Source organism: Muricoccus roseus (genome assembly GCF_900141905.1).
Lineage (GTDB): Bacteria > Pseudomonadota > Alphaproteobacteria > Acetobacterales > Acetobacteraceae > Roseomonas > Roseomonas rosea.
On record NZ_FQZF01000002.1, the window covers coordinates 279,983 to 320,517 of the forward strand.

The 40,535-nt window shown below is 71.2% G+C and carries 40 protein-coding genes; 26 read left to right on the top strand and 14 right to left on the bottom strand.

The window, feature by feature from the left end; translation table 11 throughout:
- Positions 1-70 precede the first annotated feature (70 nt).
- From BUB97_RS01345 to BUB97_RS01375, 7 genes are all read left to right on the top strand, one after another.
- A complete protein-coding gene (locus BUB97_RS01345) occupies positions 71-760 on the top strand; it encodes an SURF1 family protein (protein WP_073130557.1) in 690 nt (229 codons plus the stop codon).
- A complete protein-coding gene (locus BUB97_RS01350) occupies positions 757-2,250 on the top strand; it encodes a carboxypeptidase M32 (RefSeq protein ID WP_073130560.1) in 1,494 nt (497 codons plus the stop codon). The genes BUB97_RS01345 and BUB97_RS01350 overlap by 4 nt, the downstream gene beginning before the upstream one ends.
- A gap of 65 nt (positions 2,251-2,315) precedes the next feature.
- On the top strand, positions 2,316-4,412 hold the full coding sequence (locus BUB97_RS01355) for a glycogen debranching protein (RefSeq protein WP_175562528.1): 2,097 nt from the start codon (positions 2,316-2,318) through the stop codon (positions 4,410-4,412).
- Between the two features lie 9 nt (positions 4,413-4,421).
- The gene (gene glgP, locus BUB97_RS01360) at positions 4,422-6,116 is read left to right on the top strand and encodes an alpha-glucan family phosphorylase (RefSeq protein WP_217659542.1); all 1,695 of its coding nucleotides are present in this window, start codon (positions 4,422-4,424) and stop codon (positions 6,114-6,116) included.
- Between the two features lie 131 nt (positions 6,117-6,247).
- Positions 6,248-7,360 carry an HlyD family secretion protein gene (locus tag BUB97_RS01365; protein WP_245818122.1) on the top strand — a complete coding sequence of 371 codons (1,113 nt, stop codon included), beginning with the start codon at positions 6,248-6,250 and terminating at the stop codon, positions 7,358-7,360.
- Entirely contained in the window at positions 7,360-10,092 is a 2,733-nt protein-coding gene (gene rbbA / locus BUB97_RS01370) for a ribosome-associated ATPase/putative transporter RbbA (RefSeq protein ID WP_073130565.1), read from the top strand. The genes BUB97_RS01365 and rbbA overlap by 1 nt, the downstream gene beginning before the upstream one ends.
- Before the next feature lie 5 nt (positions 10,093-10,097).
- A complete protein-coding gene (locus tag BUB97_RS01375; protein ID WP_073130570.1) occupies positions 10,098-11,216 on the top strand; it encodes an ABC transporter permease in 1,119 nt (372 codons plus the stop codon).
- A 17-nt stretch (positions 11,217-11,233) separates the two neighbouring features.
- Here BUB97_RS01375 and BUB97_RS26680 read toward each other — a convergent pair whose 3' ends face one another.
- The 6 genes from BUB97_RS26680 to BUB97_RS01405 form a co-directional block, all read right to left on the bottom strand.
- On the bottom strand, positions 11,234-12,079 hold the full coding sequence (locus BUB97_RS26680) for a DUF2272 domain-containing protein (RefSeq protein ID WP_245818124.1): 846 nt from the start codon (positions 12,077-12,079) through the stop codon (positions 11,234-11,236).
- A 331-nt stretch (positions 12,080-12,410) separates the two neighbouring features.
- Complete coding sequence (gene mbfA, locus BUB97_RS01385; protein WP_073130572.1) at positions 12,411-13,367, bottom strand: iron exporter MbfA; 957 nt, start codon at positions 13,365-13,367, stop codon at positions 12,411-12,413.
- A 92-nt stretch (positions 13,368-13,459) separates the two neighbouring features.
- Positions 13,460-14,449, bottom strand: a complete 990-nt coding sequence (lpxK, locus tag BUB97_RS01390) for a tetraacyldisaccharide 4'-kinase (protein ID WP_073130576.1) — start codon at positions 14,447-14,449, stop codon at positions 13,460-13,462.
- A 17-nt stretch (positions 14,450-14,466) separates the two neighbouring features.
- A complete protein-coding gene (locus BUB97_RS01395; RefSeq protein ID WP_175562523.1) occupies positions 14,467-15,798 on the bottom strand; it encodes a 3-deoxy-D-manno-octulosonic acid transferase in 1,332 nt (443 codons plus the stop codon).
- A 22-nt stretch (positions 15,799-15,820) separates the two neighbouring features.
- Positions 15,821-16,630 (bottom strand): lysophospholipid acyltransferase family protein, encoded by an 810-nt coding sequence (locus tag BUB97_RS01400; protein WP_073130577.1) that lies wholly within the window; start codon positions 16,628-16,630, stop codon positions 15,821-15,823.
- A gap of 68 nt (positions 16,631-16,698) precedes the next feature.
- Positions 16,699-17,124, bottom strand: coding sequence for a DUF1489 family protein (locus BUB97_RS01405; RefSeq protein WP_073130581.1), 426 nt, complete (start codon positions 17,122-17,124; stop codon positions 16,699-16,701).
- A 127-nt stretch (positions 17,125-17,251) separates the two neighbouring features.
- On the opposite strand from BUB97_RS01405, the gene BUB97_RS26085 reads away from it, so the two are divergent.
- The 7 genes from BUB97_RS26085 (at position 17,252) to BUB97_RS01440 (ending at position 25,765) form a co-directional block, all read left to right on the top strand.
- Positions 17,252-19,567 carry a methyl-accepting chemotaxis protein gene (locus BUB97_RS26085; RefSeq protein ID WP_073130586.1) on the top strand — a complete coding sequence of 772 codons (2,316 nt, stop codon included), beginning with the start codon at positions 17,252-17,254 and terminating at the stop codon, positions 19,565-19,567.
- 109 nt (positions 19,568-19,676) lie between these two features.
- Positions 19,677-20,684 (top strand): aspartate-semialdehyde dehydrogenase, encoded by a 1,008-nt coding sequence (locus BUB97_RS01415; protein ID WP_073130589.1) that lies wholly within the window; start codon positions 19,677-19,679, stop codon positions 20,682-20,684.
- A 173-nt stretch (positions 20,685-20,857) separates the two neighbouring features.
- Positions 20,858-21,307 (top strand): succinate dehydrogenase, cytochrome b556 subunit, encoded by a 450-nt coding sequence (gene sdhC, locus BUB97_RS01420; RefSeq protein WP_073130592.1) that lies wholly within the window; start codon positions 20,858-20,860, stop codon positions 21,305-21,307.
- Positions 21,308-21,320: 13 nt separating this feature from the next.
- On the top strand, positions 21,321-21,710 hold the full coding sequence (gene sdhD, locus BUB97_RS01425; protein ID WP_073130595.1) for a succinate dehydrogenase, hydrophobic membrane anchor protein: 390 nt from the start codon (positions 21,321-21,323) through the stop codon (positions 21,708-21,710).
- Positions 21,711-21,897: 187 nt separating this feature from the next.
- Complete coding sequence (gene sdhA, locus BUB97_RS01430) at positions 21,898-23,724, top strand: succinate dehydrogenase flavoprotein subunit (RefSeq protein ID WP_073130598.1); 1,827 nt, start codon at positions 21,898-21,900, stop codon at positions 23,722-23,724.
- A gap of 21 nt (positions 23,725-23,745) precedes the next feature.
- Positions 23,746-24,528, top strand: coding sequence for a succinate dehydrogenase iron-sulfur subunit (locus tag BUB97_RS01435; protein WP_073130605.1), 783 nt, complete (start codon positions 23,746-23,748; stop codon positions 24,526-24,528).
- Positions 24,529-24,583: 55 nt separating this feature from the next.
- Positions 24,584-25,765: a TIGR03862 family flavoprotein gene (locus tag BUB97_RS01440; protein ID WP_073130607.1), complete on the top strand. Its 1,182-nt coding sequence runs from the start codon at positions 24,584-24,586 to the stop codon at positions 25,763-25,765.
- Here BUB97_RS01440 and BUB97_RS01445 read toward each other — a convergent pair.
- The gene (locus BUB97_RS01445; protein WP_073130609.1) at positions 25,762-26,232 is read right to left on the bottom strand and encodes an RrF2 family transcriptional regulator; all 471 of its coding nucleotides are present in this window, start codon (positions 26,230-26,232) and stop codon (positions 25,762-25,764) included. The two genes, BUB97_RS01440 and BUB97_RS01445, sit on opposite strands and share 4 nt — an antisense overlap.
- 9 nt (positions 26,233-26,241) lie before the next feature.
- On the bottom strand, positions 26,242-27,135 hold the full coding sequence (locus BUB97_RS01450; RefSeq protein WP_073130611.1) for a dihydrodipicolinate synthase family protein: 894 nt from the start codon (positions 27,133-27,135) through the stop codon (positions 26,242-26,244).
- 130 nt (positions 27,136-27,265) lie between these two features.
- On the opposite strand from BUB97_RS01450, the gene BUB97_RS01455 reads away from it, so the two are divergent.
- Positions 27,266-27,883, top strand: a complete 618-nt coding sequence (locus BUB97_RS01455; RefSeq protein ID WP_073130613.1) for a pyridoxamine 5'-phosphate oxidase family protein — start codon at positions 27,266-27,268, stop codon at positions 27,881-27,883.
- A gap of 106 nt (positions 27,884-27,989) precedes the next feature.
- Here BUB97_RS01455 and BUB97_RS01460 read toward each other — a convergent pair whose 3' ends face one another.
- Positions 27,990-28,184 carry a hypothetical protein gene (locus tag BUB97_RS01460; protein WP_073130616.1) on the bottom strand — a complete coding sequence of 65 codons (195 nt, stop codon included), beginning with the start codon at positions 28,182-28,184 and terminating at the stop codon, positions 27,990-27,992.
- A 393-nt stretch (positions 28,185-28,577) separates the two neighbouring features.
- Between BUB97_RS01460 and cysK the strand changes: the two genes are divergently transcribed.
- Together cysK and BUB97_RS01470 are read left to right on the top strand one after the other, a co-directional pair.
- On the top strand, positions 28,578-29,552 hold the full coding sequence (gene cysK / locus BUB97_RS01465; protein WP_073130618.1) for a cysteine synthase A: 975 nt from the start codon (positions 28,578-28,580) through the stop codon (positions 29,550-29,552).
- A gap of 23 nt (positions 29,553-29,575) precedes the next feature.
- A complete protein-coding gene (locus BUB97_RS01470; protein WP_073130620.1) occupies positions 29,576-30,478 on the top strand; it encodes an alpha/beta hydrolase in 903 nt (300 codons plus the stop codon).
- 343 nt (positions 30,479-30,821) lie between these two features.
- Here the strand turns inward: BUB97_RS01470 and BUB97_RS01475 are convergent, their stop codons facing one another.
- Positions 30,822-31,397: a LysE family translocator gene (locus tag BUB97_RS01475; RefSeq protein ID WP_245818126.1), complete on the bottom strand. Its 576-nt coding sequence runs from the start codon at positions 31,395-31,397 to the stop codon at positions 30,822-30,824.
- A gap of 96 nt (positions 31,398-31,493) precedes the next feature.
- Positions 31,494-32,117: an FMN-binding negative transcriptional regulator gene (locus tag BUB97_RS01480; protein WP_073130622.1), complete on the bottom strand. Its 624-nt coding sequence runs from the start codon at positions 32,115-32,117 to the stop codon at positions 31,494-31,496.
- A gap of 94 nt (positions 32,118-32,211) precedes the next feature.
- On the opposite strand from BUB97_RS01480, the gene pdxR reads away from it, so the two are divergent.
- Entirely contained in the window at positions 32,212-33,687 is a 1,476-nt protein-coding gene (pdxR, locus tag BUB97_RS01485; RefSeq protein WP_073130625.1) for a MocR-like pyridoxine biosynthesis transcription factor PdxR, read from the top strand.
- Between the two features lie 63 nt (positions 33,688-33,750).
- Here the strand turns inward: pdxR and BUB97_RS01490 are convergent, their stop codons facing one another.
- Positions 33,751-34,494 (bottom strand): glucose 1-dehydrogenase, encoded by a 744-nt coding sequence (locus tag BUB97_RS01490; RefSeq protein ID WP_073130628.1) that lies wholly within the window; start codon positions 34,492-34,494, stop codon positions 33,751-33,753.
- A 137-nt stretch (positions 34,495-34,631) separates the two neighbouring features.
- Here BUB97_RS01490 and BUB97_RS01495 point away from each other — a divergent pair, with 137 nt between their 5' ends.
- The 3 genes from BUB97_RS01495 to BUB97_RS01505 all read left to right on the top strand — a co-directional run bounded on the left by BUB97_RS01495 (position 34,632) and on the right by BUB97_RS01505 (position 36,088).
- Entirely contained in the window at positions 34,632-35,012 is a 381-nt protein-coding gene (locus BUB97_RS01495; RefSeq protein ID WP_073130631.1) for a YkvA family protein, read from the top strand.
- 137 nt (positions 35,013-35,149) lie between these two features.
- Complete coding sequence (gene rpmE, locus BUB97_RS01500) at positions 35,150-35,377, top strand: 50S ribosomal protein L31 (protein ID WP_073130634.1); 228 nt, start codon at positions 35,150-35,152, stop codon at positions 35,375-35,377.
- 219 nt (positions 35,378-35,596) lie between these two features.
- Positions 35,597-36,088 (top strand): Hsp20 family protein, encoded by a 492-nt coding sequence (locus BUB97_RS01505; RefSeq protein WP_073130636.1) that lies wholly within the window; start codon positions 35,597-35,599, stop codon positions 36,086-36,088.
- 77 nt (positions 36,089-36,165) lie between these two features.
- Here the strand turns inward: BUB97_RS01505 and BUB97_RS01510 are convergent, their stop codons facing one another.
- Complete coding sequence (locus BUB97_RS01510; RefSeq protein WP_073130638.1) at positions 36,166-36,357, bottom strand: DUF1192 family protein; 192 nt, start codon at positions 36,355-36,357, stop codon at positions 36,166-36,168.
- Positions 36,358-36,501: 144 nt separating this feature from the next.
- Between BUB97_RS01510 and BUB97_RS01515 the strand changes: the two genes are divergently transcribed.
- Positions 36,502-37,056 (top strand): DUF1013 domain-containing protein, encoded by a 555-nt coding sequence (locus BUB97_RS01515; RefSeq protein WP_073130640.1) that lies wholly within the window; start codon positions 36,502-36,504, stop codon positions 37,054-37,056.
- An 86-nt stretch (positions 37,057-37,142) separates the two neighbouring features.
- Here BUB97_RS01515 and BUB97_RS01520 read toward each other — a convergent pair whose 3' ends face one another.
- Positions 37,143-37,325, bottom strand: coding sequence for a YdcH family protein (locus tag BUB97_RS01520; protein ID WP_073130642.1), 183 nt, complete (start codon positions 37,323-37,325; stop codon positions 37,143-37,145).
- Between the two features lie 173 nt (positions 37,326-37,498).
- Here BUB97_RS01520 and BUB97_RS01525 point away from each other — a divergent pair, with 173 nt between their 5' ends.
- The 4 genes from BUB97_RS01525 to BUB97_RS01540 form a co-directional block, all read left to right on the top strand.
- Positions 37,499-37,699 carry a YdcH family protein gene (locus BUB97_RS01525; protein WP_073130646.1) on the top strand — a complete coding sequence of 67 codons (201 nt, stop codon included), beginning with the start codon at positions 37,499-37,501 and terminating at the stop codon, positions 37,697-37,699.
- Entirely contained in the window at positions 37,696-38,196 is a 501-nt protein-coding gene (gene purE / locus BUB97_RS01530; RefSeq protein ID WP_073130651.1) for a 5-(carboxyamino)imidazole ribonucleotide mutase, read from the top strand. The genes BUB97_RS01525 and purE overlap by 4 nt, the downstream gene beginning before the upstream one ends.
- Positions 38,193-39,332 carry a 5-(carboxyamino)imidazole ribonucleotide synthase gene (locus tag BUB97_RS01535; RefSeq protein ID WP_073130656.1) on the top strand — a complete coding sequence of 380 codons (1,140 nt, stop codon included), beginning with the start codon at positions 38,193-38,195 and terminating at the stop codon, positions 39,330-39,332. Before purE ends, BUB97_RS01535 begins: the two co-directional genes overlap by 4 nt.
- A gap of 178 nt (positions 39,333-39,510) precedes the next feature.
- Positions 39,511-40,535, top strand: a 1,025-nt coding sequence (locus BUB97_RS01540) for an OmpA family protein (RefSeq protein WP_086061826.1), incomplete at its 3' end; no start/stop codon positions are given.

Genomic DNA, 40,535 nt, shown 5'->3' on the forward strand with positions numbered 1-40,535 from the left:
GGCGGGGTTCGTCGTTGGGGCTGGCGCTCCTGAGGCGCAGTTCCGCCCCGCATAGGAAGGGCTCTTCCACATGACCTCCCGCTGGCGGCGAATCCTCCCGGCCGTCCTGGTCTCCATCCCCATCCTCGCCGTCCTGCTGGCCCTGGGCACATGGCAGGTGCGCCGGCTGCACTGGAAGACCGACCTTCTGGCCCAGATCGCGGCGTCCGAGGCTGCCCCGCCCGTGCCGCTGACCGTCCCGCCGCAGCCCTTTACCAAGGTCCGGGTGACAGGGCGCTTCCGCCATGACCTGGAGGCGGTGCTGGGGGCGGAGGTGCGGAACGGGCTGCTCGGCGCCCGCCTCGTCACCCCTTTGGAGGCGGCGGGGCTGCCGCCCGTCCTCGTGGACCGGGGCTGGGTCCCGTCCGAGCGGCGCAACGCCCCCATCGCCCGGCCGGAGGGGGAGGTGAGCGTGACCGGCTATCTCTCTCCGCCGCATGAGAGGGACATGTTCGCGGCCACGGACGACACCGCCGGGCGCCGCTTCTTCACCGCCGATGCCCGCGCCATCGGCACCGCGCTCGGCCTGCCCGGCACCATGCCGGAGCTGCTGGTCGCCCTGGCCGAGCCGGGCCAGCCGCGCGACGCCCTGCCGCAGCCGGCCACCACCCTGCCGCGGCCGACCAACTCCCATCTCGGCTATGCGATCACCTGGTACGGGCTGGCCTTCTCGCTCATGGCCGTGCTGATCGCCTGGGCCATCCGGAAGGAAGATCCGTGAGCAACGCTGACACCACGGCCTATGCCCGCCTGAAGGACCGCTTCGCCCGCATCGCCACCATCCACGAGGCCTCGGCCATGCTGGGCTGGGATGCCTCCGCCATGATGCCGCCCGGTGGCGGCGCGGCGCGCGGGGAGCAGCTGGCCGTGCTGGCGGGCGTGGCCCATGGCATGCTGGTGGCGCCGGAAGTGGCGGAGGACCTCGCCGCTGCCAGGGCGGAGGGCGCCTGGGACGAGGCGAATCTCGCCCTGATGCGCCGCGCGCATCTCCGCGCCACCGCGCTCCCGCCCGCCCTGGTGGAGGCCACGGCCCGGGCCAATTCCGCCTGCGAGAAGGTGTGGCGCGAGGCCCGCCCGCGTGCCGATTTCGCGGCCGTGCGCCCCTGGCTGGAGGAGGTGGTGAGCCTTCAGCGCGAAACCGCCGCGGCCCTGGGGGCGGCGACCGGCCTCTCCCCCTATGACGCGCTGATGGACACCTACCAGCCCGGAATCGGCGTGGCGGATGTCGAGCCGATCTTCGCGGCCTATGAGGCCTTCCTGGCCGATGCGCTGCCGCGCGCGGAGGCAATCCAGGCGAGCCGCACCGTGCCCGTAGAGCCCCAGGGTCCGTTCCCGGTAGAGGTGCAGCGCGCCCTGGGCCGCCGCCTCTCCGAGCGGGCCGGGCTGGACTACGAGCATGCAAGGCTGGACGAAAGCGCGCACCCCTTCTGCGGCGGCACGCCGACGGATGTGCGGATCACCACCCGCTACACGGCCGATTCCTTCGGCCAGGCCATGCTCGGCATCCTGCACGAGACCGGCCACGCGCTGTATGAACGCGGTCTTCCCGAGGCCTATGCCCGCCAACCCGTGGGCGAGGCGGCGGGGATGGCGGCGCATGAGTCCCAGAGCCTGATCATCGAGATGCAGGCAAGCCGGTCCGACGCCTTCCTGTCCTGGCTCGGGCCGGAGCTGCACGCCGCCTTCGGCGGTGACCCCGCCGCCTATTCCGGCGCGAATCTCGGTCGGCTCTGGCGCAAGGTGGAGCGCGGCTTCATTCGCGTGGAAGCGGACGAGATCACCTATCCCGCCCATGTCATCCTGCGCTTCCGGCTGGAACGGGCGCTGATCGGCGGCGAGCTGCGCGTGGCGGAGCTGCCCGGGGCCTGGGCGGAGGGAATGCAGCGCCTGCTCGGCATCACGCCGCCCGACGATCGCCGGGGTTGCATGCAGGACATCCACTGGCATGATGGCGCCTTCGGCTACTTCCCCTCCTACACCCTCGGCGCCATGGCGGCCGCGCAGCTGATGCAGGCGGCCCGTGCGGCCCTGCCGGGGCTGGACGAGGCGCTGGGGCAGGGGGATTTCGCGCCGCTGGTGAACTGGCTGCGCGTCTCGGTGCACAACCGTGGTTCTCTGCTCGGCTTCCAGGATCTGATGAAGGCCGCCACGGGCCGCCCGCTCGACCCCTCCGCCTTCATGGAGCATCTGGGAGCACGATATCTGAGCTGAGGCCGTTCGGGGCGCTGGCCCCTGCCGCGGGGATGACCTGGATCAGGGGCCGGTCTGGCGCCAGGATGCAGGATGGCCCCGGTGGCGGCACGCTCCACCTCGCGGATACGGTGGACAGGAGACCGATGCAGCAGGACTTCTCCGTGGAGGAGGGCTCGCCCCTCCCGCTTGGTCCGTCCGAAACGGCCGATGGCTTCAACATCGCCGTCGTCAGCCGCCACGCGACGCGCCTTTCGGTCCTGCTTTTTGACGCCTCCGGGGCGATGCTGGGAAGCTTCCCTCTCGATCCCAGGCGCCACCGTACCGGCGATGTCTGGCACCTGCGCCTCGTCGGCGCGCTTCGCGGATGTTCCTACGCGCTACGGGCAGAGGGGCCATGGGCGCCTGAGAAGGGACATCGCTTCGACCCGCACGACCTGCTGCTCGACCCCTATGCCACCGCCATTCTCGGCCCGCCCCTGGCGGGCGAGGCGCGATGCCTGCTGCTCGAGCACCGCTTCGACTGGGCCGGCGACCGTCCGCCCCGCCATCCCTGGCGAGAGACGCTCATCTACGAGACGCATGTGCGCGGCTTCACCATCGGCCATGGCTCGGGCGTGCTCCATGGCGGGCGCTTCCTCGGCGTCGCCGAGATGATCCCCTATCTGCAGGCGCTCGGCGTCACCGCGGTGGAGCTGATGCCGGTGCAGGAGGTGGCGGACGCCCTGCCGCCCGGCCATGCCGGTGCCTCCGCCACTCCGCCGCTGCGGAACTACTGGGGCTATGACCCGATCGCGCTGTTCGCGCCGCGCTCCCTCTACGGCAGCGGCGCCCCGGGGGCAGCGGTCACCGAGTTCAAGACGGCAGCGGTCACCGAGTTCAAGACGATGGTGCGTGAGCTGCACCGCGCGGGCATCGAGGTCATTCTGGATATCGTGTTCAACCACACGGGCGAGGGGGGCGAGAACGGCGCCACCTTCTCGTTCCGCGGCCTCGACAACGCGATCTACTATATCCTCGGGCCAGAGGGCCGCTATGCCGATTACACGGGCTGCGGCAACACGCTGAACTGCAACCACCCCGTCGTCCGCGCCATGCTGATCGACTGCCTTCGCTACTGGGTGACGGAGATGCATGTGGACGGGTTCCGCTTCGACCTGGCCGCCGTGCTCGGGCGCGGCGAGGACGGGGCGCTGATGGCCAATGCGCCGCTGCTGCACCAGATCGCGGAGGATCCCGTGCTGCGTGGCACGAAGCTGATCGCCGAGGCGTGGGATGCCGCCGGTGCCTTCCAGCTGGGCCGCTTTCCAGGCGACCGCTGGGCCGAATGGAACGCGCACTACCGTGACGATGTGCGCCGCTTCTGGCGGGACGACCCGGGCATGGGCGGCGCTTTCGCCACGCGCCTCTGCGGCAGCGAGGACCTCTATGGCGGCCGCGGGCGCGGCTCCCTGGGGCCTCTCCGCAGCATCAACTTCGTCGCCTGCCATGACGGGCCGACGCTCAACGACCTCGTCTCCTATGCGCGTCCGCATAACGAGGCGAATGCCGAGCCGGGCCTGCCGGTAGAGAGCTGGGGCGAGAACAACGGCACCGAGGGACCGACGCGGGACACCGCCATTGAGGCCGTGCGGGGCAGGCAGGTCCGCAACCTTCTCACCACTCTCATGGTCTCGCGCGGGACGCCGATGCTGCTCGGCGGCGACGAGTTCCGTCGCACGCAGCAGGGCAACACGAATCCTTGGTGCCAGGACAATGAGGTCTCCTGGTATGATTGGGAGGATGCGAAGCGGCATGCGGATGTCCTCCGCTTCGTCCGCCGGCTGGCCGCCCTGCGTCGCGCCCATCCCGTGCTCTCGGCGGAGCGCTTCTACACCGAGGCGGAGGTCGTCTGGTTCGGTCCAGATGGCGCGCCGCCGGATTGGCACGGGCCGCGCAACGCGCTCGGCTGCATTATCCGTGTGGGCGAGGGTATGCCAGGCGCGCTCTGCCTCCTCTTCAACGCCTCCCGCAGCACCAGCGCGCAGTTCCCTCTGCCCGAGCCACCTGCCGGGCCATGGCGGATCGCGATCGACACCGCGGCAGCGCCGCCGGCCGATGCGGCAGATCCGGGCGCGGAGCGCCCCGCCCCGCGTGATCCGGTGCTGATCCCGCGCTCCACTCTCGTTCTCGTCTCACGTTGAGGGCCGACCTTGTCCCTGCTCGATCCCTTCCTCGGACCCACGCGCATCGCCTATCTCTCGATGGAGATCGCGCTGAGGCCGGACATCCCGACCTATTCCGGCGGGCTCGGCGTGCTGGCCGGCGACACCGTGCGTTCCTGCGCCGACCTCGAGCTGCCGATGGTCTTCGTCACCTTGGCCAGCAGGGACGGCTATCTGCGCCAGTTCATCGGCGCGGATGGAGGCCAGATCGACGCCCCCGATCCCTGGTCGCCCGAGCGTCATGCGACGGCCCTCGACGCCGCCGTGGCGGTCCGCATCGAAGGGCGGCCGGTCTGGATCCGCCCCTGGCTGTACCTCCATACCTGCCCGCATGGCGGTTCCGCGCCGGTCATCCTGCTCGACACCCGGCTGGAGGAGAACGCGCCGGGGGACCGGGGCATCACGGACCGCCTCTATGGCGGGGATGAGGTGCTGCGCCTGAAGCAGGAGGCCGTCCTCGGCATTGGCGGCGAGCGGATGCTGCGGGCGCTGGGCTTCGAGATCCGCACCTGGCACCTGAATGAGGGGCATGCGGCGCTGGCCCCTCTGTCCCTGCTGGCGCGGCACAGGATAGGCGACGACCGGCCCGCCGCCGGCCCCCTGCGCTACGATCCGGACCCCGTGCGCGCGGCCTGCGTCTTCACCACCCATACGCCGGTGGAGGCAGGCCACGACCGCTTCTCCTACGATCTTGTCGCCCGACTGCTCGGCGATTTCTTCGAGATCGAGCAGCTTCGCCTGGTCGCAGGGCCGGATGAGCTGAACATGACGCGGCTGGCGCTGAACCTCAGCGGCTGGGTGAATGGCGTGGCGGCGCGGCACGCGCAGACCGCGCGGGGCATGTTTCCGGGCTATCGCATCCGCGCCGTGACCAATGGCGTCCATGTGCCGACCTGGACCTCCCCGCCTTTCGCCAGGCTGTTCCAATCCGTCACCCCCGAGTGGGCGCACGACCCGGATGTGCTCTCCCGCATGGACCGGTTGCCGGACGACGCCATCTGGCAGGCGCATGAGGAGGCGAAGGCCGCGCTCATCGATGAGGTGCAGCACCGCTGCGGCGTCACGCTCCGGCAAGACCATCCGATCATTGTCTTCTCCCGGCGCATGACGGGCTACAAACGGCCGGACCTCCTCTTCACCGACCCCGACCGCCTGCGCCGCATCGCCGCGGCGCTGCCGTTCCAGGTCGTGCTGGCGGGCAAGGCGCATCCGCGGGACGAGGGCGGCAAGGCGCTGATCCGGGAGCTGCACGCGCAGGCGCGGGCGATGGCCGACAGCGTCCCGGTCGCCTTTCTCCCGAACTACGAGATGGGGCTCGCGAAGATCATGGTTGCAGGGGCGGATCTCTGGCTCAACACGCCCATGCCGCCGCTGGAGGCCTCCGGCACCAGCGGCATGAAGGCGGCGCTCAACGGCGTGCCTCAGCTCAGCGTGCTGGATGGCTGGTGGATCGAGGCCTGGGAAGAGGGCGTGACCGGCTGGGCAATCGGCGGCGATGGCAGCCGGCCGGAGGAGCACGCCGCGGATCTCTATGCGAAACTGGAAGACGTGGTCCTGCCCCTGTGGCACCATGACCGCCCCGGCTGGACCCGCCTGATGAAGGCCGCGATCGCCCGCATCGGTTCGCGCTTCCACAGCCAGCGCATGATGCGACGCTATGCGAGCGAGGCCTATCTCCGCTGATCCAGCGGGCCCTGAGGCATGCCGTTGATCCATATCAGCGACATGCCGGGGCCTGGTGAGCAGCATGGGGACCGCACCCGCTGGCGGCCCCTGGCCATGGGCTGACAAACGGCGGCGATTTGGAGATCGATGTGCCCGTGGCCGGCGAGGACAGCACCGAAACAGTGGAGCGCGGCAAGGGCGGACTTCCCGTGCCTGTGGCCGAGCGGCCCGTTGTCGCCGTGCCGGCCGGGCAGGGCGGGCCACGCCGGAGCAAGGGGCGGCGGATCACCATCCTGCTGGTCCTGCTCCTGCTCCTCGGAGCAGGGGGCGGTGCAGCCTGGCACTGGTGGCAGGGGCAGCAGGTCCAGCTTCCGCCCGGTATCGCCTCCGGCAACGGCCGAGTCGAGGCGGAGACGGTGGATGTGGCCACCAAGACCGCCGGGCGGCTGGAGGCCGTGCTGGCGGAGGAGGGGGACATGGTCCGCTCCGGCCAGGTCCTCGCCCGGATGGATACGCGGGAGCTGGAGGCGGCGCGACGCCAGGCGCAGGCCCAGATGCGCCAGGCGCAGAGCACGCTGGCCGCCCGCCGTGCCGCCGCCGCCCAGCAGCAGAGCCAGTTGCAGTTGGCCCAGTCCGAGTTCGAGCGCACGCGCAGCCTGCTGCAGAGCGGCTATGCCACCCGGCAGGCCATGGACCAGCGGACGAGCGCGCGGGACAGCGCGGCCGCGGCGCTCAACACCGCCCAAGCGCAGGTCGCCGAGGCCGAGCAGGCCATCGAGGCCGCGCGGGCCGCCATCGAGCGGCTGGATGCGGAGCTGGCGGACAGCGTGCTGACCGCGCCGCGGGACGGGCGGGTGCAGTACAGGCTGGCCCAGGCGGGCGAGGTGCTCGGGGCCGGCGGCCGCGTGCTGACCCTTCTGGACGTCACCGACGTCTCCATGTCCATCTTCCTGCCGACCGAGCAGGCCGGGCGCGTGGCGCCGGATGCGGAAGGGCGGATCGTGCTGGATGCGCTCCCGGGCGTGGTCATCCCCGCCCGGGTCTCCTTCCTGGCCCCCCGGGCGCAATTCACGCCCAAGACCGTCGAGACGCGCTCCGAGCGCGAGCGCCTGATGTTCCGGGTGAAGCTCCGTATCGACCCCGAGCTTCTCCGCGCCCATGCCGAACAGGTCCGCACCGGCCTGCCGGGCACCGGCTATGTGCGGCTGGACCCTGGGACGGCCTGGCCCTCCTGGCTGCAGGCCACGCCGGACCGGCGCTGATGCCCGCCGGGCCCGGCATCGCCTCGCTGGCCGGCGTCACCCAGCGCTATGGCCGCGTCCTGGCGCTGGAGGCGCTGACGCTCGACCTCCCGAAGGGCCAGCTCGTCGGGCTGGTGGGGCCGGACGGGGCGGGCAAGTCCACGCTGCTCTCCCTGGTGGCGGGGGCACGGCGCATCCAGGCCGGGCAGGTCCAGGTGCTGGGTGGCGACATGGGCGACCGCCGCCACCGGGAAGCGGTGTGCGCCCGCATCGCCTACATGCCCCAGGGGCTGGGCAAGAACCTCTATCCCGACCTCAGCGTGCGGGAGAACATCGACTTCTTCGGGCGGCTCTTCGGCCTGGGCCGGGCCGAGCGCGCGGCGCGGATCGAGGACCTGCTGCGGAGCACGGGCCTCGCGCCCTTCCCGGACCGGGCGGCGCGCAAGCTTTCCGGCGGGATGCGCCAGAAGCTCGGCCTGTGCTGCGCGCTGATCCACGACCCGGACCTGCTGATCCTTGACGAGCCGACGACCGGGGTGGACCCGCTCTCCCGCCGGCAGTTCTGGCAGCTGGTGAACCGGATGCGGCAGCGCCGCCCTGAGCTCAGCGTTCTTGTCGCCACCTCCGTGATGGAGGAGGCCAACGCGTTCGACTGGCTGGCCATCATGGATGCCGGCCAGCTGCTCGCCACCGGAACGCCGGAGGCCCTGCTGCGCGACACCGGCGGCGAGACGCTGGAGGACGCGTTCATCGCCCTTCTGCCCGAAAGCCGCCGGGCCGGGCACCGCAAGGTCGTCATCCCGCCGCGCGAGGAGGATGCGACCAGGATCCCCACCATCGAGGCACGTGGCCTGACGCGCCACTTCGGCGACTTCACGGCGGTGGACCATGTCAGCCTCACGGTCGGGCGGGGCGAGATCTTCGGCTTCCTCGGCTCGAATGGCTGCGGCAAGACGACGACGATGAAGATGCTCACCGGCCTGCTGCCGGCGAGCGAGGGCGAGGCGCGGCTCTTCGGCCAGCCCGTGCGCGCCGGCGACGTCGAGACGCGCCGCCGCGTGGGCTACATGTCGCAGGGCTTCGCCCTCTATGGCGAGCTGACGGTGCGCGAGAATCTCGAGCTGCATGCGCGGCTCTTTGGGCTGCCCCGCGCCGCCGCACGCGCACGGATCACGGCGCTGGAGGCGCGGTTCGGGCTGGAGGCGCAGAGCGGGGCTGTTTCGGGGGGGCTGCCGCTCGGCATTCGCCAGCGGCTCTCCCTCGCCGTCGCGGTGCTGCACGAGCCGGAGATGCTCATCCTGGACGAGCCGACCTCCGGGGTGGACCCGGTGGCGCGGGACCAATTTTGGGAGCTGCTGGGGGATCTCGCGCGGCGCGAGGGCGTGACCATTTTCGTCTCCACCCATTTCATGAACGAGGCGATGCGCTGCGACCGCATCTCGCTGATGCATGCGGGCCGGGTGCTGGCCTCGGGATCGCCCCAGGAACTGATCCAGGCGCGGGGCGCGGTGACGCTGGAGGAAGCCTTCGTCGGCTATCTCTCGGACGCGACCGACGAGGCGGCGGACACTGCCGAGGTGATCCCGCCGATGCCAGCCGGGACGGGGCTGGCTCCCCGGGGCGCCTGGCCGCCGCTCGCCCTGCGCCGCCTGGCGGCCCAGGCGCATCGGGAGACGCTGGAACTGCTGCGGGACCGCATCCGCCTGGCTTTCGCCCTGCTGGGCACGGCGTTGCTGATGCTGATCTTCGGCTATGGCATCACGATGGATGTGGAAGGCCTGAGCTTCGCCGCCTTCGACCGCGACCGGACGCCGGAGAGCCGGGCCTATATCCAGGCCTTCGAGGCGAGCCGCTACTTCGTCGGGCAGCCCCCGATCGCGAGCGAGGCGGAGCTCGAGGAACGTCTGCGCGCCGGCCGGCTGAGCGTCGTGCTGGAGATACCGCCGCGCTTCGGGCGCGAACTGGTGAGCGGGCACCGGACCGAGGTCGCGGCCTGGATCGATGGCGCGATGACCTTCCGCGCCGAAACCGTGAAGGGCTATGTGCAGGGCGTGCACGAGTCCTTCCTCGCCGAGCAGGCCACGCGGCTGGGCGGGGCAGCGCCAGCGGCGGCCTCGATCGAGACGCGCTTCCGCTACAATCAGGATTTCCGCAGCCTCTACGCCATGGTGCCGGGCGTGATCATGCTGCTCCTCGTCATCATTCCCGCCATCCTCATGGCGCTGGCCGTGGTGCGGGAGAAGGAGCTGGGCTCGATCACCAATCTCTACGTCACGCCCACCCGGCGGGTGGAGTTCCTGGTCGGCAAGCAGATCCCCTATGTCGTCCTGGCGATGCTCAACTTCCTCGCGCTGGTGGCGGCCGCCATCCTGCTGTTCGGCGTGCCGCTGAAGGGAAGCTTCCTGACGCTCGCCCTGGGGGCACTCCTCTATGTCATGGCGACGACCGGGATCGGGCTGCTCGTCTCCGCCTTCACCTCGACCCAGATCGCGGCGCTGTTCGGGACGGCCATCCTCACCATGGTCCCCGCGACCCAGTTCTCGGGCATGATCATCCCGGTCTCGGCGCTCTCGGGAACGGGCGCGACGGTGGGCGCGCTGTTTCCCTCCACCTATTTCATGGCAATCAGCGCCGGCACCTTCACCAAGGCGCTGGGGATGGCGGACCTCGTCCCGTCGCTGCTCGCCCTCGCGGCCTTCGTGCCGGTGCTCACGCTGCTGAGCGTGCTGGCCCTGCGCAAGCAGGAGCGGTGAGGGGCGTGCAGAAGCTCCGGAACATCCTCTGGCTGGGGCTGAAGGAGCTGCGGAGCCTGGCGGCGGATGTGTTCCTGCTGGGCTTCGTGATCTACTCCTTCTCCTTCACCGTCTATTCCCAGGCGACCGGCGTTTCGCACGAGTTGCGCAGCGCCTCGATCGCCATCGTGGACGAGGACCGCTCGGCCCTCTCCGGCCGCTTTGCCCAGGCTTTCCTGCCGCCCTTCTTCCAGCGCCCGCAGATCATCCCGCTCGCAGAGGTGGACCGCCGGATGGATACGGGGCGCAACACCTTCGTCCTCGATATCCCCCCCGATTTCGAGGCGGACCTCGTCGCGGGCCGGCAACCCGTGATCCAGCTGAATATCGACGCGACCGCGATGATGCAGGCCGGGATCGGCGCCTCCTACATCCAGGAGATCGTCGCGCGCGAGATCGCCACCTTTCTCGGGCGGGAGGCGGAGCCGGCGGTGGAGCTTCAGATCCGCGTCGCCTTCAACCCAAACCTGACGACCTCCTGGTTCACCGGCGTGATGGCCATCCTGAACAACATCACGCTGCTGGCCGTGCTGCTCTCGGGCGCGGCCGTGGTGCGGGAGCGCGAGCATGGGACGCTCGACCACCTGCTCGTCCTTCCCGTCACGCCCTTCGAGATCGCCATGGCTAAGGTCTGGGCGAACGGCCTCGTCATCACCGTGGCCACCGGCCTCTCTCTTTGGTTCGTCGTGCACCGGCTGCTCGGCGTGCCGATCGCGGGCTCCATCCCGCTTTTCCTGTGCGGTGTCACGCTCTATCTCTTCTTCGCGACGGCGGTTGGGCTGCTGCTCGGCACGCTGGCGAGGTCCATGCCGCAGCTCGGGCTGCTCTTCATCCTCGTGGTGCTGCCGATGAACCTGCTCTCCGGCGGCAGCACACCCTTCGAGAGCATGCCAAGGCCATTGCAGCTCGTGATGTCCCTGGTGCCATCCTCGCATTTCGTGAACTTCGCCCAGGCCATCCTCTATCGCGGTGCCGGGCTCGATATCGTCTGGCCACAATTCGTCGCGGTCACGGCCGTGGGGGCCATCATGCTCGCCATCGCCCTCCTGCGTTTCCGGGCGGCCCTGGCGGCCCAGTCCCAGTGATCAGGACGGCCTGACGCTCAACGCCGGTTCTCGAACACCACGAAGAAGGGCGGCCGCTCGAGGGGCGGGGGCAGGACATGGCCCTGCGCGTCGGTCGGGATGCGCCGGCGCAGCACCACGTCCAGCACGTTGCCGCCAATCATGTCGATCGTGCCGCCGCCCGCGCGCACCACGATGTCGCAATGCATGGGCCGGAAGCGGCCCGATTCCATGAGGCGGGACTGCCAGTCCGGCAGCGGGCTGGAAGACCGGTCGGCGCAGACGAGGTCGCCCGGGCGCACCGCATGGTCGGAGGGGTTGTGGGGGATGAAGGCGGCGCCCGCCGGATCGGTCATGGCATTCGCGATCAGCCGGTCGACATAGAGGGCATGGCTGGCCGACGGATCGAAATCCGACCGGGGCACCCCCGCCGCAGCCATGGAATAGCTGATGAAGGCCGCGGACCAGGCGGGGTGGTTGAAGGAGGAGATGGCGACATTGGCCGGCATCACCTCGAAGGGCAGGCCCGAGACGGGATCCAGGGAAGCGGTCTCTGTCATGGGCGCGGTGATCGTGTCGCGGAAATGCCGGTGCGCCGTGATCACCTCCGGCCCCTCCGGGGTGGCGGCCCAATAGCCCATCAGCCGCTCGAACAGCTCGGGCGTCGCATCCGGCGTGCGGTCGAGCGCGAAGGGCCAGCCCTCCACCGCGATCCGTCCCCAGGCCCGCCACTCCCGCTCGGCCTCGGCCACCAGCCGCGCGCCGCTCGGGCCAGCCGGGCCTAGCGTTGGCGCCTCGGCGCGGCGGGGCGGGGATGGCGAGGTGCTGTCGGTCGCGCAGGCGGCGAGAAGAAGGAGGACGAGGAGAGGCATCAGCCGGCGCATGGCCGGATATCGCGGCGCAGCGTGGCCGGTTTCATCGCGTGCGCAAAATGAGGTGCATGCGTTGCCATTGTTCTGAACCGTGGGTCTGCCCCGGGGAGAGGAAGAAGGAATTCTTCCTCTCCCCGGACCCCTCACCATCATCTTCTTCTAGACGTTTGGAATCGCGGGGCTGACGATGCGCCTCGGGCCGATGACCCGAGGCGATTGCAAAGGCAGGAAGGCGCCCTCAACCAGAGTCCCCACTGATCCGGGGGGCTCCACGGCAGTCCGATGGAGTTCCAAGGGCCTCAGGCCCTTGGCGGGCGAGGGCGGAACCCTCTCCAAGGCAGCATCACCCGCTGCCGATGAAGATCCCCGCCAGGAGCACGAGCAGGCCGCCCAGCACGATCTGGATGAGCGCCCCGGTGAAGGGCGTCTCCATGTAGCGCCAGCGGATCCAGGCGATGACGATGAGTTCCACCACCACCACCGCCGCGGCGACGCTGGTGGCAGTCCAGAAGTCAGGGATGAGGTAGGGCAGGGCGTGGCCAAGCCCGCCGATGGCGGTGGCCAGCCCGCAGGCCAGGCCGCGGATCCAGGGGCGCCCGCGCCCGGTGATGGCCCCGTCATCCGACATGGCCTCGGTCAGGCCCATGGAGATGCCCGCGCCGACGGAGGCGGCCAGGCCGACGAGGAAGGTCTCATGCGTGTTCTGCGTGGCGAAGGCCGCCGCGAAGATGGGCGCGAGGGTGGAGACGGAGCCGTCGATCAGCCCGGCGAGCGCGGGCTGCACCACTTGCAGCACCAGCAGGCGCCGGGCGGTCGCGTCCTCGCCGGAGCGCGCGGATTCGGTGAGATGCGTCTGCTCCAGCCGCTCGGCGACGGCCTCGTGCTTTCGCTCGACGAGGGCGAGGTCGCCCAGAAGGCGCCGCACCTCCGTGTCCCGCGCCCGCTCGGCCGCGCGGGTGTAGAACTCGCCCGCCTCCAGCTCCATCAGCGCCGCCTGCCGGCGCACCTGCTCGATTCGCAGTTCCTCCGCCAGCCAGACCGGGTTGCGCTTGAGGAAGCCGCGCACGTCCTGGCGCGTGATGAGCGGTAGCTCCCGGCCGAACTTCTTCTCATAGAGCGAAAGAAGGGAGCGGCGATGCCCATCCTCTTCGGAGGCCATGCCGTCGAAGATCGCGGCCGTGGCCGGGAAGTCATGGCGCAGGCGCATGGCGAAGGTCGCGTAGATGCGCGAGTCCTCCTCCTCATTGGCGATGGCCAGAGCGAGGGTCTCGGCTTCGGTCAGGTCCTCGAAACGCTTCATGCCCCCTCGTAACGCCTCCGGAGCGCCAGCGAAAGGAGAACGAAATCAGGCGCTTAAACGCAATCGGGAGGCATTCTCGATTGCGCCGCCGGTCAGGCCGGAACGGGTACGCGCCCGGCCAGGGGATCCAGCATCGCCTCCAGCATCGCCGGCTCGTCCCAGGCCAGGCCCACCGTCACCACCGTCACCCGCGCGCGGAAGGCCGGGGGGATGCGGACAAAATCCTTGCGGGTGGTCACGGGGATGGCGCGCAGCCGGTCCGCCTCGGCCATCAGTTCCCGCAGGTCGCCGGCATCATAGGGGTAGTGGTCGGCATAGGAGGCGCGCCCCGCGATGATGGCGCCCGACTCCGACAGGGTGGTGAAGAACTTGCGCGGGTTTGCGATGCCGCAGAAGGCGAAGACCGCCTGGCCGGCGAGGCCGCGCGCCTCCGGCCCCGGCACCATGCGGGCCCGCAGCACGGGCTGGCCCGGCGGCAGATGCGCGAGGGCGCCGCACTCGTCCTCCCCGATCAGCACCGCCGCCTGCGCCCGCGCGGCGGCGGCGCGCACCGGTTCCCGCAGGGGTCCGGCCGGGATCACGCGGCCATTCCCGAAGCCGTAGGTGCCGTCGATGGTGAGGAAGGAGAGGTCCTTCTCCAGCGTCGGGTTCTGGAGCCCGTCATCCATCACGATCGCCTGCGCGCCCGCCTCCACCGCGGCGCGGGCGCCGGCGGCGCGGTCCCCCGCGACCCAGGTCGGGTGCTCGGAGGCGAGAAGCAGGGCCTCGTCGCCCACCGCCGTGCTGTCGTGCTTGCCGGGTTCCACGCGCACGGGCCCGCGCAGCTTGCCGCCATAGCCGCGGGTCAGGAAATGCACGGCCACGCCGCGGTTCGCCAGGCGGCGCGCGATGTCGAGCGCGAGCGTCGTCTTGCCCGCCCCGCCGGCCGTCGCATTGCCGCAGCAGATCACCGGCACCGGCGCGTGCCAGCCGGGCTTGGCCACGCGACGCGCGGTGGCCGAGGCGTAGAGGGCGGCGATGGGGGAGAGAAGGATGGGCGCGATTCCGCTGCCATCCCCGGTCCAGAAATCGGGGGCACGCATGGTGCCGTCTGGCGTCCTTATCCTGGTCCCGCGCCAGCCCCTGAGGGGGTGGGCAGGAGAGACTCGATCGCGGCGGCCATCCGTTCCGGCAGGGCTCCGGCATCCGCCGCGATCCGGGCGGCGGCCGTCGTCATGGACCGGGCCCGGTCCGTCCCGGTTAGCACGAGGTGAGCGGCCTCGGCCAGCGCGGCGGAATCCGCCACCCGCAGCGCGGCCCCGGCCGCCAGCATGCGGTCCGCGATGACGGTGAAATTGGCCGTGTGGGGGCCGAGCAGGATGGGGCAGCCCAGCCGGGCGGCTTCCAGCGGGTTCTGCCCGCCATGGGGCACGAGGGAGCCGCCGACGAGCGCCGCCCCGGCGACGCGATAGAGCAGGCCGAGTTCGCCGAGCGTGTCCGCGACGTAGATCTCGGTCTCCGGCCCGGGCAGGGCGCCGGCGGAGCGCAGGGCCAGGCGATAGGAAGCGAGGTCCCGCGCCAGGGCCGGCCCGCGTTCCGGATGGCGCGGAGCGATGATGGTCAGGAGGTCGGGCAGGCGCCGCGCCAGCAGCCCATGGGCCTCGGCGATCTGCGTCTCCTCCCCGGGATGGGTGCTGGCGGCCAGCAGCACCGGCCTTGCGCCGATGGCGGCCCGCAGTGCCGCCAGTGTGTCCTCCCGGGCGGGCAGGGGCCGGGCGGCGAATTTGAGGTTGCCCCAGGCGCGGGCCGATTCCGCCCCCAGGGCCCGCAGCCTTTCGGCATCGGTCTCGGTCTGCGCGATCACCAGCCGGAAGGCGCCGAACAGGCGCCGCGCGACCGCCGGTGCCCGCCCCCACCCCTGGGCGGAGCCGGCGGAGAGGCGGGCATTGACGAGCGCGAGGGGCACGCCCCGCGCGGCGGCGCCGAGGATGAGGTTGGGCCAGATCTCGCTTTCGATGAACACCGCCGCATCCGGCCGCCATCCCTCGAGGAAGCGCGCCACATGCGCCGGCACGTCCAGCGGGGCGTAGCGGTGCTGCACGCGGCCGGCGAGGGCCGGCGGAAGGCGCTCCGCCAGCAGCCGGGCCGCCGTGACCGTGCCGGTGGTGACCAGGAAGCGTAGCGCCGGGCGGGATGCGGCCAGGGCCTCGATCAAGGGCAGTGCGGACTGGCTCTCCCCGACGCTCGCGCCGTGCAGCCAGAGCAGCGGGCCGGCCGGGCGGTCCGCGCCCTCGCCGCGGCGCTCGCGCAGCCGTGCCGGGTCCTCCTTGCCGCGCCGGGCGCGGCGGGCGAGCCAGAGGGGCAGGAGCGGTGCGGCCAGGCTGGTCGCGGCGCGCCAGGCCAGAAGCGGCAGGCTGCCACGCCAGCCGCCCGGGGCGGCGACGGCGCTCAAGCGCGAGGGGCCGCCGCGGCGGTCATGCCACGTCCCCGCGCGGAGCGGGGGCGCCTTCCTGGGCCGCCGCCGGCGGGAAGGAGGGCGGGGCGCGGCGGCCGAGGGCCTGCGCGGCGGCCAGCTCGGCCGCCCCGTCGCGCCCGGCGCGGCGGGCCTCGGCCCAGGCATCGGCGGTGTCGCAAACCTCGGTCAGCGCGGCTTCCACCGCGGCACGCCCGGCCTCGGCGGCATGGGGCGGCACGACGAAGGGGGGATGCAGCACGATCACCCCGCGCGAGAAGGGCAGGGGAATGACCATCCGGTCCCAGGAGCGCAGGCGGAAGGAGCGGGTTGTCGCCGCCGCGTAGGGAAGGACCGGCGCGCCCGAGACGGCGGCCAGCTGGCCCACCCCGGCGGCGGCCACCCGGCGCGGCCCGCGCGGCCCGTCGGGCGTGATGGCCACCACCCCGTCCTTCCGCAGGATCTTCAGCATCGTCCGCAGCGCCTGGCTGCCCCCCTTGGAGGTCGAGCCATAGATCATATCGAGGTCGAAGCGGGCCACCACCTCCCCAATGAACACGCCGTCCCGGTGCTGGGAGACGAGGACCTGGGGCCGCTTGGGGCGGAGCGCCGGCACCAGCCGCTGCATCCCAATCCAGGGGCGCGGGCCGAGGGCGATCCGCTCATGCCAGAAGGAGAGGATGACGGGCCCGGGCTTCTCCCGCAGCGCCGCGATGGCGCCATCGCCCGCCAGCGTCCATCGCGTGGTGCGGTGGACGAGGGCGATATAGAGCCCCAGCAGCCAGGCCGCGGCCGCGAGGAAGCGGGGGTGGCGCGTCAGCCGCCGGAGCATCGGAAGGGTGCCATGGGTGCGGCGCCCGTAGCATGAGCCGGGCCGGAGGTCACGGGCGGGAAGGGCGGCTAGAGCAGGCCGAGATCCGAGAGGGCGCGCCGCATCTTCGGCGGAAGCTCGTCGATCCCCTCGGCGGCCACCTCGCCGTCGGCGAGGTCGGCCGGCGCCTTCTCGGCCTCGAGGTAGCGCCAGCCCTGGAACGGCTTCACGGGGCGCGGATGCACGGGCACCAGCCCCGGCTCGAGGATGAGGGCGGTGGCCGCGGTCCCGTCCGCGCGCTTCACCGGCTCGATCGCGAGGATGCGCTGGCGCACGCGCAGCACCCCCGCCACCACCCAGTAGAGGGATCCGCCCTCCAGGATTTCCGGAGCGCGCTTGGGTGCCATGCGGGTGACGTGGCGCAGCCCGCCGGGGGCATGGGCGCGCTGCGCCTGCCCGCGTTCCATCGCCGCGACATCCTTGGGTCCGACGGCAAGCTTGATGAGGTGCAGCACGCGCGCGATCTGCGCCCGCGCTCACATTTTCGCAAGCGGCGGCCGGAGGGGAGGGTGGCTTATCCTCCGGTTAGGGTTTGCAGCGGCTCATAGAGGCTCGGTCAGACAATAGGAGCCGTCCGAAGCCATGCGCGCGTTCCAGAACCTCTCCGTTGCCCGAAAGCTCGGCGCAAGCGCCGGGCTCACACTTTCCCTTCTCGGCGGGCTGGTCGGGCTCGTGTGGTTTGAGGTGCGGGAAGTGGAAAAGCAGCAGGCCAGCCTGCGTAGCGCCGCCGACGTGCTCGCGCTCGTCGAGCGGGCCGGCGCCCGCGCCGCGCAGGCGCCGGCGGCGGCGGCCGATCTGGGCAATGCCCAGTCGATGCCGGCGGCGGAGGCCGCGGCGAAGGGCGCGCGGGAGGCGCTGGCCGGGGCGCGCGAACTGGCGGAACGCGGCGAGAGGGCCGTGACCCTCCCGGGCGCCCATGCCGCCCTGCAGGCGGCCAGCCCGGCCGCCCTGGCCTATGAGGCGGCGATCGGCCGCATGCTGGATGCCCGTGGCCGGATGATCGCCGCGCGCGACGACCGGCTCTACCGCCTGACGGCGGATTTCGACCAGGCGATGGAAGCCGTGCTGGGGGCGCTGGAATTCGAGGTGCCCGACCGCAGCCAGGTGGAGGAGGTCCGTAGCCGCGTCATGGCCTTCAGCAACGCGGTGAATGAATCGCGCCTGGCCGTGCAGCGCTATCTCGTCACCGGGGAGGACGCCCAGGCACGCCGGGTGCGCCGGGCGCTGGCCCAGCAGCGGGTGCATCTGCGGGGCGTGCAGTCCTATCCCGTCTCGGACCGGCTGAAGGAGGACGTGGCGCGCGCCGGAACGCTGGCCGGCGGCCTGGCCGAGGCCGCCGAGACCATCCTCAACGTCCTGACGGAGTTGGCGAAGATCCGTGCCGAGGAGGCGGAGGGCGCCGCGAAGGCGCTGCAGGCTGCCTTCGGCGAGGCAACCCGGCTGCTGCGGGACGATGCCGCCGAGCGGCGCGGCGCCATGGACTCCGCGCTGAAGGATGTGGAGGTCTTCACCCTCTGGATCGGCGCTGCGGTCGCTCTGATCCTTCTCTTCTCGTCCTGGGCCAGCGCCCGCGCCATCGGGGCGCCGCTGCGCCGGGCCGCGAACCGGGTGCGCGCGATCGCCTCGGGCGACACCTCGCCCGGCGACCCCGCCGAGGCGCGCGACCAGGCCCATCGGGACGAGACCGGCCGGATCGCGGCCGCGTTGGAGGAGCTGCGGGGCACGGTGGGCCGCGCCTTCGCCCAGGCTCAGATGATCGAGCAGATGCCGCTGGGCCTCATGGCCGCCGACCCGGCGCTGCGGATCACCCATGTGAACACCGAAATGGCTGAGGTGCTGGCCCGGCTGGGATTGACCGAGCCGGTGGTGGGGAAGACGTTGGAGGAGCTTCCGCTGGAGGGGCTGGCCGGGTTGCGCGCCACCCTCGCCGATGCCGTGGCCCTGCCACACCGGGCCCGTCTGCGCATGGGCGCGGAGGTGGTGGACCTGCAGGCGAGCGCCATCACCGATGGGCGCGGCGCCTATGCCGGTCCGATGCTGACCTGGCGCCTGGCCACCGAGGAGGCGCGCCTGGCCGATACCTTCGAGGCCGAGGTTGGTGCGGTGGTGGAGAACCTGGCCGGAGAGGTCGAGTCGCTCCGCCGCGCCGCCGGCGGGGTGCATGACACGGCCGAGCGCTCCGGCCGCGAGGCCGCCCAGGTGGCCGATGCCGCCGCACGCGCCAGCGGCGAGGTCGGCGCCGTGGCCGCCGCCGCCGAGGAGATGGCCGCCAGCATCACCGAGATCACCCGCCGCGTGGCCGAGGCCGCCGAGGTGGCCGCCCAGGCGGTTTCCGAGGCGCGGGCCACCGACGGCACCGTGCGGGGCCTGTCGGACAGCGCCACCCGGATCGGCGATGTGGTGCGGCTGATCGGCGATATCGCGGGCCAGACGAACCTGCTGGCGCTGAACGCGACCATTGAGGCGGCGCGTGCCGGCGAGGCCGGGCGGGGCTTCGCGGTGGTGGCGAGCGAGGTGAAGACGCTGGCCGCCCAGACCGCCAAGGCCACCGAGGAGATCTCCGCCCAGATCCAGCAGATGCAGGCGGCGACCTCCGGCGCGGTGGAGGCCATCCGGGGCATCGGCGAGACGGTGGAGCGCACGAGCGGGATCGCGACCGCCATCGCCGCGGCGGTGGAGGAGCAGGGGGCGACGACGCGGGAGATCGCCCGCAGCGCCGCCCAGGTGGCGGGGGGCACGGATACGGTGAACCAGGCCATCGCCGGCGTCCGGGCCGCCGCGGAGGAGACGGGGAGCGCCGCCGGCAGCATGCTGGCCGCCACCGAGGCACTGCAGAGCCAGACGACCATCCTACGGGAGAAGTCGGCCGGCTTCCTCCGGGCGGTGCGCGCCGCCTGAGGCTTCGGGGCGCCCCGCCTTGCGGAACCGGGGCGCCCCACCCTATCTGCGGCCCCGCATTCCCGGCCGCCATTCCCGGCAGAGGGTGGCGGCGGGAGGGGTTTTCTGAATGGCTCATCGGATCGCGGTTGCAGGCGCCACGGGGCAGATCGGGCGCGAGATCATCAAGACCCTCGCGGAGCGGGAATTCCCCGCCTCGGAGCTCTGCGCCCTCGCTTCGGGACGGGCGGTCGGCGGTTCCCTGTCCTATGGGGAGCGGAACCTCGCCGTCGAGGCGGTGGAGCGGCATGACTGGGCCGCGACGGACCTGCTCTTCCTCGCGCCCGGCACGCCCGCGCCCGTGACCCTGGCTCGCAAGGCGGCTGCGGCGGGCTGCGTGGTCGTGGACACGACAGGCATGGTGGACCCGGACGCGCCCGTGGTGGTGCCCGAGGTGAATCCGGGCGCCCTGGCCACGAATCCGCGAATCGTCGCCTCCCCGGTCGCGGGAGCCATCCTGATGGCCATGGCGCTGCATCCCCTCCAGGCCCTGGGCGGGCTGGTCCGGGTGGTCGCGACCTCGCTCCAGCCGGTCTCGGGAGCCGGGAAGGACGCGATGGACGAGCTGTTCAGCCAGACCCGGGGGGTGTTCGTGAACGACACGGCCACGCCGGAACAGTTCACCAAGCCGATCGCCTTCAACCTGATCCCCCATGTCGGTGCCTTCGGGGAAGGCGGGCTGACGGATGAGGAAGAGGCCATTGCCGAGGACGCCTCCCGCCTCCTGGGTGGCGTGGCAGTCGCGGCCACCTGCGTGCGGGTGCCGGTCTTCATCGGCCAGGCACTCTCGATCCATGCGGCCTTCGACCGGCCGGTGCAGGAGAAGGAGGCGCGGGAGGCGATCCGGGACGCACCCGGCCTGACCCTGCTCGATCGGCGCGACGATGGCGGATATGTGACCCCGCTGGAGACGGTGGGCGAGGATCCGGTCTTCGTGTCCAGGCTGCGGGCCGATTCCACCGTGCCGAATGGAATCGCGCTGTGGTGCGCGGGCGATAATCTGCGCAAGGGCGGGGCCCTGAACGCGGTGCAGATCGCCGAGGAGCTGCTGCGGCGGGGCGCCCTGCGCGGCGGATAAGGGGCCGGAACGGCTCCTTTTCCGGCGAAAGGAAGCGCCAGGGCAGAGGGCTAGTTGCGAGCCCGTCGCAACACGTTGATTTCGTGGAATTGACGCTTTGCCGTGGCGCACCATAAAAGCGCCCCAGCCGTTCGCGGACCTGTCACGCGGCCGGCGAGATTGCAGGACGCCGCATGGCCCATTCCAACGACGCGCGCGAAGCCGTCATGATCGGCCGCCGCACGGACGGCACGATCATCCGCCGGCCGCTCTCTCCGCATCTGCAGGTCTACGACATGCTGCAGATGACGAGCGCGCTTTCCATCATGCACCGCATCACAGGTTCTGCCTGGGCGGTGGGTTTGATCTTCCTCGTCTGGTTCCTGGCCGCCACGGCCGCGGGGCCCGAGGCCTATGCCCGCATGCAGTGGTTCATGGGCAGCTTCTTCGGCGTGATCCTGCTGTTCGGGATCACGGTCGCCGCCTGGTACCACACGCTCGCCGGCATCCGGCACCTGATGTGGGACTATGGCTACGGCTACGACATCCCGACCACCTATCGCACGGGCTGGATGGTCATCATCGGCACGGGCGTGATGACGATCCTGACATGGATCGTCGCCATCATCGCCTGGGCGTCGTGAGGGGGATCGGGGCATGAGCGAGAACCTGAAGCGCCTTGAGACGCCGCTGGCGCGCGTCCGCGGCTTCGGCTCGGCCAAGAACGGCACGCATCACTGGTGGATGCAGCGGGCGACCTCCATCGGGCTGCTGCCGCTGACCCTGTGGTTCGCCTTCTCCATCGCCGCCCGGGCGGGTTCCCCCTGGGAGGTGATGGCCGAGTGGATCGCCCGGCCCTTCAACGCCGTGCTGCTCATCGTGCTCATCTCGGTCGGGTTCTACCACACGGCCTCCGGCCTGCAGGTGGTGGTGGAGGACTATATCCGCCCCGACCGCAGCGTGATGGCGATTAACCTGGCCATCAAGGCGGTGCTGACCCTGCTGGGCCTGCTGGCGGTGCTGTCCGTCATCCGGCTGGCGGTCTGATGCGCCCGGCGCGGCCTGTCCCTTCCGGTCGCGCAAAGGCTTCCCATGTACAGGCCGGGTGCTTCGGCGCCCGGCCGCCACGCCATCCCTGGGCATGCTTCAGTCCTCTGATGGCTGACGACTTCGACGCCCCGATGGGCGACAGAACACGCGCCGCGAACGGCGCCAGGACCGACGAGAGCCCGCGATGAACGCCATCAGCCAGCCTCCGCGCCCCGGGATCAACGGCGGCGCCTATCGCATTGTGGACCACACCTATGACGTGGTGGTGGTGGGCGCCGGCGGCGCGGGCCTCCGCGCCACCTTCGGCATGGGTGCCGCGGGGCTGAAGACCGCCTGCATCACCAAGGTGTTCCCCACCCGCTCCCACACCGTGGCCGCCCAGGGCGGCGTCGGCGCCGCGCTCGGCAACATGGGCGAGGACGACTGGCGCTGGCACATGTACGACACCGTGAAGGGGTCGGACTGGCTGGGTGACCAGGACGCGATCGAATACATGTGCCGCGAGGCCGTGCCGGCGATCATCGAGCTGGAGCATTTCGGCGTGCCCTTCTCCCGCACGGAGGACGGCAAGATCTACCAGCGCCCCTTCGGCGGCCACATGCAGCATTACGGCAAGACGCCGGCCATGCGCGCCTGCGCCGCGGCCGACCGCACGGGCCACGCGATCCTGCACACGCTGTACCAGCAGTCGCTGAAGCATAACTGCGAGTTCTTCGTCGAATACATCGCCCTCGACCTCATCATGGACGAGGAAGGCGCCTGCCGCGGCGTGATGGCCTGGAACCTGGAAGACGGCACGATCCACCGCTTCCGCGCGCAGACCACGGTGATGGCGACGGGCGGCTATGGCCGCGCCTATTTCTCCTGCACCTCTGCCCATACCTGCACGGGCGATGGCGGCGGCATGGTGCTGCGCGCTGGCCTGCCCCTGCAGGACAACGAGTTCGTGCAGTTCCACCCCACCGGCATCTACGGCTCCGGCTGCCTCGTCACCGAGGGCGCGCGCGGCGAGGGTGGCTACCTCACCAATTCCGAGGGCGAGCGCTTCATGGAGCGCTATGCGCCGACGGCGAAGGACCTGGCGTCCCGCGACGTCGTCTCCCGCGCGATGTCGATGGAGATCCGTGAGGGCCGTGGCGTCGGCCCGCACAAGGACCACATCCACCTGCATCTGGAGCATCTGGGCGCGGACCTGCTGCATGAGCGCCTGCCCGGCATTTCCGAGACCGCGAAGATCTTCGCCGGGGTGGACGTGACGAAGGAGCCGATCCCGATGCTCCCGACCGTCCACTACAACATGGGCGGCATCCCCACGAACATTCATTGCGAGGTGCTGCGCCCGACCGCGACCGACCAGGACGCGACCGTCCCCGGCCTGATGGCCGTGGGCGAGGCGGCCTGCGTCTCCGTGCATGGCGCCAACCGCCTCGGCACCAACTCGCTGCTCGACCTCGTGGTGTTCGGCCGCGCCGCCGCGCTGCGGGCGAAGGACACGATCAAGCCCGGCGCCACCCAGGCGCCGCTGCCGGAGGGCGCGGGCGAGAACGCGCTCGCCCGGCTGGACCGCGTGCGCTACGCCAAGGGCGGCACGCCCGTGGCCGAGCTGCGCCTGAGCATGCAGCGCACCATGCAGGCCCATGCCGCCGTGTTCCGCACCTCCGAGCTGCTGAAGGAGGGCGTGGAGAAGATGGCGGTGGTGGCCCAGGGCTACAGCGACATCCGCATCGCCGACCGCAGCCTGATCTGGAACAGCGACCTGGTGGAAGCCATGGAGCTGGACAACCTGATCGGCAATGCGCTGACCACGGTGGTGGGCGCCGAGGCCCGGCACGAGTCCCGCGGCGCGCATGCGCATGAGGACTACCCCGAGCGCGACGACCAGAACTGGATGAAGCACACCCTGGCCTGGGTCGACGACAAGTACCAGGTCAAGCTCGACTATCGTGACGTGAAGATGCGGACCCTCACCAACGAGGTTCAGGTCTTCCCGCCCAAGGCGCGCGTCTACTAAGGAAGGCGGGACAACAGACCCATGGCGACCTTCACCCTCCCGAAGAACAGCACGGTCCAGCCCGGCCAGGTCTACAAGGCCGAGCCGGGCGCCAAGAACGTGCGCTCCTTCAAGATCTACCGCTTCGATCCGGACTCCGGTGAGAACCCGCGGATGGACACCTACGAGGTCGATCTCGACAAGTGCGGCCCGATGGTCCTGGACGCGCTCATCAAGATCAAGAACGAGGTGGACACGACCCTCACCTTCCGGCGCTCCTGCCGCGAGGGCATCTGCGGCTCCTGCTCGATGAACATCGACGGGCTGAACACCCTCGCCTGCCTCAAGCCGATCGAGGACGTGCAGGGCGAGGTGCGGATCAACCCGCTGCCGCATATGCCCGTGGTGAAGGACCTGGTGCCGGATCTCTCGCAGATCTACGCCCAGCTCCGCTCCATCGAGCCCTGGCTGAAGGCCGACACCTCCGCCCCGCCGGATGAGGAGCGCCGCCAGTCCAAGGAGGAACGCGCCAAGCTCGACGGGCTGTGGGAGTGCATCCTGTGCTTCTGCTGCTCCACGGCCTGCCCCTCCTACTGGTGGAACGGCGACCGCTATCTCGGCCCGGCCGTGCTGCTCCAGGCCTATCGCTGGATCGCCGACAGCCGCGACGAGTACACGGGCGAGCGGCTGGACCAGCTCCAGGATCCGTTCCGCCTCTATCGCTGCCACACCATCATGAACTGCGCCCGGACCTGCCCGAAGGGGCTGAACCCAGCCCAGGCGATCGGCGAGATCAAGATGCTCCTCGCCGAGCGCGAGGGCTGAGCGGGCTGACGAGGGATCAGGGCCGCCCCCCGGGCGGCCCTTTTCATATCCGGACATGAAGGCCGCGATCATCGGCGCCGGCCCGGCCGGGCTGGCCGCGGCGGAAGTGCTTTCGGAAGCGGGCGTCGCGGTCACGGTGCTGGACCGCATGCCCAGCCCCGCGCGCAAACTGCTCATGGCAGGGCGCGGAGGGCTCAACCTCACCCATACCGAGCCTCTCGACCTCTTCCTCTCCCGTTACGGTGCCGCCCGCGCCCGGCTGGAGCCGGCCGTGCGCGCCTTTCCGCCCGAGGCCATCCGCACCTGGTGCGGGGGGCTGGGGCAGGAGACCTTCGCGGGCAGCAGCGGGCGGGTTTTCCCCCGGGCCATGAAGGCCGCGCCGCTGCTCCGCGCTTGGCTCGCCCGGCTGGGGGAGCGCAAGGTGACGCTCCTCTCCCGCCATGCCTGGGCGGGATGGGACGCGGCGGGAGGGTTGCTGTTCAACCGCCCGGACCCGGAGCCGCTGGTGCTGCGGCCGGATGCCACTCTGCTGGCGCTGGGGGGTGCCTCCTGGCCGCGTCTCGGCTCGGATGGTGGCTGGGCGCCGCTCCTCGCCGCGCGCGGCGTGGCCCTGGCGCCCTTCGCGCCGGCGAATTCCGGAATCCTGATCCCCTGGTCCGCGCATCTGCGGGACCGGTTCGCCGGGACCCCTCTGAAGCGGATCGCCCTCTCCTTTGGCGGCCGGACCGTGCGGGGCGAGGCGGTGATCACCGCGGCCGGTTTGGAGGGCGGGGCGGTCTATGCGCTCTCGGCCGCGATCCGCGATGCGGTGGCGGCAGAAGGCGAGGCGGTGGTCACGCTCGACCTGCGCCCGGACATGACCGCGGATGAGGTGGCCCGCCGCGTCGCGGCGCCCCGGCGCGGCCAGTCCCTGTCCAACCATCTCCGCCGTCATCTCGCCCTGCCGCCCGCGGTCATTGGCTTGCTGCGGGAGGGCGAGGCGCCGCCGGAGACGGCCATCAAGGGGCTGAAGCTCCGCGTGACCGGCGTCGCCGGGCTCGAACGGGCGATTTCCTCCGCCGGCGGAATCCGGCTGGAGGAGCTGGACGAGCATTACGCGTTTCGCCGCCTGCCCGGCGTCTTCGCCGCCGGCGAAATGCTGGACTGGGAGGCGCCGACAGGCGGCCATCTGCTGACGGCCTGCTTCGCCACGGGCCGGGCGGCCGCGCGCGGAATGCTCCGCGCGATGGTTGGCTAGATCACGAAGTTCAGCGGCTCGGAGGCTGGGCGTTGCAGGCCGGCAGCCTGTGCCCGGCGCAGCAGGTCCTCCAGCGTCAGCGCCTCCAGCCTCTCGCGCAGCGCAGATTCCAGCTCGGCCCAGAGCGGCGCGACGACTGCCGCCTGGAGCGGGCCGGACAGGTCGCTCCCACCATCCGTTCCCTCGGCGACGGCGGCCACCACCTCGGAGAGCCGGATGTCGCGGGGGCGACGGCCCAGCCGGTAGCCGCCCCGGGGGCCGCGCACTCCTTCCAGCAGCCCGGCGCGGGAGAGAGCCTGGAAAACCGGCTCGATTCCCCGGCGCGCAGCGCCCAGCCGTTCCGCGACCTCGGCCCCGCCCGCCACGGGCCCTTCCGAGCCGCGTCCGGCATGGAAGGCGACGTCCAGGAGGACGGAGACGGCGGTCAGCGCGCGATCCTGGCGGAGAAGGCGGAGATGGGGCTGCATGGCGGGGATTTACGCATTCCCCGCGTGGATATCCAGCGCGGCAAGGGCCTTTTCCACCTCGTCCCGCCCTTCGGGCGAAAGGGCCGGCTGCGGCGGGAGCGGAACGCCCACGGGGAAGCCCTGGATTTCCAGGGCACCCTTGATGCAGGCCGCCAACGCATGGCGGGCGAAGAGCTCGTTGATGCGCCAGAGGCGCCGTTGCAGCGCCATCGCCGCCGTCCAATCCCCGGCGCGGCACAGCTCGTAGAGCCGCACACTCTGGCGCGGGATGGCGCAGGCCGGCCCGGCCATCCAGCCCACCCCGCCAATCAGCATCACGGCGGCCGGGATATGGGCCGAGGCGGCGAAGACGCGCATCCGCCCCTCGGTGCGGTCCATGATCGAGAGAAGGCGGCCCGTATTGGTGGAGGCGTCCTTCACATAGCCGATGCGAGGGTGCTTCGAGAGGGCGGCGAGCGCCGGCAGGGAGAGGTCCGAGCGCTGGAATTGCGGGTTGGTGTAGAGCACCACCGGACGGTCGGTGGCATCGGCCACGGCGGTGAAATAGGCGACCACCCCCGCCTCGGGCACGGGGAAATAGGCTTCGAGGATGGCGAGGATCCCGTCGGCGCCGAGCGCGGCCGCCTCCTTCGCCTGGCGCACCGCCTCGGCCGTGGTCGTGGCGGCGATGCCGGCCACCACCGGCACGCGACCAGCCGCCGCCTCCACCACCACCTGGATGATGCGGCGGCGCTGGGCGGGGGTGAGGTAGGCGAACTCCCCCGTGCTGCCGAGCGGGGTGAGGCCATGCACCCCGGCGGCGATCAGGTGCTCGCAAAGCCGCGCCAGCACCTGGTCCAGCACGGCGCCATCCGGGCCGACGGGCGAGACGAGATAGGGGAAGACGCCGTGGAGATCCTGCATGGCGGCAGGTTACGGTTCCGCGCGGCGCAGCGGAACGGGAATAGGAGCGGACAGGCCGGCAACCTGTCCGGCTTCGCCATGCGCCGGTGCGGCGCTAGCTTCCGGCCCGCCACGTGCGGAAGGATGGGACATGTCCCCGATCATCGACAGCATCGAGGCGCTCGAGGCGCTGTATGGCGTGCCGGGCGACGCCTCCACGGTGAAGGAGGTGCCCGCCATCACGCCCGAGTACCGGGCGATGATCGATGCCTCGCCCTTCGCCGCCCTGGCCACCAGCGGGCCGGAGGGGCTGGACTGCTCGCCGCGTGGCGACCGGGTGGGCGAGCTCGTGCGCGTGGCGGGTGAGCGGACGCTGCTGATGCCGGACCGGCGCGGCAACAACCGGGTGGACAGCCTGCGCAACATCGTGCGGGACCCGCGGGTGGCGCTCATGTTCCTCATCCCCGGCCATGGCAATGCGCTCCGCGTGAACGGGCACGCGCAGGTCTCGGTGGATCCCGCGCTGCTGGAGAGCTTCGTGGTGGAGGGCAAGGCGCCGCGCAGCGTCATCGTGGTCACGGTGGAGACGGTGTATTTCCAATGCGCCCGCGCCGTGATCCGCGCGCGGCTCTGGGAGGAGTCGGCGCAGGTGGCGCCGGGCAGCCTGCCGACGCCGGGCCGCATCCTGGCCTCGCTCAGCGCCGGAACGGTGGGCGGAGAGCCCTATGACTCCAGCTGGGCGGCCCGCGCGAAGGAAACCATGTGGTAGGGCTGGGGCGGTAGGCGGGCCCCTCAGCCCGCCACCAGCCTTGCCGGCAGAAGCGCGCCGCCGAGAACGAGGAGGGCGCGCAGGGAGGGGCTGATCCAGTCCTGGATCACGCGGCCAGCCGGCCCTGGCCGCGCATGAGCATCAGCCGTGCCACGCGGGTCGCCTCGGCGGGGTTCGGGAAGGCCGCTCCCTCCAGATCCTCCAGCACGGGATCGGTGGCCAGGAAGAGCCAATCCGTCTCGCGCGCCACGGCCACGCCGACGAAGCGGCCATCCACGCTGATGGGGCGAGAGGCGAGCACGGTCAGAGCCCTCCCAGCGCGCGCAGCAGCGCCCGCTCGATGTCGGATTGGCGCGGCGGGGTGTGGGTGCGGGGGAAGAGGCGCGCGAGAAGGGCGCGGAAGACATTGGCGGTGCGGGTCATGGCATCCGTCTCCTGGCCGGCTGGCCTGGAAAGGGGGGGAGGGAAGGCGAGGGCAGGGCGGTCAGCGCCGACAGCGCCCGGCCATTCGGATTGCCGGCACCATCGGGAGGCTCCGTGTGGGGCGGTTGGACATGCCCCATGATCGGGCGTGGAAACCTCTGTGGTCAACGAAATGGAACGATCGTTTTTTGTGCTTTATAGGGGATGATCCTTTCGTCCGGCGTGGGATCGGCGATGGACGCCACCCCGCCGCGGCGTGATAACCCCGGGCATGGCCGCCCCATCCGAAGCCCCCGCTAACCCTCCCCGTGGCCGCCTCTATGGCAGCGTGCTCGACGCGGTCGGAGCCACCCCGCTGGTCCGCCTGCCCCGGCTTGAGGCATCGGAAGGGCTGGCGGCGCGGCTCGCGCTGAAGCTGGAATTCTTCAATCCGCTGGCCTCGGTGAAGGACCGCATCGGCCTCGCCATGGTGGAGGAGGCCGAGCGTGCCGGCCTCATCCGCCCCGGGGAATCCACGCTGGTCGAGCCGACATCCGGCAATACCGGCATCGCGCTCGCCTTCGTGGCCGCGGCCAAGGGGTACCGGCTGATTGTGGTGATGCCGGACGGCGCCAGCGAGGAGCGCCGCAAGATGATGGCCCTGCTGGGCGCCGAGCTGGTGCTGACGCCGGCCAAGCGCGGCATGGCCGGGGCGATCGAGCGGGCGGAGGCGATCATCGCCTCCACCCCCGGCGCGTGGATGCCCCGGCAGTTCGACAACCCCGCCAATCCCGCCATCCATGAGCGCACGACGGCCGAGGAGATCTGGGCGGATACGGGCGGGGAGGTGGATGCGGTGGTGGGCGGCGTCGGCACCGGCGGCACGCTGACCGGCATCGCTCGCGCGCTGAAGCCACGGCGGCCGGGGCTGCGGATTGTCGCCGTGGAGCCTGCCGAATCGGCCGTTCTGTCGGGTGACGAGGCGGGGCCGCATGACATCCAGGGCATCGGCGCGGGCTTCCGCCCGAAGGTGCTGGAACTGGAGCGGATGGACGCCGTTATGCGCGTCTCCGAGCGCGAGGCGCTGGCCGCCGCCCGCCGCTGCGCGCGCGAGGAAGGCATCCCGATCGGCCTCTCCTCCGGCGCCGTGCTGCACGCGGCGCTGCAGGTGGCGCGCGAGCCGGAGATGGAGGGGAAGCTGGTGGTCGGCATCGCCGCCAGCTTTGCCGAACGTTACCTCTCGACGGAGCTCTTCGCCGGGCTCTGATGGCCCGATAACGGAGTGACCGTGTGCCCAGTCTGCGCGCCTGGATGATGATGGCGCTGATCCGCGCCACCCGCATGAAGGACCACGCGCGCAACACGCGCCGCTTTCCGGACAAGGTGCGTGCCATCCAGGCCCGCGGGCCCGCCCAGCCCGGCCGGGCGCGGGAAAGGCGGCTGCTGATCACGCGCGAGAGCTTCGGCGGGTATGGCGTGTTCACCGTGGCACCGCGCCAAGGCGCCACCCGTCACCACATCCTCTACCTGCATGGTGGCGCCTATGTGTTCGACCTGCTGCATGTGCATTGGCGCGTGGTGGATGCGCTGGTGGCGCGCACCGGGGCGACCGTGACCATTCCGCTCTATCCGCTCGCCCCACGGTACGAAGCGCGGGACACGCTGGGGATGGTGCACCCGCTCTTCACCGCGCTGGCCGCGCGGTACGGGGCGGAGAACATCACGGTCGCTGGTGATTCCGCCGGCGGCGGCATGGCATTGGCCTTGGCGCAGATCATCCGCGATGCGGGGGAAGCCCTTCCTGCGGGGCTGGTGATGTTCTCGCCCTGGCTAGATGTCGCCACCGACCATCCGCGCCTTCTGGAGATCGAGCACCGAGACCCGATGCTCGCCTCGCCCGCGGCGCGGCTGGCGGGACAGTGGTATGCGCGCGACCTGCCGCCCGACGATCCGCGCGTGAGCCCGCTCTACGGCTCACTGGCCGGGCTGCCGCCGATGATCGTCTTCACTGGCACGCGGGACATGCTGAACGCCGATGCGCGCCGCCTGCGGGAGACGGCGGAGGAAGCAGGGGCTAACCTTCTCTTCCGCGAATATGACGGCCTGTTCCATGTCTGGATCTGCCTGCCAGTGCCCGAGGCGCGGCAGGCCCTGGACGAGGCCGCCGCCTTCATCGCGGCGCCCCTTTCCTGATGGCTTTTGGTTCTGGGCTGTGGGTCTGTCCCGGGGAGAGGAAGAAGGAATTCTTCCTCTCCCCGGACCCCTCACCATCATCTTCTTTTAGAAGTTTGGAATCACTCGGCTGACGGTGCGCCTGAGGTCTAAGACCTCAGGCGGCTGCAAAGGCAGGACGGGCACCCTCACAACCAGAGATCCCTTCGATCAGGGTATCCACGGCAGTCAGACGGGGTTCCAAGGGCCTCAGGCCCTTGGCGGGCGAGGGCGGAGCCCTCAACAGGAAGCCCAGAAAAGCCGGGCCCCCGTGCGACGCCATGAAGCCTCGCCTCCGCATGCACGCCTTCCCCGGCCGGCATCGTCAGGTGGCGGGCCGCTTCGCCAGCGCGAGGCCGATGCCGAGCGCGACCATCGCGGCCCCCGAGGCCTCCCGGATGCGGCGGACCAAGGCGGGGCGCGCCGCGGCCCCCTCCCGGATACCGCCGGCCGCGAAGGCGACGACGGTGTCGGCCAGCGTGTTGAGCGCGACCGACACGGTGCCGAGCACCACGAATTGCAGGGCCACCTCGCCCCGGGCCGGGTCGACGAACTGCGGCACGAAGGCCAGGAAGAAGGCCGCTGTCTTCGGGTTCAGTGCCTCGACCAGCACGCCCTCCCGAAAGGCCCGCCTGGGCCCGACCGGCGGCTCAGCGAGCCCGCCACCCAGGGCCAGGGCAGCATCCCGGCGCGCGGATTGCACGGTGCGGAAGCCGATCCAGATGAGATAGGCAGAGCCGATCAGCTTGAGCGCGGTGAACAGTTCCGCGCTGGCCAGCACGATGGCGGAAACGCCCAGGCCGCCGGCGAGGACATGGACCATTCCGCCGAGCCCCGTACCGAAGCTGGAGGCCACGCCTTCGGCCCGCCCGCCCGCCCGCCAGCGTGCGAGCCGCGACATAGAAGATGCCCGGCCCGGGCGTGATGGCGAGCAGCAGGGCCGCGGCGAAGTACAACGCCAGTTGCGCGATGTCCGGCATGTTCCCTCCCCCTCCGGTCAGCCCGGGATCAGCGCGGCCACGGCGCGATCGGAGGCGCGATTGCTGGAGGAGAGGCCGGCCGCCACGCCGGCGCGGTCCTCGGCGCTCCGGTTCTGGCTCATCTTCCGCTTGCCATCGATCCGCGTGATCGGCATCCGCAGGCCCACGATTCCCCGGAGCTGCGCGCGGATGAAGGCGTCCGGCGCATCCGTCACGGCCCAGGGTTCGGCGCGGGCGCTCTCATGCACGCGCGTCAGGCGGCTGACGACCTCGAGCAGGCGGTCCGCATCCTCGAAGAACTCGGCCGGGCCATAGGCATGGACGGCGACGTAGTTCCAGGTGGGCACCACCTTCCCGTGCTCCTGCTTGGACGGATACCAGGAGGGGCTGACATAGGCCTCCGGCCCCATGAACAGGGCCATGGCATCGCCTGCCGGCGACAGCTTCCATTGCGGGTTCACCCGCGCCAGATGGCCATAGAGAGTGCCATGGGGCCCCTCCTCCGGCGCAAGGAAGAGCGGGAGCGGCGTGGCGACCAGCCCCCCTTCCGTGGCGGTGACGAGGTTCGCCAGACGCGCCTCGCGTATCACGGCATGTAGGCTCGGCAGGTCGTCCTCGCGGAAGGCGGGCGGGACATACATCGGCGCGTCTCCTCGGCTGCCCTGGACCTTGTCCCGGAGCTGGCCCAGAAGGAACGTCCAGTTTCCGACCAAATCTCCGGACCAGTTTGCCGCCATGGCATCGGACGACGTCCCGCGCAGGCGGATCACCCACCGGATTGGCGAGACGATCAAGGGCCAGATCGCATCCGGCCTGCTGGCTCCCGGCGCGCGGCTGCCCTCCACCCGGTCGTTGGCGGTGGAATGGGGCGTTTCGCGGACGACGGTGACGGCGGCTTATGAGCAGCTGATCGCGGAAGGATACCTGGAGACACGGCAGGGCGCCCCGACGCAGGTGGCAAGGGGACTGCCCCCCGCGGCCGGGAGGCCTGACCAGACTGGGCCGGCCGCGTGCCCCGACCGCCTCTCCGCCCATGGGCAGCGCCTGAGGGAGTTCGTTCTTCCTCCCACGCCGGACACCGGCCCGCTGCTGGCCGACTTCCGCTACGGGGACCTCGCCGCCGGGGACTTCCCCATGCTGGCCTGGAGGAAGGCAGCCGGCGCCGCCCTGCTGCGCCGCAAGGCGCGGCTCCGCTACGAGGAGCCAAGCGGCTCCTCCGGGCTCCGCGCGGCCCTTCAGGGCTATCTTTGGCGGGCGCGCGGGCTGCGTTGCGATGCCGGGCAGATCATCGTCGTCAACGGCTCGCAGCAGGGGCTGGACCTCTGTGCGCGCCTGCTCATCGACCCCGGTGAGCGGGCCGTGATGGAGGACCCGGGCTACAACCTCGCGCGCCAGGTCCTCCTCGCCGCCGGGGCCGAGATCGTGCCGGTCCCCGTGGACGAGGAAGGCATGCGGACCGACGGCCTGCCCCTGGCGCGGCTGGCCTATGTGACCCCGTCCCACCAATTCCCGCTGGGCAGCGTCATGTCCGCGGCGCGCCGCAGGGAGCTGCTGGCCTGGGCGCGGCACGGGGGCGCCTATGTCATCGAGGACGACTACGACAGCGAGTACCGCTTCGACATCGCCCCGGTCCCTCCGCTGCAGGCGCTCGATCAGGCCGCGCGGGTCATCTATCTCGGCACGGTCTCGAAGACCCTCTCGCCCACCCTGCGCCTCGGCTATCTCGTCGTGCCGCCGGCCCTGTCCTCGACCTTCGCCAAGGCGAAGCGGCTGGCCGACAGGCAGACGCCCAGCCTGGAGCAGGAGGCCCTGGCGGGCCTGATCGAGGGCGGCGCCTATGAGCGGCATGTCCGCCGCGCCCGCCGCCGGAATGGCGAACGGCGCGCCGCCCTGCTCGCGGCACTCTCGGCCAGGCTGGGCGATGCGGTGACGGTGGTCGGCGCCGATGCCGGGCTGCACGTCGTCGCCTGGCTGAATCGGGTGCCCCGGGCGCGGGAGGACGCGCTGGTGGCCAGGGCCCTTGCGGCGGGGATCGGCGTCTACCCCATCGGCCCACTCTACGCGCCTGCCCCGGACATCGCGCCGCCCGAAACGGCCGGGCTGGTCATGGGATATGCCAGCCTCGACGAGCAGGCCATCGACCGGGGCGTGCGAAAGCTCGCGGAGGCGCTCGAGGCGTTCTGCGTGGAAGGCGACGAAGGGCGCCGGTGATCCGGCCAGCGGCTTCGCCCGGCGCGGGCACCACCGGCAGGCAGCGCTCCCGCCTCCCCTGCCTCAGGCCGTCCGCCCGCCATCCACCGGCAGCAGGATGCCGGTGATGAAGGAGGAGGAATCCTCCGCCAGCCAGACGCAGGCATTGGCGATATCCGCCGGGGTGGAGAGGCGCCCGATCGGGATGGTGGCCAGGAATCGCTGCCGGTTCTCCGGCGTGTCCTCCACCCCCATGAAGGCCGAGGTCAGCCCCGTGACCCCCATCACCGGGCAGATGGCGTTCACGCGCACATTGTCCTTCGCCCATTCCTGGGCGAGCGACTGGGTGAAGACATTCGCCGCCCCCTTTGTGCCGTTGTACCAGGTCAGCCCGGGCCGGGGCCGCAGCCCGGCGGTGGAGGAGATGGTGATGAAGCTCCCCCCGCCGCGCGCCAGCAGCGCCGGAAAGGCCGACTTCGCCATCAGGAAGAGTGACTTCACGTTAATGGCGAAAACCTTGTCGAACTCCTCCTCCGACACGTCGAGGGAGGGCTGGTTCCGGTAGGTCCAGCCGGCATTGTTCACCACCACGTCCAGCCCGCCGAAGGCCGAGACCGTGCCCTCCACCATCGCGGCCACATCCGCGGCGCGGGAGACATCCCCGCCCAGCGCCACGCCGCCGATCTCCCCGGCCACGCGCCTGGCACCGTCCAGGTTCAGGTCGGCCACCGCCACCTTCGCGCCCTGCGCGGCATAGGCTCGCGCGATCCCCTCGCCGAAGCCCGAGGCCGCCCCCGTGACGAGCGCGACTTTGCCCTGAAGGCGCATGATTCCCTGTCCCTGGACGTTCGCCCGGCAGTCTGGAAAGCACGGCGTGGCCGGTCAATCTGTGGCTGGTCAATCTGTGGCTGGTCAATCTCCGGCCCGGGACCGCGGCGCCGCGGCACGACGAGGGGGAGGCGGCCGTGCTGGGACGGATCAAGGACTGGGCCCGGGCACTCCGGCGCGACGTCCATGCCCTCTTCCTCGTGGCACGCGACCCGCGCACGCCCTGGCGTGCCAAGGCCTTGGCCCTGGCGATCGCCGCCTACGCCCTCAGCCCCATCGACCTCATCCCCGACTTCATCCCCGTCCTCGGCTATCTGGACGAGGTCATCCTCCTCCCCCTCGCCATCGCCCTGGCCATCCGCATGATCCCGCCGGCTGTCATGGAGGAGCACCGCGCCACCGCCCGGGTCGCGGCGGAACGCCCGGTCAGCCGGGCGGGCGCGGCCCTCATCATGGCCCTCTGGCTCGCAGCCCTGATCCTGCCGGTCCTCTGGCTCTGGCCCGAACCGGCGCGCTAGGGCGCAGCACCTGGTCGGAATGCTTGCCCGGGATGCTTGCCCAGAATGCTTGCTCCGGGCGCCCCCCTCCGCTAAAGGCGCGCACTTCGCGCTTCCGGTCGGCATCGGCGGCGCCACACGCTTATGGAACCCGCCCGATGAAGTCCGACATCCACCCCGACTACCACGAGATCACGGTCATCATGACCGACGGCACCACCTACAAGACCCGCTCCTGCATGGGTAAGGACGGTGACACGCTGCGCCTGGACATCGACCCCAAGTCCCACCCGGCCTGGACCGGCGTGCAGCGCATCGTCGACACGGGCGGGCAGATCGCGAAGTTCAACAAGAAGTTCGCCGGCATCGGCGCCCGCAAGGGCTGATCCGCATCCCGCGCAAGGCGGGATTGCATCTGATGCATATCGGAAGGGGCCTCGGCGCTTGAAGCGCCGGGGCCCTTTTCCCATTTCTGGCCTGTCGGCGGCGCCCGGATGGGGCCGCGGATGTGAGGCGAACCGGATGCACGGCCCAATCGGGGGTGCTCCCACCGGGGAACCTTGCCACGCCCACCGATCAAACCTTGCTCTCGCAGGAGGTTTCTCGTGAACGCTCTCGACCTCTCTCCCCTGTTTCGCACCGCCATCGGCTTCGACCGGCTGGCCCGGCTGATGGACACGGCCCGCGCGGCCGATGCCCCGTCCTACCCGCCCTACAACATCGAGCGCACGGCGGATGACGCCTACACGCTGACCATGGCGGTGGCCGGCTTCGGCCAGGACGACATCGAGATCACCGCCCAGGACAACGTGCTCCTCGTCTCCGGCAAGGCCCCGCAGCCTTCCGATGACAGCCGTTTCCTGCATCGCGGGATCGCCGGCCGCGCCTTCGAGCGCCGCTTCGTCCTCGCGGACCATATCCGCGTGGAGGGCGCCAGCCTCGAGAACGGCCTTCTCCATGTCGCCCTGAAGCGCGAAGTGCCCGAGGCCCTGAAGCCCCGCCGCATCGCGATCGCCGGCGGCCGCCCGCAGCAGCCCGCCATTGAGGGCCGCGTCGAGGCGGCGAACACCCAGGAAGGCCAGACGCAGGCAGCTTGACCGCCAGGGCTTGCTCTCCCCTTCCGGGGAATCGCAGGAACAGGGGCCGGCGGAGCGATCCGCCGGCCTTTTCCTTGTCAGGGCTTGCGGAAGAAGGCCTCCGCCGCCGCCCGCTGGGCACCCCGGGCCGCGATGGCCGCCTCCGCCCGCTCGATTTCGGCCCGGAGTGTGGCGATGTAGTCCCGCAGTGCCTCTTCGGACCATTCGGCCAGCGCTGCCGGGGTGAACCCGGAGCCCGGCCGGCGCCTTTCCTCTTCCTCGAACATCATCACGATCTCCTTCCGGCTTTGACCGCCCCCATCCCCCTCTCTATATCCGCACGCAACAGCCCAGGGGGCCCGCCGGCTCCCGACGACCGCGCTTCGAGGGTCGCCCCCTTGGTCGCCCCCCTTGGTCGCCATGAGGTTCTCGCCATGCCCACGCCCCTGATGCCCAAGGCCACCGCCGTGTGGCTGATCGACAAGACCTCCCTCACCTTCGATCAGGTGGCGGACTTCGTCGGCATGCACCCGCTCGAGGTCCAGGCTATCGCCGATGGCGAGGTGGCCCAGGGAATCGTCGGCTACGACCCGGTGGCCAATGCCCAGCTCACCCGTGAGGAGATCGCCCGCTGCGAGGCGGACCCGAGCGCCCGGCTGGTGATGATGGAAAGCCACCTCCCCCAGCCCAAGGTCCGCGGCAAGGGCGCGCGCTACACCCCCGTGGCCAAGCGCAACGACCGGCCGGACGGCATCGCCTGGCTGCTCCGCAACTACCCGCAGCTGACCGACGCCCAGGTGGCGAAGCTCCTCGGCACCACCAAGGAGACCATCGCCAAGGTGCGCGACCGCAGCCACTGGAACTCGGCCAACATCAAGCCGCGCGACCCTGTGATCCTCGGCCTGTGCAGCCAGTCGGACCTGAACGCCCTCATCATCTCCATCGGCGCCGAGCCCGCCCCGACGGTGGTCGAGGACGACGCGGCCTGAGGCCAGGCGGCGCGGCGAAAGCCTTCCAGCAGAAAGGGCGGGCCCCGCCGGGGCCCGCCCTTTCCTTTACCGGGAACGCAATCGGTTCACTGCGGCCGGCTGCGTTGCGCCTCGAAGCGCTCCATCTCTTCCTTGAGCCGCAGCTTTTCCCGCTTCAGGCGAGCCAGTTCGAGACTGTCCGGCATGGGTCGGGCGTCCTCCTGAAGGATACGCAGGTCCAGTGCCTGATGACGGTCCTTGAGCGACTGCAGCCGGTGCGGGTTCAGCATACGCGTGATCCTCTTCCCTAGCGTTTCGTACGACTCGGTCTTGCGTGGCGGCCTGTCACCACCGCGCAGGAGATGATATGGCAAGGACCAGCCTGGGCGCGACCCTTCTCACGCCCTTATCAACCCGCCCCGCCGCCCGCCGGAGAGGGGCTTCCCGACCCATCCGGGGGATCATGCTGGCCGAACGCGACAGCCTCCTGCGCCGCCTCCACGAGCTGCGGAGCGAGCACCGGGACCTCGACACCGTCATCGCGCGTCTCGAGGACAGCCGCCACGACCAGCTCCAGCTCCAGCGCCTGAAGAAGCGCAAGCTGAAGCTGAAGGACGAGATCGCCTGGCTGGAGAGCCGCCTGGTGCCGGATATCATCGCATGAGTGAGACCCTGGGCGGCTCCGCCCCCCTCGTCGGCATCATCATGGGCTCGCGCTCCGACTGGGAGACGATGCGCCATGCCTCGGAGATGCTGCAGGGGCTGGATGTCCCGCATGAATGCCGCGTCGTCTCGGCCCACCGCACCCCCCGCCGCATGGTGGACTATGCCGAGCGCGCGGTCGCGCGCGGGCTGAAGGTCATCATCGCCGGCGCGGGTGGCGCGGCTCACCTGCCAGGCATGACCGCGAGCATGACCCGCCTGCCCGTCCTCGGCGTCCCGGTCGAGAGCCATGCCCTCAAGGGCCAGGACTCCCTCCTCTCCATCGTGCAGATGCCGGCGGGCATCCCGGTGGGCACGCTGGCCATTGGACGCGCCGGCGCGGTGAACGCCGCCCTCATGGCCGCCGCCATCCTCGCCCTCTCCGACCCCGCCCTGGCCGAGCGCCTGGACGCGCATCGCGTGGCCCAGAGCGAGGGCGTGGCGGAGACCCCGGAGTGAGCGGCACGGCCAACGATCCCGGCCCCCTCCCCCCGGGCTCGACCATCGGCATCCTCGGCGGCGGCCAGCTCGGCCGCATGACGGCGCTGGCCGCGGCGCGGCTGGGCTACCGCTGCCATGTCTACTCCCCCACCGCGGACGAGCCCGGTACACAGGTCGTCGCGACGAGCACCATCGCCCCCTATGAGGACGAGGAGGCGCTCGGCCGCTTCGCCCGCTCGGTGGATGTGGTGACCTTCGAATTCGAGAATGTCCCCGCGGCCACGCTGGACCGCCTGGCCGCCCTCGTCCCCTGCCGGCCGGGCACCCGCGCCCTGTCCATCTGCCAGGACCGGCTGCTGGAGAAGGCCTTCCTGGAGAAGGCCGGCGTCCCCGTCGCGCCCTGGGCCCCGGTGCATTCGGCCGCCGATCTTCCCGCCGCCCTGGGGAAGGTCGGCCTCCCCGCCGTGCTTAAGACCACGCGCCTCGGCTATGACGGCCGCGGCCAGGCGGTGGTGCGCACGGCCGATGAGGCGGAGGCCGCCCTCGCCCGCCTCTCCCCCCACCCGCTGATCGCGGAGGCCTTCGTTCCCTTCGCGGCCGAGATCTCGGCGGTCGCCGCCCGCGCCGTGGACGGCACCACCGCGACCTATGACGCGGTGGAGAACCGGCACGCCCACCACATCCTGGACCTCTCCTTCGCCCCCGCGCGCCTGCCGCCCGAGGCCGCTGCCGCGGCCCGGCGCCACGCCGCGGCGGTTGCGGAAGCGCTGGAGCTGGTCGGCGTGCTCGCGGTCGAGCTCTTCCTCCTCCCCGACGGCACGCTGCTCGGCAACGAGATCGCGCCCCGGCCGCATAATTCCGGCCATTGGACCATCGATGCCTGCCAGGCCAGCCAGTTCGACCAGCATGCGCGGGCCGTGGCCGGGCTGCCCCTCGGCCCCACCACCCGGCACGCGGATGCGGTGATGCGGAACCTCATCGGGCCCGAGGGCATGGCGCGCTGGCCCGGCCTCGCCGCCGATCCCACCACCTCCATCCATCTCTATGGCAAGGCGGAGGCCCGCCCGGGCCGCAAGATGGGGCACGCTACCCGGCTTTTTCCCCTCGGTTCGCTTTCCACGACGCCCGACCGCGACCTGCTCAACCATCTGTGACCGAAATGCCAGGGGGTGCTGTGGCGCATCCGCCACAGCGCCCCGAAACCCTGTCGCCACACGGCGCGGCACGATGCGCCGGCCCCCTGCCAGTGATAGATACAGTGAACGCCGCGCCGGAATCGGGGATCTCCCGGAGCCCGCGCAGCGCGCCCCTGGTGGATCGGGAGTTCACATCATGAGCCTGAAGAAGGCCCTTCTGGCCGCGACGATCCTGTCGCTGCCGCTCGCCGCGCAGGCCCAGCCTGTCACCGGCCTCTACATCGCCGCCGGCGCCGGCGTGAACTGGCTGCAGGACTCGAAGGCCCCCCTGACGGGCGCCGCGGGCGCTGCGGTTGGTAACGGCGGCCGTACCAACACCTCCTTCGAGCATGGCTGGGTCGGCGTCGGCAGCCTCGGCTACGGCTTCGGCAACGGTCTGCGCCTCGAGGTCGAGGGTAACTACCGCGACAACGACGTGTCCGACTTCCGCTACGGCGGCACCACCCCGCGCTTCCAGCAGGGCCGCGCCCGTAGCTACGGCGCCATGGGCAACGTGCTGTTCGACTTCGCCATCCCGGGCGTGCCCGTGATGCCGTATGTCGGCGGTGGCGTCGGCTATGTGTGGCACGAGTATGACGGCGTGTCCGGCGTCAACTACGTCGCCGGTGGCGATCGTCGCCTGACGATCGACGACACCGACGGCCAGTTCGCCTACCAGGGCATCGCCGGCGTGGCCTTCAACCTCGGCGTCCCGGGCCTGGCCCTGACCGCCGAGTACCGCTTCCTCGGCACGCTCTCGCCGGACCTGAACGCCACCTACACCACCCGTACGGCGGCTCAGGTTGCTGGCGGCACCTCCACGGTGACGCGCGGCAAGGTTGAGGTCGACAACTACAACCACTCCGTGCTGGTCGGCCTGCGCTACGCCTTCAACGCGCCGCGCCCCGCTCCGGTCGCCGTCGCTGCCCCGGCTCCGGCCGCGGCTCCGGCTCCGGCCCGCACCTACCTCGTGTTCTTCGACTTCGACCGCGCTGACCTGACGGACCGCGCCCGCCAGATCATCGCCGAGGCCGCCCAGGCCGTGACGTCGACCGGCACGACCCGCATCGAGGTGGCGGGCCATGCCGACCGCTCGGGCACCCCGCAGTACAACCAGCGCCTCTCCATGCGCCGGGCCGAGGCGGTGGCCGCCGAGCTGTCGCGCCGTGGCATCGCCCGCAA

What these genes read in the sequence shown, in the direction of transcription:
- sdhD (WP_073130595.1), top strand. Translation starts at nt 21,321, where the DNA reads ATGAGCGAGAACCTGAAGCGCCTTGAGACGCCGCTGGCGCGCGTCCGC.
- BUB97_RS01345 (WP_073130557.1), top strand. Translation starts at nt 71, where the DNA reads ATGACCTCCCGCTGGCGGCGAATCCTCCCGGCCGTCCTGGTCTCCATC.
- rpmE (WP_073130634.1), top strand. Translation starts at nt 35,150, where the DNA reads ATGAAGTCCGACATCCACCCCGACTACCACGAGATCACGGTCATCATG.
- BUB97_RS01455 (WP_073130613.1), top strand. Translation starts at nt 27,266, where the DNA reads ATGTCCCCGATCATCGACAGCATCGAGGCGCTCGAGGCGCTGTATGGC.
- BUB97_RS01480 (WP_073130622.1), bottom strand. Translation starts at nt 32,117, where the DNA reads ATGTATGTCCCGCCCGCCTTCCGCGAGGACGACCTGCCGAGCCTACAT.
- BUB97_RS01490 (WP_073130628.1), bottom strand. Translation starts at nt 34,494, where the DNA reads ATGCGCCTTCAGGGCAAAGTCGCGCTCGTCACGGGGGCGGCCTCGGGC.
- BUB97_RS26680 (WP_245818124.1), bottom strand. Translation starts at nt 12,079, where the DNA reads ATGCGCCGGCTGATGCCTCTCCTCGTCCTCCTTCTTCTCGCCGCCTGC.
- BUB97_RS01475 (WP_245818126.1), bottom strand. Translation starts at nt 31,397, where the DNA reads ATGTCGCGGCTCGCACGCTGGCGGGCGGGCGGGCGGGCCGAAGGCGTG.
- BUB97_RS01400 (WP_073130577.1), bottom strand. Translation starts at nt 16,630, where the DNA reads ATGCTCCGGCGGCTGACGCGCCACCCCCGCTTCCTCGCGGCCGCGGCC.
- BUB97_RS01525 (WP_073130646.1), top strand. Translation starts at nt 37,499, where the DNA reads ATGCTGGCCGAACGCGACAGCCTCCTGCGCCGCCTCCACGAGCTGCGG.
- BUB97_RS01355 (WP_175562528.1), top strand. Translation starts at nt 2,316, where the DNA reads ATGCAGGATGGCCCCGGTGGCGGCACGCTCCACCTCGCGGATACGGTG.
- BUB97_RS01435 (WP_073130605.1), top strand. Translation starts at nt 23,746, where the DNA reads ATGGCGACCTTCACCCTCCCGAAGAACAGCACGGTCCAGCCCGGCCAG.
- sdhA (WP_073130598.1), top strand. Translation starts at nt 21,898, where the DNA reads ATGAACGCCATCAGCCAGCCTCCGCGCCCCGGGATCAACGGCGGCGCC.
- pdxR (WP_073130625.1), top strand. Translation starts at nt 32,212, where the DNA reads ATGGCATCGGACGACGTCCCGCGCAGGCGGATCACCCACCGGATTGGC.
- rbbA (WP_073130565.1), top strand. Translation starts at nt 7,360, where the DNA reads ATGCCCGCCGGGCCCGGCATCGCCTCGCTGGCCGGCGTCACCCAGCGC.
- BUB97_RS01520 (WP_073130642.1), bottom strand. Translation starts at nt 37,325, where the DNA reads ATGCTGAACCCGCACCGGCTGCAGTCGCTCAAGGACCGTCATCAGGCA.
- BUB97_RS01510 (WP_073130638.1), bottom strand. Translation starts at nt 36,357, where the DNA reads ATGATGTTCGAGGAAGAGGAAAGGCGCCGGCCGGGCTCCGGGTTCACC.
- mbfA (WP_073130572.1), bottom strand. Translation starts at nt 13,367, where the DNA reads ATGAAGCGTTTCGAGGACCTGACCGAAGCCGAGACCCTCGCTCTGGCC.
- cysK (WP_073130618.1), top strand. Translation starts at nt 28,578, where the DNA reads ATGGCCGCCCCATCCGAAGCCCCCGCTAACCCTCCCCGTGGCCGCCTC.
- BUB97_RS26085 (WP_073130586.1), top strand. Translation starts at nt 17,252, where the DNA reads ATGCGCGCGTTCCAGAACCTCTCCGTTGCCCGAAAGCTCGGCGCAAGC.
- BUB97_RS01445 (WP_073130609.1), bottom strand. Translation starts at nt 26,232, where the DNA reads ATGCAGCCCCATCTCCGCCTTCTCCGCCAGGATCGCGCGCTGACCGCC.
- sdhC (WP_073130592.1), top strand. Translation starts at nt 20,858, where the DNA reads ATGGCCCATTCCAACGACGCGCGCGAAGCCGTCATGATCGGCCGCCGC.
- BUB97_RS01415 (WP_073130589.1), top strand. Translation starts at nt 19,677, where the DNA reads ATGGCTCATCGGATCGCGGTTGCAGGCGCCACGGGGCAGATCGGGCGC.
- BUB97_RS01515 (WP_073130640.1), top strand. Translation starts at nt 36,502, where the DNA reads ATGCCCACGCCCCTGATGCCCAAGGCCACCGCCGTGTGGCTGATCGAC.
- BUB97_RS01450 (WP_073130611.1), bottom strand. Translation starts at nt 27,135, where the DNA reads ATGCAGGATCTCCACGGCGTCTTCCCCTATCTCGTCTCGCCCGTCGGC.
- purE (WP_073130651.1), top strand. Translation starts at nt 37,696, where the DNA reads ATGAGTGAGACCCTGGGCGGCTCCGCCCCCCTCGTCGGCATCATCATG.
- BUB97_RS01440 (WP_073130607.1), top strand. Translation starts at nt 24,584, where the DNA reads ATGAAGGCCGCGATCATCGGCGCCGGCCCGGCCGGGCTGGCCGCGGCG.
- lpxK (WP_073130576.1), bottom strand. Translation starts at nt 14,449, where the DNA reads ATGCGTGCCCCCGATTTCTGGACCGGGGATGGCAGCGGAATCGCGCCC.